Genomic DNA, 45,229 nt, shown 5'->3' with positions numbered 1-45,229 from the left:
CAGTTCATCGACGACTTCGCTGATCGACTGGTGCCGGTACAACGCCAGCGCAATCACCAGCCATACGACCTGCTGCGCAGGCAGCCGACGCCGACGCACGCTGGCACTGCCACTGGCCTGCACTGCACACTCGATCCATTCGTACGGCAGATGCTGGCCCAGCCGGTCCCATTCGAGCGGCGGCTGTGATTCAACAAGCAGGCGCAGATCATCGACCAGCATGGCGATGAAAGTTAACATCGCCGCGTCCCGTTTACAACCGGTTTGCGCCAAAAACAAAATGCCGTTCAGTCGCTTAACTGAACGGCATTACGGCCTTGGCCGGCGTTTTCTTTTGTGGCGCGCCGCGCAAGGATCGGGTCTCGCTGCGGAGTTATAAGATGCGTTTTTTTCATCGCCGGTAGTATCTGGGTTTGGCTTGTGCCTTCTCACCTTCCGTCGATGCCTCACACCATGCGCGCAGTTCTCGTCAAATGGCTTTTCATCGTGTATCTGCTGGGCAGCGGGACGCTCTGGTCCACGGTGATGCTGCTGCTGTATCCGTTCATCAGCCGGTCGGCGCGCTACCGGCTCGCGGCGCTCTGGTGCCGGGCGCTCGTCGCCGTGATGCATGCGGCGTTCGGCATCCGTTGCACGATCGAGGGCCTCGAACATCTGCCGCACGAACCGTCGATCATTCTGTGCCGCCACGAGTCGACGTGGGAAACGCTCGCCTTCCTCGCGCTCTTTCCGCGCCGGATCAGTTTCGTGTTCAAGCAGGATCTGTTGAGCATCCCGTTCTTCGGCTGGGTGCTGAAGGGGCTCGACATGGTCAGCCTGGATCGCGGCTCGCCGCGCCAGGCGCACGTCGCCGTGACGCGCGAAGCGGCCGAGCGGCTCGCAAAGGGCGATATGGTTGTGATCTTTCCGGAAGGCACGCGGGTGGCGCATGACGCGCCCGTCAAGCTCACCTCGGGCGGCGTGCGTCTAGCCTGCGCGACGGGCTCGCTGATCGTGCCCGTCGTGCACAATGCGGGCAAGGTGTGGCCCGCAAAAGGATGGCCGACGGGGGCGGGGCATATCCGCGTAGTGGTCGGCCCCACGCTGTCGCCCGTCGAGCGCTCGCCGCAGGAACTCAGCCATCAGGTGCACGACTGGATGCAGGCGGAAATGCACAAGCTCTGATTCAGGCGCCTCGTTTCACGCACCGAGGCGGGTGCGGTGCGCCACGCGCCGCGCTCAGGCGGCGACTGCGTGCGCCAGTTGCTGCTCGGTGCGCATCAACCCTTCGATCATCCGGGCTTCGGCCTTCGCGATGTCTTCCAGCGATGCATCGACAAGCTGGCGCTCGAACGCATCGAGCGCGATGGTCAGCCACGCGTAGTTGTCGCCGTCGACGGTCCACTTGCCGCTCGTCTTTTCGTTTGCGTCGATGTCGGTCATCGCGATCTGCGCTTCCGCGATATCGTCGATTGCATCGGGCACGTGACCGATGCGGCTGAGTTCTTCGGCCACCAGCAGTTGCCGGCCGAGCGTCGTGAACAGTTCGCGCGAACCCTGGCCGCGCCGGAACGCGTCGAGACTCGCGTATGCCTGCAGCAGCATGGCCCTCGTGATCGGCTCGTGCGCCGCACGGCTGAACGTCAGCGCGCGCAGCAGCGGCGACATGGCGGGAGAGGGGCGGGTCTGCTTACGGTTCTTCGACTTCTGCGACATGGTGATGTACCTCTTTTCTTCGTTTCCGGCGCGGACGAATCGGCTTGTTGTCGCGCGGAAAAAGGTGCCGCCGATGCTCTGGCGGCACGACAGGGGATCAATGACAAGCCTGCGAACGGATAATGAGCCGCGACAATTAAGACAGACTTAAATCGCGAGCGCCGTTTGAATCGCTGCGTGCGGCTTGCCTGTATTACTGGTACTGCGCGTGGATCGCCTGACGTTGAGCGGCCTGTTCTTCAGCGTGCTTTTTCGCAAGATGACGTCCGACGATGCAACCGCCTACTGCGCCGACAACGGCGTGATGGCCCGCATAGTGGCCCGCGACGCCGCCGACCACGGCGCCCTTGATGCAGCCTGCCGCATGCGCCGTCCCGCTGACGGCAAGAATGAGCGCTGCGGCGGCGAGTGTGGCTTTCCCGAAAGCTGTCATGCTGTTATCCGATTGTTTTGGTCGAACCGATGTTGCGCCGGCGCTGCCGATTTCAATAGCGTGTTGCATCGAATCTCGCCGGTGACTGTGAGCGCAGTCTACGCGGTGCCCCATGCCGAAGGTGCAACATGTGTGCGAGTTTCGTAACAAGCAGTTAGGCGGCGTGTAGTCCGTGCTCCCTTCAGTACTTCAATGCTTCAAGGTGCAGATGCAGGCGCAGGCGTCGCTTGCAGACGATGCGTCGTCTTCGGCGCAGCGGCCGCCGCCGATGCGGCTTCCGATACGCCCGCGGCGCCCGAAGGCACATCGGCGGGACGCGTCGACGAACCGGCCGCGCCGGGATACATCGCCATCAGCGTACGCAGCACGCCGTTGGTCCAGCCGAAACCATCCTGCAACGGATACTCGCCGCCGCCCGCTGCCGTCGAACCCGCCTTCGCGTCGACGTCGTACTTTTCGACCAGCTTGCCCGTGTGCTGGTAGTACGCGACGTTCGTGCCGATCCAGCGCATCGCGATCTGCTGCGCGAGATCCGCGTGACCGTACCGCCGCAAACCCGTCACGGCGAGATATTGCAGCGGCGCCCAGCCGTTCGGCTCGTCCCACTGCTGGCCCGTCTGCGCCGTCGTGGTCGCGAGTCCGCCGGGACGCAGCAGCCGCGCGCGAATCGTCGCGGCAACGGCGGTTGCCTGCGCTTTCGTCGCGACGCCCGCGTACAGCGGATACACGGTCGCTGCACTGAGCCGGTGCGTGAGCTGATGCCGGACGAAGTCGTAATCGCCGAACGCGTTGAGTTGCGGATCCCACAGCACGCGGCGGATCGCATCGGCGCGCGCGTTGGCGCGCTGTTCGAGGTTTTCCGTGTGCGTCGCGTCGCCCTGCACGCGATACGCCTTTGCCAGCGTGCGTTCGAGATCGACGAGCAGGCTGTTCAGATCGACGGGAATCATCGACGTGACTTCGATCGTCGCGAGCGTCTTGCCGTCCGCAAACCAGCGCGAGCTGAAGTCCCAGCCCGTTTCACCGCCTGCGCGCAGATTGCGCCACAGATCGTCGGCATGACGCTGCGGTGTCGCCTGGGCGGTGGCGACGTCTTCCCGATACGATTCGTCGCGCGGCGTGTCGCGCTCGTCCCAATAGCGGTTCAGGAGCGTGCCGTCGGGCAGGCGCACCAGATGCCGGAAGGCGCCGCCCGGCGCGACCTTGTCGTGACCGTCCATCCAGTACGCGTATTCTTTGCGCAGCGCGGGCAGATAGTGCAGATAAACCTGATCGCCTTCGCGATCGGCGGCGAGCCGCACCATCTGCGCGAAGAACGGCGGCTGCGAGCGGCTCAGGTAATACGTGCGGTTGCCGTTGGGAATATGACCATACCGGTCGATCAACGTCGCGAAGTTATCCAGTTCGTTCTTCAGCAGGTCTTCGCGTCCGCTTTGCCGAAGGCCGAGCATGATGAAGTACGAGTCCCAGTAGTAGATTTCGTCGAAGCGGTCGCCGGGCACGATGTACGGATACGGCAGCGGCAGCAGCGACGACCACGGGCTCGCGCTCGCATCGGGATCGCGCCTGAGCACGGACCAGAGCGTGTCGATGTGCGCTGTCACGCTCTGGTTCGGATCGGACACGTAGTCTTTCGTCTCGCGCGCGGGCAGCGTGAAGTGCTGCTCGACGAACCCTTTCAGGTCGAACTGCGCATCGCCTTTCTGCCTGGCATAATCGGCGACGATTTGTTGCGGCGGCGCGTTGGGCGCCATATCGGCGAAGGTCTTGCTGTCCGGATACAGATGCGCGAGTTCGACATCGCGATACAAGGCGCCATACAGATCGGAAGGCGGCACGGGCACGACGGGCGACACACTGCTCGATGCCGCGGCGGCCGGAGCATCGGCTGGCAGCGCTTGTGCGATGGCGCTCTGCGTATTCGTTGCGAGCAGCGCGGCGGCGCAGAGCGCGATCGAAAGAATGCGGCGGGCATGGACTTGCTGCATCGGCATGATGCTCCTGGGTGAAGGCTTTCAAATACAGGGAGTCGCGGGAGCAGGGCATGTTCCCCAATGAAGGCAATTCATGCGTTTTGATGGAAATACCTGAATGACTGGACAAGATCGAGACTGGCTCATCAACCTGTTGCGCGCGCCCGAAGCGCGACGCTTCGCGCGCACGCTGACGGGCTGTGTGCTCAGCTACGGCGCCGCGAAACTGGCGACCTTGCCCGAAGGCTATTGGGCATTGATCACGACGATGATCGTCGTCACGCAGCCGAGTCTCACGCAGGCGATCACGACCGCGCGCGATCAGATCATCGGCGCGTGCATCGGCGGGATCGTGGGCGGGATCGGCCTCGTCGTGATGGATCACGGCTTCGATCCGCTGCCCGTGTTCTCCGTCGCGCTGCTGCCGCTCGCGGCGCTCGCCGCTGCGCGGCCGGGGTTGCGCCTCGCTTGCGTGACGCTCGTGATCGTGCTGCTCGTACCTGGCGACGCCGGTTCGGCGTTCGTGCGGCCCTTGCATCGCGTGGCCGAGATTCTGATCGGCGCGTCGGCCGCGTTCATCGCGACGGTGATGTGGCCGAATCGCGCGTTGAAGAGCGCGCACCGGAACGCGCACGACTGCCTGGAAGCGCTCGCGCAGATGATCGAGCACAAGCTCGCTTTCTCGCGAGACGACACGGCGCTGGCACTTCTCGAGCAAAACAGCCTTACCGCGCAGACGGCGCTGGCCGAAGCGCTGCAAGAGGCGGGACGCGAGCATGTGTTCGTGCCGATCCTGCGCGACAGTTCCGATGCGATCGACAAGGTGCCGCCGTTTCTGAGCCGCCTGCACCGCGACGTGCTGGTGTTCGGCCAGGCGCTCGCGCACACATGCGCGGACGGCGGCAAGCCGCATGTCGATCAGGTGTGGCAGGCGTTGCCGCGCACGTTGTCCTTGCTCGCCGATGCAGTGAATCAAATACCCGTCAACGGAAACAAGGCGCGGGGAGCCCGCGCGGCGCTCGATCCCTTGCTCAAGCGGATCAACGAACGCGTGGACGGCGCGCACGCGGCGCTTGCGCCGGGCATCGAACTCGTGATGGCGCTGATCGTGAAGGACACGGACGGCCTGCTGCAAGTCCTGACGCCGACTGGCAAGGCCAAATCATTGTGATGCGCGCCCGGCCTTTCTGCCTGACTAACACCTCCGCAAGCCAGCGACTATGCTTTTTAAGTGTTCCGCTTGGTCAGTCACGGTCGGACGCATACGGCTGACCATTCGGTTCACACCCGACCTGAACGTTTGCAAACGATCGTGCGTGGATCGCCGTCGATTGCCGTCGCAACGATCAAACAAGGAGGTGAACAATGAAGACCCTTGCGTTTGTTCTTGCTGTCGTGGGCTTTTCCGGCCTGGCCGCGCCCGTGGCCTCGTTTGCGAAGGCCGATCAGAACGCCGAATACTATCGGGCCGACGACCGCGTGCGTGAAACGGGCGGCGATACGAAAGAAGCGAAGCGGCAAAGTAATTGTCAAAGCCGTGGCAACTGCGCGCCTGTCGATCGATAGTGCGGTTTTTCTGTGGTGAATTGTCGCAGCGCTGTGCGTTCGTGAATGGCGAGCGCACGGCTGAGTGTCGACAGGAACGAACGGCGAACAATCGGCAATCCCCAGCCCGAAAGACTCTATCAACCAGACGGAGTTAATCGCGGCCTTCTCGCGAGCGATAATCGACGCTCGAAACGCAAGTCAATTTTTCCGCATGCAGCATCCCGATCCGCGCAAGCCGACAGCGAAAAGAAAGCTACCGAACGAATGAGCGTTTAAAATCCGGGCTCGCGTTTTTTGTGGACCGGACGCAATCCCACGGTCCCCCCGTCATTCATTCTGTTCAAGCCCCATGTCGACACCCAATCGTGCCAACACTCGCCGTTCGCTGACGCTTCTCGAAACCCTCGGTCTGATCGGTATTGCCGCCGCGCTGTGCAGCGCGCTGCTGCGTCACTTTTTCTGAGCGCAACGGACTTCAGTTCGACTGCGCAGCGAACGGCAGCAGCATGCGTTCGCTCAATGTCACTTCACATGTACAAGAAAGCCACTGCCGTAGAACTCCAGTTTTCGCCCGATCGCCTCAATGATGGCGCCGGCGATCCGTTCTGGATCGACCTGAACCACAACGAAGCCGTCGAACTGCATCAGGCGCTGCAACGCTATCTCGACAGGTCTGCCGCTGAACGGCCCGCACCGTTCGTCGTTTCCGTCGATCAGGACAAGAACGTAGCCGTGGCGGAAACGGCCGGCTCGAATGGCACGTCACACACGCAGGCATCAGCGGACGAGTTCAAACAGTGGGTCTGCGTGATCTGCGGCTGGATCTACGACGAAGCTGCCGGTTTGCCGGAAGAGGGCATTGCGCCCGGCACGCGCTGGGCCGACGTGCCGGAAGACTGGCGCTGTCCGCTGTGCGACGTCGGCAAGGAAGACTTCGCGCTCGTCGAGTTCTGATCTCCGCTCGACGCATCAACCACGCGCGCTCATGAGCGCGTGCACTCCTTGACCATCGCGCGATAGATCGGATCGGCGACGCGGCGCTGGAAATACTCGACCAGCGTGTCGCCGTCGCGGGTCCTGAGCCGTACGCCGATCGCCACGCCATGAAACAGCGATTGCGCCTCGACTCTGACCGCATCGTTCGTATGCACTTCGCGCAAGTGACGCGCGCTGGTTCGCCAGCGCTCGGCGATACACCCGGCGACATCCGTTACCGACTGCACTGTTTGCACCGTGTAGTTCGGCGCCAGCGAAAAGAGACTGTCCTTGGGTGAGCAGGCGACGAGCGTCACGCAGGCCAGCGCGATCACAGCGACTTGAGAGAGGTTCAATTTGCGATCCGTTATGCAGGATTGAAGTCACGCGAACGGCCACGCGGTGAAGCACGCGGACGACGCAAACGATGAAAGCCCGGCGAAGCGGGTATACTTCCGCGCCTTGAACGTTTGCAATACATCTGCACTTCCAGGCGCCACTTCGCAATGAAAAGCATCACTGCCCTATTGGGCATCTTTAGTCTCATCTGGTTCTGCACAAGCGCGTTTTCGCAAACCGAGGCCGACGTGCCCGACGATTACGCCTATCTCGCGCGCCTCCACGTGCGTCCTTCCGTCATCAACTGCATCGCGGAGATCGACCGCTGGATCCGCACTACGTCACGTTATGACATGTTTCTCGCGCCGGACCGCCGCGTGCTGAAGGCGAACGTCGATGAAGGGACCGGCCTGTTTGCGGGCAACAACGGATCGCAGCAGGTCGAGTCGACGGTATCGATGCGCGCCTTTGCTCATGTGCGTGGCCGGCAGTCGTGGATTCCCGTGGTCGCGAAGTGCGGCGTCTGGCGCGAGCATGTGGTCGGCGTTTCCCTGCAGCAGATCGAGGGCCGCACGCCCGTCGTGCACTGATCGTTGTGGCTCACTCTCCGTGGTTGTTGAGCGTGAACCCTGACGGCGAGCCGTATGAAAAGCGGTGTGTCAGCGAGCGCACATCGTACTCGCGCAACGCGGAGAGATACGACGGACCGTGAATGATGGCAGGCGACGGCGTAGACGGCCTGTGCCGGTCGTGATGATCCGGTTGGATGGACGGCGAGTCGAAATCGGAAGAGGGATTGGCGAGCGCGACGATCACCGGGCTGTCCGCGTGAGCCGAATAGATGCCGGCTGCGCTGAACGCGGCCAGCCATGCTGCAAGCAGGACGACGTAAGGCTTCATGTGCGACGGGCAGCCGTTCCGATCTCGGCGTGCCGTTCGCGCACGATGCGCGCAGTTCGCCGCTATGAATCGATATTAGTCACGCAATGACGGCAACGCAAGCCGGGCCGCCGGAGAGCGTCAGGTCAGTTCGTCGATCATCAGCTGCGCGGCGGCCGACAGCGCGGAGCCGCGCCGCGTCACGATGCCGTAAGGCTCGGTGCGGGAACGCACGTCGATTGCAAGCGGCCGCGCGAGGCCGTGATCGGCAAGCAGCGCGGCCATGTCGCGCGGCATCAGCGAAACGAGCGTCGGGTCGCGCTGCAGCATCAGCACGGTGGTCATCGTCGATGCCGTTTCGATGGGATGCGGCGGCACGGAAAGCCCCGCTTCCTTGAACTCGCGTTCGAACAGGCCGCGCAGCGGCATGATGCTCGGATACACGATCCAGCGGCTCGATGCGAGATCGGTGAGCTTCACTTTGCGCGCTTTCGCCAGTCGATGCAGCGGACTCGCGACGATCGCGAGCGGTTCGTCGCTCAGTTCGACATAGTCGTAGTGATCGGGCTGCTGCGCGACGGTCGTGCGGCAGATGGCGAGATCGAGGCGGCCCTGATCGAGCAGTGCCAGCAGCCGCGCGCTGGTGTCTTCGACGACTTCGACGGTCAATGTGGGCTGCCGTTCGCGCAGGCGCGTCAATGCGTCCACCAGTACGCCCGACACGGCACCCGTGATCGCACCGACCGCGAGCCGTCCGCCCGAGCCTTGCAGAATGCCTTCCATTTCTTCGCGCAGATGCGCGACGTCCATATGAATCAGCCGCGCATAGCGGATCACGCAGCGTCCCAGCTCGTTTGGCTGGATGCCCTGTGGCGAACGCATGAAGAGCGTCGCGCCGAAGGTCGCTTCGATCTCGCGCAGCGCCTTGGTGGCGCCGGGCTGTGTCAGCGCCATCTGATCGGCGGCACGGTGCAGCGAGCCGTGCTCGTCGAGCGCGATCAGCAGGCGCAGTTGCTTGAGGCGCAGACGGGCAACGATCGAATCGACGTTCGGCAGCATAGGTCGGGACTAGAGGGAAAGGGCGGACGGCGAGATTCAGCGTGATGGCACCGGGCGTTTCACGCTCTCAGCTTCTCCACCAGAAAGTCGACGAAGCAGCGCACGCGCGACGACAGATGCCGCGCATGCGGATAAAGCAGCACGAAGGGCCGCGTGCGTCCGCCGTACGGCTGAAGCACTTCGCGCAGCGTGCCGTCCTTCAGGTCTTTGTCGACGACGAAGCGATAGGTCTGGAACAGCCCTGCGTCGTGGCGCGCGAGCGTCGCGCCTGCGAGGACATCGCCGGACGTGCCGTATCCGCCGCGCGTCATCATGTCGATCTCTTCGCCCTCGTGCCTGAAGATCCACGGGATGTTGCGGCCCGTGCTCGGCAGCGCGAACTGGATGCATTCGTGGTGGATCAGGTCGTCGGGTGTGTCCAGCTTGCCCGCTGACTTCAAATACGCGGGCGAAGCGACCACCACCAGTTCGGCGTCTTCGAGCTTGCGGGCGATGAGGGCGGAGTCGTCGGGCGCGCGGCCTCGAATGGCGAGGTCGAAGCCTTCGTCGGCGAAATCGATGTTGCGATTGCTGAGGTGCGTTTCGACCGTGACGTCGGGATACAGTGCGCGAAATTCCGCGAGCAGCGGCAGCACGCGATAGTGGCTGTACGGCGTCGGCATGCTGATGCGCAACACACCCGACGGCGTGCTCTGCTGGCCCGTCGCTTCGCGTTCCGCATCGGCGAGCTGGTTGAGCGCCAGACGGCATTGCTCGAAGTAGCGGCGTCCTGCGTCGGTGAGCCTGATTTGCCGCGTGGTGCGCACGAAGAGCCTGACGCCGAGCCGTTCCTCCAGACGCGCAACCGAACGGCTCACGGCCGCGGGCGTCACGCTCGCAGCCGCTGCTGCCATCGTGAAGCTTTCCAGTTCGGCCGCGAGGCAGAACAGTTCGATGCTGCCAAGGAGTAGGTCTTCGAATTGACGCTGCATGGCGTGTCCGTGATCGGCGGAGGTCGTCCGCATGACGTGCAGCAAATGCACACGCTGCGAAGGCGCAGCGCAAGGGGCTGCGCCGCGTGTCCGCAGAGAATAGCAGGTCCGAAGTCCGCGCAGTTGTGGGAGTCTGCGCGGGCGGGCATCGTGCCGATGCCGTATCTTTCCCGTGTGGAATCGATCGGACGCACTGACGCGCAGCGCTCAACAGTCAACGCATGAGATGCAAGGCATGCCGTTGCCTTGCGGACAACGAGCCGTGAACCTTGTTGCTGTTGGTCGCCGTGCCGATTTGCCTGTACGCTTGTCCGGATCGAGCCCGCATTCCGCCTCTGCGGCAGCGGGCTTCGTCTTTCCCCACGACCGACGCGCCACCTTGCGTGCCGCGCGAGGCAGACAACAGGAGTTTCAATGCTTTTACATCTATCGACCTGGGCCGAGATCGAGCAATACCTGAAGCGCAGCCGCGCGATCGTCGTGCCCATCGGCTCGAACGAGCAGCACGGTCCGACGGGCCTGCTGGGCACGGACTGGCTGTGTCCGGAGATCATCGCGCGCGAAGCGGAAAAGGCCGCGGATATTCTCGTCGCGCCGACTTTCAACATCGGCATGGCGCAACATCATCTCGGCTTTCCGGGCACGATATCGCTGCGGCCGTCCACGTTCATTGCCGCTATCGGCGACTGGATCCGCTCGCTGGCGACGCACGGCTTCGAGCAGATCCTGTTTCTGAACGGACATGGCGGCAACATTGCCTCGATCGAGGCGGCGTTTTCCGAGGTCTATGTCGAAGCGAGCTTCGCAAAACGCCACGCCGGTTTTGCGATGAAGCTGTGCAACTGGTGGGATCTGGAAGGCGTCGGCGAACTGGCGCGCAAGCAGTTCCCCGAAGGTCACGGCTCGCACGCGACGCCGTCTGAAATCGCGATCACGCAGTGGGCCTATCCGGACGCCATCAAGTCCGCCGATTACTCGCCGAAGATCGCGCCGTCGGGCCCGATTCGCGAGGCACTGGATTTCCGGGCGCGTTTCCCGGACGGCCGCATGGGTTCGGACCCGGCTCAGGCGTCGCCGGAAAAAGGCGGCGAACTTGTGCGGCTGGCGGCATCGAGCCTCGTACGCGAGTTGAATGCATTCGCCAGCGAGCCGCTGCCCCGGTAACGCACCTGTTCCCGGCGCTCAAGAGTGAATTGCCCGCTTAATGGTTGACCTGTCGTCCGCTGGAAAAGATGATTTGAGGTATAGATAGCATCGCGAGAGCGCCTGCGATCGACGCACGGCGAACCTGTCACGGTTCGCCGTGCGCAGCGTTTGCGACGCGCCGGCATGCGCCAACCGTTTCGATGAGGACATGACATGAGCACGCGTTCCGAAGGCAAACCGCTACTGAGTCTGCTCGGCATCAGCAAGCCGATCATCCAGGCGCCGATGGCAGGCGTCACGACGCCCGCGCTGGCGGCGGCCGTCACCAACGCGGGCGGTCTCGGCTCGCTCGGCGTGGGCGCGATGAAAGCCGACGCCGCGCGCAAGACCATCCGCGATACGCGCGCGTTGACGAACGGGCCGTTCAACATCAACGTCTTCTGTCACACGCCCGCCACGGCCAATGCGAAGATCGAACAGGAATGGCTGAGCTGGCTTGCGCCGCAGTTCGCGAAGTACGGCGCGAGCGCGCCGGAAAAACTCGGCGAGATCTACACGAGCTTCGTCGAAGACAAGGCGATGCTCGACGTGTTTCTGGAAGAGAAGCCGGCCATCGTGAGCTTTCACTTCGGCCTGCCGTCGAAAGAGATCATCCGGGCGATGCAGGAGGCGGGCATCGTGTTGCTTGCATCGGCGACCAATCTGGAAGAAGCGCAGCAGGTCGTCGATGCGGGCGTTGACGCGCTCGTCGCGCAAGGCATCGAAGCGGGCGGCCATCGCGGCATGTTCGACCCGCAAATCTTCGACGAAGGCCTCGGCACATTGGCGCTGACCCGTCTGCTGGTCGAGAAATTCGATCTGCCCGTCATCGCGGCGGGCGGCATCATGGACGGCGCGGGCATCGCAGCGGCGCTCGCGCTCGGCGCGCAGGCCGCGCAGCTCGGCACCGCGTTCGTGCCGTGCCCGGAGACGTCGATCGACGAAGGCTACCGCCGCGCAATTCTCGGCGATGCCGCGCTTCACACTACGCTGACGTCGGCGATTTCCGGGCGTGCCGCGCGCAGCATGGTCAATCGCTTCACGGAACTCGGCCGCGCCGCAGATCGTCCCGCGACGCCGGATTATCCCGTCGCCTACGACGCAGGCAAAGCACTGCACGCCGCCGCGAAAGCGCAGGACGAATTCGGCTTCGGTGCACAATGGGCGGGCCAGGCAGCGGCGCTGGCGCGTTCACTGCCCGCAGCGGAACTGGTCGCGCGGCTCGAAGCGGAACTCGACGAAGCGGTTCGCCGTTTGCAGCGGTTCGCGCGCTGACGCTCACTGAACAACAACCGGCTACCCGATGGACGACACGATCACGTATGCAGAATCCGGCAGCGGCGCGCGCGAGAATGACAAGGGCGCGCGGGTGCTTTCGATCAACATCGGCGTATGCCAGACGCTCGACATCGGACGGGCGTCCGAAGGTCTGACGGTCGAATCGGCGATTCGCAAGCGCTCGGTAAGCAGTGCGAGCGAAGGCGCGGCGGTCGAAGTGCAGAAGCTCGGTCTCGTCGGCGACGAGCATGCGGATCTGAGCGTCCACGGCGGCCTCGACAAGGCCGTCTATCTCTATCCCGTCGAGCATTACCCGTGGTGGCAACAACAGCGCGTCGAAGCGGAGGCAGCCGATGCCGGGAAGCCGCTCGCATTCGGCACGCTCGGCGAGAATCTGACCACACAGGGCTTACTGGAAACGGATCTATGGATCGGCGATACGCTCGTCATCAATCAGGTCAGGCTAAGGGTCGAGGCGCCGCGCAATCCGTGTTTCAAGCTCAATGCCGTGATGGGCTACAGGAAAGCGGTCAAGCATATGTATCTGAGCGGCTTTGCGGGTGTGTATCTGAGCGTCCTGCAAACGGGCTTCATTCAGGCGGGCGCGCGCATCGAAGTTGTGCCGGGAAGCAGACAGGAATCGGTGAGCAACATCCTGGAGTGGCGGCGCGGAAGGGCGCATCGCGAGCCATAAATAGTTGGCGCGGAGACCCGCCGGATTCTCCGCGCCACTTTCATCAATCATGAAACGTCGAGGATGAAGGCGCTCAGTCCTTCTTCTGCGCTATCTGCCGTCGATATTCATCGACAGGCAAACCGCCCCATCCCCAGTTTTCCTTCTCGACTTCCTGAATGACGACGAAGGTCGCTTCCAGCGGCTTGTTCAGCACGTTCAGCAGCAGCTCGCTCGTGCCCTTGATGAGCTGAGCTTTTTCCTCCGGCGTTACTGCGCTTGTGCCGGGCGTGTTCCCCTCGCGGGTCACTTGAATAGTCACGATAGGCATGAGAATCTCCGTGTTGGTGTGGGCGACAGGCGCCGTCGCGGCGCCGTGTCATGCCTTCTTAGTGGCCTGCGCTCTGGCCGCCGTCGACGTGCAGGATCTCGCCCGTCACGAACGGCGCGGAATCGAGGTACAGCACGGCGTTGACGATGTCGCTCATTTCGCCCATGTGACCGACCGGGTGCAGCGCGCCCAGCGCGTCGTGCGTTTCCGGCTCGTGCATCGGCGACTTGATGATGCCGGGCGACACGGCGTTCGCGCGGATGCCCGTTTTCGCATATTCGATGGCAAGCGACTTCGTGGCCGCGTTCAGGCCGCCCTTGGTCAGCGACGCGAGAACCGACGGCACGCCTGCTATCGCGTGATCGACGAGGCTCGTCGTGATCTGCAGCACGTGACCGCTCTTGTTCTTTTCCATCTCCGCGATGGCGAGCTGTGTGATGTGGAAGAAGCCGTTCACGTTCACGTTCAGCACAGCGGCATAATCTTCAGCCGTGTATTGCGTGAACGGCTTCGCGATGAAGATGCCTGCGTTGTTGATTAGCGTGTCGACGCGGCCGAAGCGCTTGACGGCTTCCGATACGGCACGCTGTGCCACGTCGCGGTCGCCGATGTCGCCGGCGATCGTCACGACGTTCGGATCTTCCGAAGGCTTGATCGAGCGTGCTACTGCGACGACGCGATAGCCTTGCTCACGGAAGCCCTTGACGATCTCGGCACCAATGCCTTGCGATGCACCCGTGACGATAGCGACCTTTTGCGAATTGCTCATGATTGACCTCTGAACGATTGTTCGGCTGATGTCGGAATTGACTGTGCCGTTAGGTCGTCAATCTAGGCTTCATCGAGCGGGTTGCGTACACCCGGAGTGGACAAACAGTTGTGATTGACAGGAACAAATGCCGCCGCCGCGCGCGCGGCCCTGCCGACGCGGGATTGGCGCGGTTGCAGGCGCGGGGCGGGAAGCGCTATCTGACGCAAACGGGCCGAGGGCGAGCGCGATTGTTGACGTCGTGTAATAGCGGAATTGACGCGAAGCAGGGCGATGAATGCACGCTTTGTACGTCAGATGAAACGCAGCAGTGCGCGAATTGAATCAACGGTGCGAGCCGCGCGCGCCGACACACGCGAAGCGCACCGGAAGCACATGCGAAAAGCCGCACCGGACTGGCCGGATGCGGCTTTCATGTCTACGCGATGGGATGGCTACGCGTTTGGCGGGAAGTGCGGAAGCACGTCCTCGTGAAGCTCATCGAGTATTTGTCTGTAGTCGCGCGGCGTCACACGCGGATTCAGCGCGACGTGCGACACGCCTTGCTCGCGCGCCTCGTCGAGATAGTCGCGCAACGCCCGGCTGCCGATCGCGAAGCCGCCTCCGATGCGCCTGAACGGATAGTCCCGCCGTGGATGCAGATACAGAAATCCGCCGAACGCGAGGGGCTTCGCATCGTCTTCGCCCGCCTCGCCGTCCTTCGTCTGACGATTCGTTGCCTTCCACTCATCGGCGAAAGACTGCAATTTTGCGGGCTCGGGCACGAACCCGAGATAGCCGTCCATGTTGTTCGCGATCCAGCCGAGCGTTTGCTGCGAGCGCCCGACGGCAATCGTCGGAACCCTGCCGAACAGCGGCTTGGGCAGCATCGTCAGTGAGCCGTCGCCGTGTCCGAAGCGGGGCGAATCGAAGCGCGGAAAGTTCGTTTCGCTGACGTTGCGATACACCTCGTACGCGTCCCTGAAGCGCTCGCCGCGACTGTCGAAGTCGATTCCGAACACGGGGTATTCGGCAGGCCGGTCACCCGATGACATGCCGATCACGATGCGCCCGCCCGTCAGCCGGTCGAGCGAGTTGACCTGCTTCGCGAGCATCAGCGGCTCGCGCATCGGCAGAACGATGCCCGTCGTGCCTAGCGTGATGTGTTCCGTCGCGGTGGCGAGATGCCCGATGTAGATCAGCGGCTCGAAGATCTGCCCGGAATCGCCGTATTGCGGGTCGTAGAACGGAATGTCGCGCGCCCACAAGGCGGCGACGCCCGCCTGCTCGGCACGCTGCGCCATTTGCAGATGATCGGCCATTGAAGGATGCGGTGACGCCGCGTGGGTTTCGAGCGGCAGGATCAGGCCGACAGTGAGCGCTTCGCGCCGAAACACGCGGTCGTAACCGCGATGTCCTTGCAGAGGGAACGGTGCGCGTTCGACTTGCGGTTCGGGAAAGGGGATTTGCATGTCCATGATGTGCCTCCAGTGACGTCAGATTACGGATTGACGTCGACGGGAAAAACACAGCGCCGCTAACAACACTTGATACACGGCGTCATGAGCGGTGGACACGATAATGAAGCGTCTCACTCGCGATGATGGTACGCATCACCAATCATCATTTTACTTGATCGATGCTCGCTTCTATCGTTGGAAAAAACAGAAGAGCGCGTCGGGAAGCCCCCGACATGTGCCCACTTCCAAACGAAATACAGGAGACATCGTGGTTCAAACGACCGCACCTCACGACGTCCGGCTGTCGCCGGCGTTCGTTCGACTCGTCGCGCGCCGGCGCAGGCTGGTGGCATCGCTCACGTTGGGCACCTTGCTGCCCTACTACGCTTTCGTGCTGGTAGCGGGATTCGCGCCGAAGGTACTCGCATTGAAGCTGTACCCAGGCAGTGTGATGACGATCGGCTGGCCGTTGGGCGTCGTGTTGATCGTCGGGACATGGGTGCTGACGGGCATCTACATCCGGCGCGCAAACGGCGAGTTCGACGAACTGACCGCTCGCATTCTGGCGGGAGACGTGCAATGAAACGACCCGTCAAGCTCATCGGTTTCATGTTCGCCGCGTGCATCGCGCGAGAGGCGGCAGCAGCGGCGGAAACGTTCGGCAAGGTGCAAAAGCAGCCGCTCAACACCACGGCCATTGTGATGTTCCTCGCGTTCGTCGTCGCGACGCTCGGCATCACGTATTGGTCCGCGTCGAAGACGAAGTCGATGAAGGACTTCTACAACGCGGGTGGCGGCATTTCCGGTTTTCAGAACGGCCTCGCGCTGGCGGGCGACTACATGTCGGCGGCTGCGCTGCTCGGGCTGACCAGCATGATCTTCTTCAACGGCTACGACGGCATGCTGTACGCAGTGAGCTTCTTCGTCGCGTGGCCGTTGCTGATGTTCCTGTTTGCCGAGCGCATCCGGAATCTGGGGCAGGTCACGATCGCCGATATCGCATCGTTCAGACTCGACCAGCAGAGAATCCGCACGCTGATGGCGTTCGGCTCGCTGACGGTCGTGTGCTTCTATCTCGTGGTGCAGATGGTGGGCGCAGGCCAGTTGATCCAGCTTCTCTTCGGGCTGCAATACAACTACGCGGTCGTGATCGTCGGCGTGTTGATGGCCGTGTATGTGACCTTCGGCGGCATGGTCGCGACGACGTGGGTGCAGATCATCAAGGCCGTGCTGATGCTGTTCGGCGCGAGCCTGCTTGCATTGCTCGCATTGAGCCAGTTCGGTTTCTCGCTGAACGACATGTTCGCGCAGGCGATAGCCACGCATAAGAGCGGCGCCGGCATGATGCTGCCCAGCAAGCTCGTTGCCGATCCGTTCGCGATGTTGTCGTTGTCGGTGGGGCTGGTATTCGGCACGTCGGGTTTGCCGCATATCCTGATGCGCTTCTTCACGGTGCCCGACGCGAAAGCAGCGCGCAAATCGGTGTTCGTCGCCACGGGCTTCATCGGCTACTTCTTTCTCGTCGTGACGGTGCTCGGCACGGCCGCCATCGTGATCGTGGGCCGCAACCCCGCGTTCTTCGAGGGCGGCGTGGCGGGCGGAAAACTGATCGGCGGCGGCAACATGCCCGTCATGCATCTGGCGAAAGCGATGGGCGGTGATCTCGTACTGGGCTTCCTGTCGGCTGTCGCGTTTGCCACGATCCTCGCCGTCGTCGCGGGACTCACGATGGCAGGAACGTCCGCGATTTCGCACGACCTGTATGCGATGGTGCTCAAACGCAATCAGGCCGATCACGCGAAAGAAAAGCGCGTGTCGAGAATCGCATCGGTTGCGATTGCGGGCGTTGCGATCGTGCTCGGCATTCTGTTCAAGGATCAGAACGTCGCGTTTCTCGTTGCGCTCACGTTCAGCGTGGCTGCGTCGGTGAATTTTCCGATTCTCACGCTCTCGATCTACTGGAAAGGATTGACGACGCGCGGCGCTTTGATGGGCGGCATTGCGGGACTCGTCAGCGCAGTCGGTCTTGTCGTGCTGTCGCCCGCCGTCTGGGTCAAGGTGCTCGGTCACGCGACGCCGATCTTCCCCTACGACTACCCCGCCATCATTTCGATGTCGATCGCCTTCTTCTTCACGTGGATCGGGTCGATCACCGATCGGGGTGCGCGCGCGGCGAACGAGCGCGATCAATTCGACGACCAGTTCGTTCGCGCGCAGACGGGTATCGGTGCGTCGCGTGCCGCCAGTCACTAGTGAATAGCTGCTATCGAAAGGGAATGCAAATGTCGAACTCGCAGATGACCTCAATGAACGATGCTCAACCGCACGGCCCACGCGCACAACGCGGGTTTCAATGGCGCGATAACGGCCTGGGCTTTTCGCCCGTCACGATCGCGCTGCACTGGATCGTCGCGGTGCTGGTGCTCGCGATCGTCGCGCTCGAAATCGTGCTGTGGGTCTCGCCCGGCACAGCGCTCACGAGTGTGCTGAACCTGCTCGGCACGGTCCTGTTTCCGGTTTCGATCTATCGATTCTGGGCGCGCGTAACGTCCTGGCATCCGCTACCTGTCGGCACGCCGAATCCTGTCGAGGTGATCGTGAGCAGGTCGGTTGCGACGGCACTAGCGCTTGCGATGGTGCTGCTGCCGATTGCGGCATGGCTCGCGAAGTCGGCCGCCGGCCAGCTCGTCGAATTGCCGGGCGGCTGGATTATTCCTTCGCCAATGCAACCGGATGCGCAAGCCGCGCATGTCTTCGACGTGCTCTTCAGAATCGGCGCGACGCCGTTTCTGCTGGGCCTCGCGCTGCATATCTTCGGTGCCTGCAAGAACCATTTCGTGTTGAAGAACGACGCCCTGAAACGCATGCTTGGCAAACGCGTGGAGCTTTGAATCATGAGCACAACAACCGTTAGTGAGTTTGCTGGAAATGCCGTCACGAAGCTGTGCGGTATCCGATATCCCATCTTCCTCGCCGGCATGGCGGCGATTTCCGGTCCGAAGCTCGTTGCCGCCGTCGCCAATGCGGGCGGTATGGGGACGATCGGAGGATTGCGTTTGCCGCCGCTCGCGTTGAGGCGTTGGATGCGCGAAACGAAGGAACTGACGGACAAGCCGTTCGGCGTGAATCTCGTGCCTTCGTTCGGCGGGCCGGATGTATTCGAAGCCCAGTTTCAGGTCGTGCTGGAGGAACGGCCGCGCATGTTGTCGCTGTTCTATGCGGAGAACTATCCGCAGATGATCGCGCGTGCCAAGGAAGCGGGCATGGTCGTCATGGTTCAGGTCGGCTCCGTCGAGCTTGCGCGCCGGGCCATCGCGCACGGCGCCGACATCATTACCGCGCAGGGCAGCGAGAGCGGCGGTCATCTGAATCGCGGCACGATCGGATTGCTCTCGCTGCTGCCGTCGCTGATCGAGGCTGCCGATGGCCGCCCCGTGCTCGCGGCGGGTGGCATCACGAATCGCGACGACGTGCGCACGGTGATGCAGATGGGCGCGGCCGGCGTGCTGGCGGGCACGGCGTTCGTCGCGTGCGACGAATCGAACGCGCATCCGCTCTACAAGCAGAAAATCGTCGATGCCACCGTCGACGATACCGAATACCGGACCGGCTATTCGTTCGGCTGGAAATACGGCACACCGCATCGGGTCATTCCGAACCGGGACAAGTGGAACCTGTTGCGTTTCATGGGCGGCGGCGCGCGCGCGATCGACAAGCCGAAGATGGCGCAAAAGCTGTCGTTGTACGCGGGGCAGGGTGTCGGCAAGATCGACCGCGTGATGTCGGCGGCCGAACGTGTCGAAGAACTGGCGAAAGGGCTTGCTGAAGAGCGTGAGCGGGATTCGGTGGAGTGCTTCGAGGAACTGCAACTGCGCTACGCGTAGCGCACAGTAGAGCCTCACGAACGAACGGCGGCGCATGAGCGGAAGTGCATGCGCCGCCGTTTTTTAAGCAGCGATCAAACGAACATCAAGCAGTGTCGAAACAGGCAAGTGCGGAAGCCAGCGCGTTTTCAGCGCGTGCGGGCCTTATGTCCGTGTCGATCGCGAACTGTGCATGGGCGAGATCGGTCAGCGCGGTCAATGCTGGTGTGACGATGCTGTCCTTGTTGCGGATGAACACGGTTGTCACGTGCGAGAACTCCGGCGGCAGCGCGTGGCAGTGCACGGAATGCCGCGTGCCATGACCCTCCACCACCGATCGCGGCAACAAGGTCACGCCCATTCCCGCCGCGACACATGACATGATTCCGTCCAGCGTGCCAAGCTCCATCACCTGGCCGGGAATGATGCCTGCCTGATAGAACCAGTGTTCGAGCGTCGAGCGATAAAAGCAACCCGTCCTGAATGCGAGCACCGTTTGACCGGGCATCTGGCGGGCGAGGGCGTCGAGCGATTCGAACTCCGTCCCGCTGACGAGAACCAGTTCTTCCTGAAAAACCTCGTCCTGATGAAGGGACGCATTCTGATGGAAGCCGCCGACGAATGCGCCGTCCAGCCGATGACATTCGACGGCCTTGATCAACTCGGCCGTGGTGCCCGTCATCAGTGACAGCTGAACCTGCGGATACCGCTCGTGATACTTCGCGAGCACTTTCGGCAAGCGGATGGCCGCCGTCGTTTCCATCGATCCGAGCCGCAGCAGCCCACGCGGCGAAGCATTGTCGAGCAGCGCGTTGCGGCTCTCGTCCGTCAACTGGAGGATGCGTTGCGCGTAGCCGAGAAAGATCTGCCCGGCCGACGTGAGCATCACGCCGTTCTTTTGCCGGATGAAAAGTTGCTGATTCAACTCACCTTCGAGTTCCTTGATCCGCATGGTGACGTTCGACTGAACGTTGTGGATTTTTTCAGCCGCTGCCGTGAAGCTGCCGCATTCGGCCACCGCACAAAACATTCTCAAATGCCGCAGTTCCATCGTGCGCCTCGCCGGATCACTTCGGATGATGAAGATTCAGGCTAGCACATCGGACCTGGTGATTGACCTGCGTACGAAGACACAAACGCGGGCATCGTTGACGCGGTGGAAAAGGAGCGGAGCGGGTATCCTGCATGAAGGCTTCTGGCAAGGGATGCCATGATCCGGCTAGCCGACGCAGTACTCGTGTTGCATGCACTGATCGTGCTGTTCATCGTCGGCGGGCTGCTGGCGATCTGGGCGGGCGCGGCGTTGCAGTACGCGTGGGTACGCAATCGTGCATTTCGCGTCGTGCATCTCGCGGCAATCGGCATCGTCGCGCTGCTTGCAGCACTCGATGTGCCCTGTCCGCTCACTGTCCTGGAAGACCGGTTGCGCACAGGCGCGGCGAGCGGGCAAGGTTTCCTTCAGTGTTGGGTGAGTGCATGGATGTACTACGATCTGCCGCTGTGGGTGTTCGCTGTCGCCTATGTCGCGTTTCTGCTGATCGTCGCGCTCACGTGGTTTCGCATCCCGCCTCGCGGCAGGTGAGCGCAGTGTATCGAATCATTCCCGCAGCGCTTCGCGGGCGATACGCGGCCTGGCTTGCATCATCAGCGACAGGCAGCCGAGCGCGAGACCGACCGCGCACACACCAGGCCATTGCCAGACGCTCCACGCCCAGATCCCCAGCGAGGAACCAAGCGCGCCGCCTGCGAAACGGATCGTCATATAGAGCGTGTTGATGCGGCTCATCGCATCGCTTTTGATGCTCATATTGCGCGCCATGTTCGCGACGTGTCCGCTCTGCAAACCGAGATCGAGAACGATCACGCCCGCCACGAGTCCGGCGATGGTATGGCCCGAGCCTGCGAGGATCGCGAACGCCAGCACGAAGATGACGCTGCTTGCCAGCACGACGAGCCGCGGATTGCGCCGGTCGATCAGCTTGCCTGCTTTCGTCGACGCAAGCGCGCCGACCACGCCGACGAGGCCGAACAGCCCGGCGACTTCGCTTCCATAGTGCGCATCCATTGCGCGCAGATGGAAGGCCAGCGTCGCCCAGAACGCGCTGAATGCGGCGAACTGCAATGCCGCGATCGCCGAGGTCTGACGGATGAGCGGCTCTTCGCGGAGGAGCGTCCACAGCGAGCCCATCAGGCGTCCGTATGTGCCTTGGTACGTCGGTTGCGCGCGCGGCAAGGCCCGCGACAGCACGGCCGCCATGACGAGCATCGCTGCCGCCGCGAGCCAGTACACGCTGCGCCAGCCGAAATGCTGCGCGATCGATCCGGAGATCGTGCGCGATACGAGGATGCCGCACAACAAGCCGAACATCACGATGCCGACGGCTTCGCCCCGTTGCTGCGGGCCCGCGAGTTGCGCCGCGAACGGCGTGAGCAATTGCGGCGCGACGCTTGCGAGACCCGTCAGAAAACTGGCTGCCACGAGCCAGTTCAGTGTCGGCGATAGCGCAATCGCGGCGAGGGCCAGGCTCGCGATGCACAACAGCGTGCGCAGCATCGAACGGCGTTCGAGCTTGTCGCCGAGCGGCACGAAGAGCAGCAGGCCAAGCGCATAACCTGTCTGCGCCGCGACCGACACCGTCCCCGCTTGCCGCTCGCTGGTATGAAACGCCAGCGCGAAGTCCGCGAGCAAGGGCTGGTTGTAGTAGTTGTTCGCGACCACGATGCCGGCCGCGCCGGCCATGAGCCAGTAGATCGATCGTTTCATCTGCATTGGGTTCCGTGACTTCGCCGTGCGTCGGGCAGGCGGATGTTGACGTCGATTTCGTCTCCAGTTCGATGAATGTAGACTATTCCGAAAATCGCCGGTATCCCTGTCGAACGGCAAGTACCCTTGCCAAATTCGGAAGAGTCGAACCATGGACCGTTTTGAAGCAATGAGCGTCTACGTGCGGGTCGTGGAGGCGGGAAGCCTGTCCGCGGCGGCGCGGGCGATTCCGATGTCGTTGACCTCGGTCAGCCGGCATATCGCGGCGCTCGAAGAGCAGTTCAGCGCGCAACTGCTTCGGCGCACCACGCGCAATCTGGCGATGACAGACGAAGGGCGCATTCTCTACGATCGCGCGAAGTCGATTCTCGGCGACGTTGACGAGCTTGGCAGCGCGCTGTCGGCGGGCCGGGGGAAATTGTCGGGACGGCTGCGGATCGCCGCGCCGAACCTGCTCGGTCGGCTGCTGATCGCGCCGCTGTTGCCGCGCTTTCTCGCGATGCATCCGGAGGTGGCCGTCGATCTGATGCTCGTCGATCGCGTCGTCAATGTCGTCGAGGAAGGCTTGCATCTCGCCGTGCGCGTGGGGCGTCTGCCGGATTCGAGCCTCGTCGCGCGCAAGCTCGACGACATCGAAATGGTGGTGTGCGCGGCGCCGTCGTATCTTGCGCAGCGCGGCACGCCCGGCAAGCCCGACGAGTTGCGCCAGCACGACTGCCTGGTTTTCTCCGATGCGGCCGGGCCCGTGGACTGGCGTTTCCAGTCGGGCGCGACGCGCACGCGGGTCAGCGTGACAGGGCGTCTGTGGATGAACAGCCTCGACGCGCTGGTGTCGGCGGCGCTCGAAGGGGCGGGCATCGTGCGTGCGCCGGCGTGGCAGGTGGCGGCGCATATCGATGCAGGGCGCCTGCAGCGTGTGCTCGACAGGTTTGCGCCGCCCGCGACGCCCGTGCATGTTCTGTTCGAGCGCACGAAGCTGGCGTCGCCGAAGATCAGGACCTTCGTCGACTATCTCGTCGATCGATGGGGCCGCGTGTGAATCGGGTCCGCGCGACGGCGTGCGCTATTCAGGTTCGCCCAGTGCATCTGGTGCGGGAATAATGACATTCAAATTGAATAGATCCGATTTGCTCTGCATTGAAACCCGTGAAATCGGAAATCATTTCTTATTTAAAATTAATTGCGTTCTATTGAAGTGTTCGTTAAAAACAAATGGCCGCGTGCGGAGTCTCTTCATACAATTCGCTCAATGCCTCGCGTGCGCCATGCAGCGCGGCGAATAGAAAAAATCAAAATCGCATACAGGTGGAAATAGCGGGGAAGCATTCAGGGACTTCGGAGCTAAAAAAATGGACCGTAGCAGCGAAGTGATCGAGCAAATCCGCGAAATCAATCTCTCATACATCATGCTTGCGCAACGGATGCTCCGCGAGGACAAGGCTATCGGCATGTTCCGCCTGGGCCTCTCGTCGGATGTGGCCGATATTCTCGCCCGGCTGTCGCTCGCGCAGATCGTCAAGCTGGCCAGTTCCGAGCAGCTGCTTTGCTCGTTCCGCTTCAACGATCAGGCGATACTGGCGGCCCTGACACACACATCGAGGCACGCAGAAGTGGCCTCCACGCATGCTGCCCTGCTGCTGGCTGGTCAGCCGGCAACGCAGTTCGGTTGAGCCAGGGGGCGGCCATGTCGAAGAAGAGCCTCAGCGAAGACGCACAAGAAGTGTTCCGCGCGATTGCGTTGATCGAACTCGGCGCGCGCATGCAGGTACTCGAAAGCGAACTGACACTGTCGCGTGACCGCATGATCCGCCTGTACCGCGAAGTCAAGGGCGTATCGCCGCCCAAAGGCATGCTGCCGTTTTCGGCCGACTGGTACACGACGTGGCTCGCGAACATCCACGCTTCGCTGTTCTACAACACCTACCGCTTTCTAAGGGACGAGGCGCGTTGCTCGCATCTGGACGCGCTGACCAAGGGCTATCGCCTGTATCTCGAACATTGCCGTCACAACCAGACGGAACCCGTACTCGATTTGACGCGTGCGTGGACGCTGGTCCGCTTCTTTGACGCCAACATCTTGCAACTGACGCCCTGTTGCCGTTGCAGCGGCAAGTTCATCGGGCACAAGCACGATTTGCAGCACAACGTCGTGTGCGATGCCTGCCAGCCGCCGTCGCGTGCCGGCAAGACGAAGAAGGCCGCTGCCGCGAAACGCGAAAACCAGCCGCAGCTTGTCGAAGTGCATCACGCCGCCAACGACGTTGAAACCATCGCTGCCGTGGAAAGCATCGCAGCCGTCGAGACCGTTGCGCCTGGCGTCTTCGAGGAAGCCGTGCTGGCAGCGTGATATGTGGGATCTCGCCTGAGACTCAGGCGGCGGCAGGATCGCTGATAAGGTTGCGCCCGTTCTCCAGTCGGCCCGCCAGGCGCCGCAGGAATGCCGGTCGCCCAACGACTCTCACCGACAGGTCGTACCAGTTGCCGCTCGTCGAGACCTGCCAGCGGGTAACCGTTTCCCCGTTGGCTGGGACCAGGAACGTCCAGGGACCGTCCGAACGATAAGCATTCGCCGTGACCACGAATGTGCACGCTGTGCTGCCTGGATTCATCAGTCTCAGGCAGACGTCATTGCTTGCACGTTCGTATGTGATCCTGATCCCGGGATCAACCGTTGCCGTATCCGACGTGTTGGAGACTTCACCCGCGAACGTACGCAGAAAACCATTCGGGCCGCGCAACGCGAGATGGTACTGGGTGCCCTTCAGCCTGGTATGACTCCAGCTGTCGGACAGTGTCGTGCCCGGTGCGAGTGCATAGCGACTCGGTGGATTGGTCCGGGTCTGAAGATCGTAGACAGATAGCGCGATGCCTCCCGGCCCGGCGTTCGTCATCACGAGGCGAAGCATCCCGTCACGCACGTCCACATTGGCCTCGATATCGTAGGGCAGTGCCCGCGACACGCGGATGCCTCGCTCCTGTTCCGGCATCGATTGCGTTACAGGCACAGTCGGCTCCGGCAACGAGCTGCACTGACGGTTGGCTTCCGATACATACTTGCTCGTATCGGGCAGCGACGGCCACGTCACGTCCCGAGTGCGGAAGTCGAACGCCGACATGAGGTTGCCGCATATCGCGCGACGCCACGTGCTGATGTTCGGGCAGTGGATCCCAAAGCGCCGCTCGATGAACTGAATGACCGACGTGTGATCGAAGATCTCCGAACACACGTAGCCGCCTCTCGACCACGGTGAGATGACGGTCATCGGCACGCGGAAACCGAGACCCAGCGGCAGCCCCTCGAAGATTTCTCCCGTCGTGGCAATCGTCGTCCTGCCGTCTGCGTCTGTCGCAGGCGGTGTCGGTGGCGGCTCGTGATCGAAGTAGCCGCCCTGCTCGTCATAGTTCAGCAGGAACACGGTCTTCGACCAGACATCAGGATTGGCGACAAGACCCGCAAGCAGACGCGCCGTGAGGTCTTCTCCCGCCTGCGGATGGTAGCTGGCGTGTTCGGATAACGCCGCTGGTGCGATGATCCATGAAACCTGCGGCAGCGTGCCGGCGGCGACATCGGCAGCGAAAGCGCGCACGACATCGTCGACTCTTGCCATGCCTTTCCGGTAAAGCGCGCTGGATAACGACGCAGACCGGAAGTTACGAAACAGCGCCAGCGCGTTATCGTCGAAGTTATCTGCCTGCTGATACACGCGCCAGCTTACGCCCGCCGCTTCGAGCGTTTCGGCGACCGTCGGCCATTCGAAGCCGGGGGCCGGCTCGGCGTTGTCCAGTATCGGTAGAAAACCGGCTGACAGTCCGTTGCTGCCGCTGAAGAGATGCAGGCGGTTCGGGTTCGTCTGTGTGAAAGTCGATGCATAGTACTGGTCGCAAATCGTGAAAGCATCGGCCAGTGCGTAGTAAAACGGCAGATCGCGCCGGTCGAAATAGCTCATCCCGAGTCCAGTGGAACGAACCTTGTTCCATTCGTCGCATCGGCCCTTGTCCCACATCGCAATGTCGACCGGATAGTTCATCGCGGGCGCCGGCGCACATGTCGCCCGCGTGGCGGCGGTGTCTGCATGGAACGGCAGGATCGGGCCGGTGTCGGTGGGCTGCATCCATACGGGGTCGCCGTTGGGCAGCGCGATCGCCATCCGGTCGTTGAAGCCGCGCACGCCTCGCAGCATGCCGAAGTAGTGGTCGAATGAGCGATTCTCTTGCGTGAAGATCACGATGTGCGCGACGTCGTTGACCGTGCCCGTCTGGGTGGCGGGACGCGTCGCGAGTGCCTTCTGTATGAGCCGTGGCATCACGACCGCCGCAATCGATGCCCCTAGGCCGCCCACAGCCGTTCGCAGAAACGCACGCCGCCGCGTGCGAGCCTTGCTTTGCTCTGCATCGCGCAGACCGTGCTGGTTTTTGCGAGTGGTTTTCATCGCTGCGATCGCTGTTGGATGCGCATGGCCTTGGCGATAGCCTGTCGCCAGGACAAATCAGATCTGATTCGTTGGCAATGCTACATGAGTGGCCTTAACGAAACATTAAGAGGAGTATGTTATGGCAGCTCCGTGTCATTGCTCTGGTTCGGGATGGCGTTAGCTTTCAGATTGGTTCGCTTGCCTCAGCTTATCGAAAGCTACGGTAAACCTGCGTAACAGTCGCTTAACGTCTTCTTCAGATTTGCCCCATTACGATCACATGAATCGGGCTAAATACACGAGAGTTGCCGGCGGCCGTCAATCGATGACACCTCTGTCGAGCGATCGTCGATGAGAACGCGAATGAATCGCACAATGGTTAGATCAATCCGGGCGCATCTGATGACCGCGTCGATTGCCGCAACGGGCATCGAAGTGGTCGTCCTCGTGCTGATGTTTTTCTTCAACATCGATGAGGCCACGTTTGAAACGACAGGTTTCAGGCTGGCAGTTGTCGCTGCGATCGTCGTTGTCACTGTGTTGACACGGCTGTTCGCGCTTGACGCATACCGCCTTGCGTTGCGGGAGTGGGGCATGGACGCGATCGTGGGCGAGCCCTACTATGTGCACCAAGGGTGTCGTTTTCGGGCCCTCGTGTCGCTGCATCTTCGTTTTGCCGGCGCAACCAAAGACTGCGGCGCTGCCGAACGCCGTTTCATTTGACGAGACACCACATGGCGCCAGATGCACTCGCTAACGCAGCGTCATTCCTGTCATTCGATGGGGCCCGGCTTGCGTTGACATACTTCTTCGGCTTGTGCTCTGCCTTTGGCGTCATCTATACGATAGTTGCCGCGGCACTGATCGGTTCTTTCTTCGCTCGCCGTTCTCCGCCATGTACCCGCTATCCCGCGGTGACCGTCATCAAGCCGCTGAGCGGAATGGAAGCGGCGCTCCTGTCGAATCTGCGCAGCTTTTGCGAGCAGGATTATCCGGGAGAAGTGCAGTACCTGTTTGGTGTGCATGACGCGCGCGACCCCGCGCTCGAAGCCGTCAGGGAATTGCAGCGCCTCTATCCCGCTGCGCACATCACCACGATCGCCAACAGTGCGCTGCATGGCTGTAACCGAAAGGTCAGCAATCTCATCAACATGCTGCCGGCCGCCGCTCATGATGTCTTCGTGTTCGCCGACAGCGACGTCACAGTTGATAACGACTATCTTTCGCGTGTGGTCGGAGAACTTCAGGCTGAGGGCGTGGGACTCGTGACATGCGCGTATGTGGGCGTACCCGATCCAGGCTTCTGGCCGCAGCTCTCCGCGCGTGCAGTCGACTATCAATTTTTGCCGGGTGTGGTGACAGCGCTCAGAGCGGGCCTCGCACAACCTTGCTTCGGCCAGACGATCGCAATGCGGCGTCAGACGCTCGATACCATCGGAGGTCTTGGCCAGTTTGCCGGTCTGTTAGCGGAAGACCACGCGATCGGGGTCGCCGTGCGAGCCACCGGACAGAAGGTAGTGGTGCCGGGTTTCGTGATCGGGCATGCATGTCCAGAGACCACGGCGGTACGCCTGATGGAACACGAGTTGCGATGGAGCCGGACCATCCGGCGTGTCGATCCCGTTGGCCACGCAGGATCCGCGCTGAGCTATCCCATCGCGTGGGCGACGCTTGCGCTCGTGACGGGAGGGGCGCCTGTCTGGGCGGTGGCGCAGTTCCTGATCGCGCTTGGCGCGAGGGCACTGCTTCAGTCGCGCATCGACATGCTCCTGAAGCGGCCCGTTCGTAGCTTGTGGCTCCTGCCGTTTTGGGACCTCGTCGCATTCGCCATACTCTGTCTGAGTTTTTCTTCCTCGCATGTGGTCTGGCGTGGGGTCAGCTTCCGGGTGGATGGCCGTGGGTTGCTGACGGTCGAGCCGGAGCGCTCGTCCGCCGATCGCACCAGCTGACCGGCATCCCCGGTTTCGCCGATCGAACACATCTGCAAGTACTTCATACCCAGCCTTCTCGCGCGGCATGTCTCCGTGCACGACAAGACGATTCAATCGCATCGGATCCTTCCTGACCGACGGATGCGCTGCGTCCTTCATTTCCACCTTCGAATGGATATGCCCGGGCCCATTTTCTGCTGCGGTGATTGCGCACTTCGCAAGTGTTTAACCAGTTAAGAAATGGAGCTTTCGGATGAACAGAATCGTACTCCTGGCCGTTACAGCCACTGTGTCTCTTGCTTTCGCCAACGTCAGCTATGCGGAAGGCTGTACGAAAGGTGCGGCGGTGGGCGGCGTGACGGGACACGTCGCGGGCAAACACGGCGTCGCCGGCGCAGCAGCAGGGTGCGCGATCGGGCACCACGAAGCGAAGAAGAAAGACAAGGCGGCGAGCGATGCTGCTGCGAAAGGCGCCGCGAACAAGTGACCAACGTCGATAAGTGACCATTGCATTCGCCCGGACCGGCCAGTCGCCGGGCCGGGTTAGAGCGTCCCAGAGCGGACGAGTCGAACCAGGCGAATCTTCGAAACCGTCTCCGGTTCCAGGTCTTGTGGCATGCGACAAAATGCGCGTCGACAGGTTTGGATGCGCATCTATCCTTGAGAAAAGACCTTGATACATGGAACATTCGAATCAACGGAGACGACGATGCTCAGCCTTCATGAGATCGCAGCGCTCATGCTGCTCGAGACGGATTCACAGTCAGAAGATCTCGATCTTGGCGATCTGCACGCGCTGTGCGAGCGCCAACTTGTCTTGCTGGAAAACCTCGCATCGGGACACGCGCAAAGGCGATTGACCGCGCAAGGCCGTTCGGTATTGAAGTCCGTCGGAAGGATTCACTAGCCGCTCTGGCTGTGCAATACCCAAAGATCCGACCTGCTGGAGAACTCACATGCAGCAGCCAATTGCACGGAGAGCGGTACACACCATCGTCCGCGAACATCAACAGCTTTCGGCTGTGATCAACGGCATGAGCCGGTTTGTCGAGTCCTTGTCTGAAGGTGCGCATGCGCCGCCAGCGATCGTCATGCGGGCCATGCTTTACTACATTCGGGAATATCCGGAGCAGGTTCATCATCCAAAGGAAGACAAATATCTGTTCACGCGCTTGCGATCGCGCACCGATGAACTGGACGACGTCATCGAAGAACTGGAGGCGCAGCATGTCGAAGGCGAAGCGCGGGTGCGGGATCTCGAACGCGCGCTGACCCGCTATGAACTGATCGGGCAATCCGCGGCGCCGGCATTGCGGACGATGGTCGCTCAATACGCGGCGTTCTACAGCCGTCACAGGCTGCTGGAGGAGGAAGTGATCTTGCCGGCGGCGTTGCGGTTGCTTTCTGCTGCAGACTGGATGGAGCTGGACGAAGCGTTCGGCGACAATCGCGATCCATTCAACGGCAGCGAGCTTCAAGGCGAACTGGACCGTTTGTACGCGTTGATCGTCAGTGCGGTTCCGGCATCTTGACGCCGGCACGCGTGCGCCTAAACTGCACGCTTGTCCGTGAGCGCCATCGTGGCGCTCGCATCTCATCCGCGAGTTCGATCAATGAACGACATGCAAGAGCAACTGCGCTTTCTCACAGCCTGCGCAGTTGCGCGTGAGGCCGGCGCACTTATCCGCAAGCGCTTCATGGAGCGTGACGACACGCTTGCGCTTCAGTTCAAGGGACCGCAGGACTATCTCACCGAAACGGACGGCGAAGCGGAGCGCCTGATCGCGCAGAGACTGCGCGCCGCGTTCCCGGACGATGGCTTCTTCGGAGAAGAGGGTGGTGGCGCATACGGCCCGCGCGCCTGGGTCGTCGATCCCATCGACGGGACGTCCGAGTTCGCACGCGGCGTACCGTACTTCTGCGTGTCAATTGCTTTTTTGCTCGACGGGCAGGCGCAGATCGGCGTGCTCTACGATCCGATGCGCGATGAGCTGTTCGCGGCCTGCCGTGGCGGCGGGGCGACGCTGAACGGTCAGCCGATAAAGGTAAGCACGATCGACGACATCGCACGGTCGGCAGTGGAGCTGGGCTGGTCCGCACGCGTGCCTTACGAGCGCTATGCGATCGTGCACGGCCGCCTGCATGCGCTGGGTGCGGGCGTGAAGCGGCGCGGCTCGGGCGCGCTCGGTCTCGCGTATGTCGCGATGGGGCGCCAGGATGCCTACTGCGAACTGCACATCAACGCGTGGGACGCCGCCGCGGCCGTGCTGATCGTCGCGGAGGCGGGCGGCTGGGTCAACGACTTCCTCACGCCGGAGTGTCTGGCGCACGGCAATCGTGTGATCGCCTGTACGCCTGCATTGCGCGCGGCGCTCGAGGACGCCATGGACGCCTGAGCGCACCTCGCGGCGCCGCAAACCTCGCCCGACACACATTCGTCACGATCTGTCGCCAGAATCTGGGCTGCCGTCAATCGGCACTTATTTTTGCGCGGCGTTGCACACGTGTGCAACGCTCGACAAAGGGTCCGCTGCCTGTGGTGCGCGGACGTCGTTTCCCATCGAATGGATCGAGATTCATGGCTGCCATGAAAAAGCGAATGAACGTGTTCACCTGTTTGCGCGCCGTTTCGGCGATGCTCGCGCTGTCCGCTGCGGCGTGCGCGGCGCACGCCGCTGATCTGGTGATCGCGGGCCGCGACGACATATACGGCCGTGGTCTCGCACAGGCGGTCGCGGGCTACGAGAAACTGCATCCGGGCGTCGATATCGAACTGCTCAAGCTGCCGAACAACGATCTCTATCAGAAGCTCAAGCTGTCGATGCGCGAGAGCACGGGCGCCTACGACGTCGTGATGATGGACGACACGTGGTCGCCCGAATTCATCGGCAACGGCTGGCTGCAGCAGTTGCCGGCGACGCTCGCCGACGCGGACATGGTGGCCTCCACCGTCGCGTTGGGCCGTGCCTCGTCGGGCGCGCTGTACGCGCTGCCGGTTGTCGGCAACGTCGAGATGTTCGCGTATCGCAAGGACCTGCTCGCGTCCCACGGCCTTCAGCCGCCGCGCAACTGGGACGATGTGCTGAAGATCGCGCGCACGCTCGGCGCGGCGGACAAGGGCCAGGCCGGCGTGGTGTTTCGCGGCGTGAAGGGCAACCCCGTCGTCACCGGCTTTCTGCCGATCCTCTGGGCCTATGGCGGCGACGTGCTGGACGCGGGCGGCAAGGTGACGATCGATTCGCCCCAGGCGCTGGCTGCGCTGAAGATGTTGATGCAACTGAAGGCCTACGCGCCGAAGGACGTGGACGTGTACGGCGCGGCCGAAGTGCGCGATTCGCTTCAGAAGGGTGCGGCCGCGCAGGCCATCGAGGTCTGGCCCGCCTGGATCCCGGCGCTCGACGATCCGTCCAGGTCGCGCGTGGTCGGCCAGATCGCGTTGCAGTCGCCGCCGGGTCAGGTGCAGGGGCCGGCGCCGATGCTCGGCATCTGGCAGATGGGGATTCCGAAGGATGCGGCGCACGCGAAGACTGCGGCGGATTTCCTTGCATACCTGACCTCGCCCGCCGTGCAGACGCAACTCGCCGTGCTCGGCATTCCGCCGACGCGCGCGAGTGTGTTTGGCAATGCCGCGCTCGTGAAGCAATACCGCTGGTATCCCGATCAGCTGAAAGCGCTCGAAGCAGGGCGTGCACGGCCGCGCGTGAACGACTGGCAGCAGATCGAAGCGATTCTCGGCGACTCGCTGCAATTGGCGCTGACCGGTCAGGTTGCGCCCGATGCTGCGCTCCATCAGGCCGCGCAAAAGATTGCGCAGGCTATGCCTCGCGCCGTGAAGTAACTTGCGCGAGTGCACTGGAGACGCCTGATGAATGCGCTGCGCCGTAACCTGCCGCTGATCGTGCTGATGAGTCCGGCCGTGCTCGTGCTCGGCGTGCTCGCGCTCTATCCGATGGCGCGCGTGATGATCGACTCGTTCTTCGATGTCGATTTCGCCTCTGGGCGGCGCATCTTCACCGGGTTCGCCAACTATCGCGCGGTGATCGCGGACAGCGCGTTCGGCACGAGCTTCTTCAACACGTTGCAGTTCATGATCGTCGCGTCGCTTGCCGAGGTGCTGCTCGGGCTCGGCTTCGCACTGCTCTTTGCGCGTTCGTTTCCGGGCCGCAAGATTGCGTTGCCGTTGGCGGTGCTGCCAATGATGCTCTCCACGCTTGTATGTTCCGCGATCTGGCGCAACTGGCTCAACTACAGCGGCTTTCTGAACGCATTGCTGACGACGATCGGCGTGGAGCCGGTGCAGTGGCTTTCCGATCCCCATCTGGCGCTGTGGTCGCTGATGCTCGTCGACGTGTGGCAGTGGACGCCGATGGCGTTCCTCGTGATTCTCGCGGGGCTGCAATCGATCGCGCCTGAAATTCTTGAGGCGGCGCGCACGGATGGCGCGAGCGAATGGCAGTGTCTGCGTCACATCACGCTGCCGCTTGTCGCGCCGCACATCATGCTCGCGCTGCTGCTGCGCTCCATCGACACCTTCAAGCTGTTCGACAAGGTGTACGCGCTCACGGGCGGCGGTCCGGGCAACGCGACGCAGACGCTGTCCACCTACATCTACGACACGGGTTTTCGCTTCTTCAACGTCGGGCCTGCCAGCGCCGCGTCGGTGCTGATGCTGGTCACGTGTGCCGTGCTCGTCTCGGGATACATATGGAAATCAGCCGTCAAGCGGGGCCGTTGATGCAGGTTGCACGAAGCGGCTCTCGCTTGCTGCGCCGGCGCGGTGCGATCGCGCGCGGACTGCTGCGCGGCGGCGCATTGGTGTTCGTGCTGCTGCCCTGCGTGTGGATGGCGGGCACCGCGTTCATGCCGACGCTGGAGCGTCTCGATCATCCGCTCGCCTTGTGGCCCGCTGCGCCGACGCTCGAGCATCTCAAGGTGGTGTGGGAGAGCGGCATCGGGCGGCCCGTGCTGAATTCCGTGCTCGTCGCGCTCGGCGCCACGCTGCTGGCGCTGGCCCTTGCCTTTCCAGCCGCCTATGCGCTCGCGCGGCTCGCGTTTCCGGCGCGGCTTGATGTGCTCTTCCTCGTGGTCGTGCTGGCGCTCAAGCTGATGCCGCCGATCACGGTTGCCGTGCCGCTTTTCTCGCTCGCGAGGTGGCTCCATCTGCTCAATTCGTCGCTGGGTCTGATCTTCGTCTATCAGATCTACACGCTGCCGATGGCGATCTGGATGCTCTTGCCATTCGTGCGTGAGGTCCCGCTGGAGTGCGAAGAGGCCGCGAGGCTGGATGGCGCGAACTTCGCGCAGTGCATCGTGTATATCGTGTTGCCGCTGTGCATGCCGGGGCTCGTGGCAACTGCCATTTTCGTGTTCATCACGGCGTGGAACGAGTTTCTGCTGGCGCTGCTGTTCGTGTCGTCGCCGAGTCATTTCACGCTGCCGCTCGCGATTGCGGGCTATGTCACCGAGAACGGCATCGACTGGGGCGAACTCATGAGCGCCGGGCTGATCGCCTCATTGCCCACGCTCGCGTTGGCGGGTTACGTGCAACGCTACCTGGTGCGGGGCTTCACGGGTGGTTTGAAATAAGAAGAAAGCGCGCGCCGCCCACGCGGTGACGGCGTGCACGCAGGAGACGGAAGTGACGGGAAGGCATCTGCGAATACAAATATTTTAGGAGTCCAATTCGAATGAAAAAGCACTACACATTGAGCGTCGCACTGGCGGGGCTGACCGTTGCATCCGTGTCCAACGCGCAGACCAGCGTCACGCTGTACGGCGTGGTGGACAACGGCATCGCGTGGCAGAACAGCAGCACGTCGAAAGGCTCGACGTCGGGCGGCCATTCGGCCGTCACGATGACGAACGGCGCATGGGCGGGCAGCCGCTTCGGCCTGAAGGGATCGGAGGATCTGGGTGGCGGCACATCGACGATCTTCCAGCTGGAGGCGGGGTTCAACAGCGAAAACGGACAGTCGCAGTTCACCGGCGGTCTTTTCACGCGTCAGGCCTTCGCGGGCCTCGCGAACGCGAACTACGGCACCCTCACACTCGGTCGACAATACACGGCCTACTATCTGATGCTCTCGCCGTATAGCCCGACTACGTATCTCACGGGCTTCTTCGGCGCGCATCCTGGCGATATCGATTCGCTCGACACGACGTACCGCGTCAACAACGCGGTCATGTATACGTCGCCGAAGATCGCGGGCTTCACATTCAGCGCGTCGTATGCGCTTGGTGGCGTAGCAGGCGACTTCAATCGCGGTTCCACCTGGAGCGTCGCGGCACAGTACCTGAACGGTCCGTTCGGGATCGCGGCGGGCGTGCAGCGTATCAACAACTCCACGCCGGGCGGCGGCACGTGGGGCACCGATTCGACCACGAACTCGGGTGGTCAGCCCGGTCTTTCGGCGCTCAACAACGGGTATCAGACGGCGCAGGCGCAGCAGCGAATCGCGGTGACGGGTGGCTATCGCTTCACGCCCGCGTGGGACGTCTCGTTCTCGTATTCGAACGTGCAATACGTGCCGGGCATCGGGTCGGCGTTCCATCAGGAAGCGATCTTCAACACGGGCGGCCTCGCGTTGCACTGGAAGCCCGGCCCTGCGCTCGATCTCGCGGCCGGCTACAGCTACACGTGGGCCACCGAAGCGAACGGCATCCATCATGCCGCGCAGTATCACCAGATTTCGCTCACGCAGTACTACGCGCTCTCGAAGCGCACGGGCGTGTACACGGGTGAGGCCTTCACGCGCGCGAACGGCCAGACGCTCGGCTCGAACGGCGTGCAGATCATCAACGCTACGGCAACGGTTGGCGACGGTTTCAACAGTACGCCGTCGTCGTCGGGCAGCCAGGTGGTGGTCGGCGCGGGCATCCTGCATCGCTTCTGATCTCGACAACCCATCCCGGCCCGCTCCGCTCTTCGCGCCGCCGACGGTTGCGCGGCGGGGCGGCGCCGGTGCGATTCTCTTTTCCAGTCTGGAGAGTGCTTACGTGTCCACACTCGCATTTCGTTCGGTTGGCAAGACCAGAAAGCCGGCGCATCGTGTGCTGCACGAGATCGATCTCGACGTGGCCGATGGCGAGTTCGTCGTGCTGGTCGGCCCGTCGGGCTGCGGGAAATCGACGCTGCTGAGGATGACAGCAGGGCTCGAGTCTGTGACGTCGGGCGAGATCTTGATCGGCTCGCGCGTGGTGAACGACGTGCCTTCGCAGGCGCGCGACATCGCGATGGTGTTTCAAAACTATGCGCTGTATCCGCACATGAGCGTCGCAAACAATATCGCGTTCGGTATGAGAATGCGCGGTATGGGCGAAGCGGCGCTGCGCGAACGCGTTCAGGCTACCGCGCGATTGCTCGCGCTCGAAGCGCTGCTGGAGCGCCGTCCCGGCGAACTCTCCGGTGGCCAACGGCAGCGCGTGGCGATGGGCCGTGCGATCGTACGCGAGCCGAAACTCTTTCTGTTCGACGAACCGCTATCCAATCTCGACGCACGGCTGCGTTCGCAGATGCGCGTGGAAATGCGTGGCCTGCACGCGCGGCTCGGCACGACGACGCTCTATGTCACGCACGATCAGGTCGAGGCGATGACGCTGGCGCAGCGCATCGTCGTGCTGAACCAGGGGCGCATCGAGCAGATCGGCACGCCTGCGCAGATCTACGAGCGGCCGCAGACGGCTTTCGTCGCGAGCTTCATGGGGGCGCCCGCGATGAATCTACTCAAGGGACGGCTGAGCGCGAATGGCGATAACTTCGTGCTCGATGGTGAGACCGAAGATGCGATCGATCTGACTGGCGCATCGGAGCGTCACGCGTTGATGCCGGGTCGTGCGTATCTGTTGGGTATCCGTCCGGAGCACGTGGTCACGGGTGGTGCCGATGGAATGCGTGCGACCCGCACCACACGCCTTGCCGTTGGACTGTGCGAAATGCTCGGTGCCGACAACCTGGCGTTTTGCACATGGGCGGGCCAGCAGATGATCGTGCGCCTGCCTCACGGGCAGCGTGCTGCGACCGGCGAGGGACTCGATATTCACGTGCCGTCCGAGCGCATGCACTTCTTCGACGCCGAGTCCGGCCGCCGCGTCGACTGATGGCCGCGCGACTAGCCGCAGGTCTTGCGCATCACGTACTCGACGGGCACGACGCGTGTGCGCGAACCCGCCGAGGGCGCATCGATGCGATCCAGCAGCATGTCGATCGCCGCGTCGGCAAGCCCTTTCGCGTCCTGGCGGATCGTCGTGAGCTGGTAGTTCTCATAGCCGGACGCAGGAATGTCGTCGAAGCCGATCACCGAAAGATCGCCGGGCACGTGCAGCCCGTAGTGCAGCCGCGCGGTATCGATGAAACCGAGTGCGAGCAGGTCCGACGAGCAGAACACGCCATCGGGCCGCGTCTTTCCTTCAAGCAGCGCGTGCGCGGCGGCCACGCCGCATTCATACGTGTCCGACGTGCTGACGTGCGTCGCCGTGTTCAGCGCGCTACCCTTGCCGAGACGTTTCCCCGCTCGCGTAAAGCCTTCGTTGCGCGCACGTGCGCTATAGCTCGTTTTCGTGGGACCGACGAATACGAGGCGTTTCGCGCCGGAGTCCGCGAGCGCGCGGACGGCTGCCGTGGCGCCCGCGGCGTTGTCGCTGACGATCAGGTCGGCGCCCGGCAGATCTTCCGCGCGGTTGATCAGCATCACGGGGACACGGGAATCCAGATACTGGCGCGCGAGCCCGACGGGCGGCGACGCCGACGTCATGATGACGCCCGCGATGCGATAGCTCAGCAGCATTTCGAGGGACTGCCCGATCTGTCGCGGGTCTTCGGCGTTGACGACGAGCGGCGTGAGCGAATGACGGCTCAGGGCGGTGATGATCTGCGCGAGCAGCTTCGCGCGAAAGGGATTCTCGAAGCCAGCGGTGACGACGCCCACCGTGGTGCTGCGCTGCATGATCATCTCGCGCGCAATCATGTTCACCTGATAGCCGAGCGCGCGGGCCGTTTCCATGACGAGCTCGCGCGTTTCCGGCGCGATGCTGGCCGTGGGCGAAAACGCGCGGGAGACGGCGGAGCGCGAGACGCCTGCGCGACGCGCGACGTCGGCGGCGGTGACCCAATGCTTCTTCTCTTTCTCTGTCATGCGGTGAGGGACGAAAGTGCGGGGTGACGGGCCGTTCGCTATGGCCGGTGAAGTCGTTGGCGCACATGATACGGCCTCTACCAGCCAAATTTCGTGACGAACCGGGCGAGCTGTTTACCGGATGTTTAATCGCGTGGAGTGAAATGACTCCGAACGCGGCATTTCCATCTTCCTATCTCACTCACTCATGCATGCCTTCACGACCGATGCGATGACGCCGATGACCGACTGGATGTCGACGCTCGATTCCAACGCTTTGCTTTCCACGCTGACGCTGCCGGGCAGCCACGACACCTGCGCCTACACGGTCGACGACCGCCTCGCACGTACGCAGCGCGCGTCACTCGACGAACAGTTGCACAACGGTGTGCGCGTCCTCGACATTCGCTGCCGCCACGAACGGGATACGTTCGCGATTCATCATGGCGGCATCGCGCTCGGCCTTGCGTTCGACGCAGTGCTCGAGACATGCAGCCGCTTTCTTGACCATCACCCTGGCGAGTGCATCGTCATGTCGGTGAAGGACGAGTGGGCGCCTGATGCATGCAGCCGGACCTTTTCGCAGACGTTCGAGTGGTACGTCGCCCGGTATGCGGGCGTGCGCTGGCACCTCGGCAACGAGATTCCGACGGTGGGAGCCGCGCGTGGCACGATCGTGCTGCTGAGGCGCTTCGCCAGCGCACGGCCACTCGGCATCGACCTGACGGCCTGGCCCGACAACGCCACGTTCGAACTCGACGAAGGACCCGCGCGGTTCTCCATTCAGGACGAATTCCGCGTGCCGGTGGCGGCATCGATCGACTTCAAATGGCGCGCAATCGAAGCGCAACTCGATGTCGCGAGCGCGGGTATGCGGGAGCGCTGGCGTATCAACTTCTGCAGCGGCACGGGCATGGCGGCGCCGCCCGTGGTCGTGGCATGCGGCGACGCGCACGTACGCGGCATTCATGCGCGTCTCGCCGCGAAACTCGCCGCAAGTCGGCGCCCGTGCGGGACCGTGTTACTCGACTTTTGCGACTGGCAGAACTGGGAACTCGTGCGCGCGCTGGTCGCGTGCAATTTTGCGGCAGGTGTCTAGCCTGTTTCGAACTGCACGCATTGCTATCTGTTTTGTTTATCGCATGGCTTTGGTAGCGTTACCGAAGCATGCTGTGCCGTAGCATCGGAAATCCCCCGTCGCGCCGCAAGCGAGCGGCTTCCCTCGCGAATCGCAATCCGTCACTTATATGAGCCGGCTTCCGGGTCACCGGAAGTGATGCGTATTCATATGGTTTACCCGGCCCTTCCGATCGTTCCTCGATCCGCTTAACGTGCGCCGATGCAAGGAACGATGGCCGCTACCCCACGCGGCGTATATCCATCGTCTCCGGCACACGGTCCAGGGCTTGCTCACATTCGAGGCCAGATCACATTCAATCAGATGAAGAGGGAAGTATGCGTTTGGGTTGGTACTCTGGCCTCACGCCTGTCGAGCGGCGCACTTTTTGGGCTTGTTTTGCGGGCTTCGGCCTCGATTCGATGGATGCGACGATTTTCTCGCTGGTCATTCCGGCGCTTATCGCAACCTTGGGCCTGACGCATCCTCAGGTGGGCTACCTCGCCACGGCTGCACTGATAGGGACGGCCATCGGCGGATGGGGGGCCGGCATTCTCGCCGACAAGATCGGGCGTGTGCGTATCTTGCAGTTCACCATCTTGTGGGTCGCCATTTCCACCATCGCCGCAGCTTTCGCAAGCTCGTTCCCGATGCTGTTTGGCATCAGGTTCCTGCAAGGCCTGGGATACGGTGGAGAGGCAGCCGTCGGCGGGGTCCTGATAAGCGAGGTCATCCGGCCTGCGCTGCGCGGCCGGGTTGCTGCCGCTGTTCAGAGCGGCTACGCGCTTGGCTATGCGATATCGGTTGCGTTGCTGCCGATCATCGCTTCATTGTTTCCCGAGCAGATCGGCTGGCGTGTGTTCTTCGCACTCGGTGTGGTGCCTGCCGGCCTGGTCTTCTTCATTCGCCGGCTGGTGCCCGAGTCGGGTGTCTACGCCGAGGCAAAGGTCGCGAGTCGCAGCGGCGTAGCGGCAACACCGTTTTGGGCAATCTTCGCGCGGGGTCATCTGCGTCGTACCGTGGCGGCGGTCATCATGGCGACGGGAATCTTCGGCGGGGCCTATGTGATGATCACCTGGCTGCCGACTTATCTGCGCACCACGTTGCACCTGTCGGTTGGTTCGAGTGCAGGCTATCTCGCGTGCAACATCCTTGGCTCGCTGGTTGGGCCGCTGCTATACGGCTTGTTGTCCGACCGTCTTGGCCGCCGACCTGCGTTCATGACGTTCCTCGTTCTGCAGGCCGGCAACGTAGCCATCTATCTGCTCGCGCCGATCGGACCCAGCGTGACCGTGGTACTCAGTTTCTTCCTCGGCGCGTTCCAAGGGGCTTTGGCGTCCGGCATGCTTCCTACGTTTGCCGAACTATTTCCGACCAATATCCGGGCAAGCGGTCAAGGCTTCTGCCTGGGCGGCGGCCGCGGCTTTGGCTCGATCGTTCCGGCAACCGTTGGCTTGCTCGCAGCGGCTTTGCCGCTCGGAACCGCGATGGGCACGTGCGCCCTGTGTGCTTACGGCGTTGCTTTCTGTGCAGCGGTGTTCCTGCCCGAGACCAGCGGCACTGAACTCCATGAGACGACGCACGATCGCACTGAGCACGCCGATGGCTGCGCGGACACGCATACGAATCAGCTGGAGGTTCGAGGCTGAACCTTCAGCGCGTCGCTCTTCGACGCTGAAACGAAAGCTGCACGAGCACGCGCATGCAGAGCACTCGTCGCTGACTTTGCGGCGAGAAAGATCGGTCTGGCCGACGCGTTGGCTATCCTCGGCGGTACGCACCGAGTCCGGGCAGGTGATGCCCGGAGATCACACGGCGGGTCGACCGATCTGCTGGCCCTCAAGAGCATGAGGAAGGCCGAGGCTCTTCCTCGCTATTCTCGAACCGGCCAACTCTCGACTGGCTAGTGCCCGTGCGCCTCGCGCAATTCGGCGGCCGTTCTCCGTCGTTCACTGGGGCGGACGTGGAACGCCGCGCCGACGACAAAGAGGATTCCGGCTACAGGCCAGACATAGATGGCGGCCGCGATGGCAAGCCAACATGCATATTCAGGTGGGTAGGCGTGGAGTGCCCATAAAAAGCAGGCAACTGGTGACATCAGTGCGGACAGAGCCGACCAATTAAGAAAAGCTGCGACCTTCGCTTTCTTTTGCGTCTCAGATTGCATGCCTGTCTCCATGAGGAATGGCACTGGCTATAGCGTCGCACAGTAGTCCCTTCACGAATACTTGGCGAAATCCCTGAGATATGCAGATTTTATGTCAGCTTATTGAAAGCATGGCGAGGACAAACATGCGTATAAAAAGGGGTGCTCTTCAAGGACGCTCCATGCATAAAGCGTAAAGGCCGTGACAACTCAGCTATGGCAGAATCGCGCTTGACCGAGTCCCGATTCAAAAAAATAAAACAGAGTTCACATCCGCCATGTCTTTGAGTTTTCCGAAGCGATATACGACCTTCAGGGTGGTCGTTTGCACGATGATGCTGCAAAGCCTTCACTCGCTGCAGTTATTCTCTTATTTGGGTTTTCTGTATTCACACTCGTGGTCTACGTTCAAGGCGGCAATGCCGTCGCAACTATTGATGTGTGAAGCGGTATGGCTTGCATCTACCATTACGAGCCTGGTCGCCAGTATCGCTTTGTTTGACCGACGCAAATGGGGGCGAACGCTGTACGTCTGGACGCTCATTGCGAATCACGCCATTGGGCTCTTGACGCCGTTTCGGCTTTTTTCGCTGATTTCGCTACCGTTCTCGGGCGCGTTGATTGCCATACTGTACAGTCGGCAGAGCCGCGACTTCCTGGAAGAGCACCGTACCCCGCGCGAACGATCCCTGCGAGATTGCATCCGGATTGGCGCTCTCGCTGTTTCGTGTTCGCTTCACTATCTGGCGATGTCGTTTTCGGTAAGCCGCACAGGGTGGCTCGCCATGCTAATGCCGAATGGGCGCCCGTTGGATCTTCTTGTCGTCGCAGCGGTCGCACTCGTCATTGGTCTCGCACTTTCTCAGCAGGGGCGGCGAGCCTGGAATTGTGGCGTCACGCTGATGGTCTTTTCGGTGTCGATGACGGGTCAGTTGATCGTGAACGTCGCGACAAGCACGCCGCTCGTCAGATATCTGCCGCCGCCGTTCCGCTTCATCGCGTATCCGTGGTCAGTCATGATTCCGTACACGGGAATGGTGGCCCTCGTGGCTTTTACGTTGCTTCAGTCGAACCGCCCGCATACGCCGGGACCTGCTCTCAAGATGCCAGACTTCACCTGACGCATTGATTGGCTTCGTGTTCGATGCCGATCGGGGAAACGTCACATACGTTCCTCTTTTCGCCGCCGCTTGGCCGCGTACATGGCCTGATCAGCCCGATCGATGAGCGTCGTCATCTCGACGCCGTCATCGGGGAGCACGGCCGCGCCGACGCTGATGTCGAGATCCAGCGCCCGTCCTTCGAACTCGAACGGCTCACGAATCTGCTCGACGATGCGCATGCCGAGTGTTTCGGCGTCTGCCTTCGAACTGATGCCGGGCAGAATGAAGGCAAACTCGTCGCCGCCGACACGCGCCACCGTATCCGAGCGTCGCGCTGCTCTGTTCATGCGTATGGCAGCTTCCTTGAGTGCTGCGTCTCCCGCGCGATGGCCATAGCGGTCATTGATCGGCTTCAGGTCGTTGAGGTCGAGATTGAGAATGCCGAGCCTTTCCGACGACCGTTGCGCCAGATGAATGGCCTGTCGCAGCCGGTCGTAAAACAGCGCCCGGTTAGGCAGCCCCGTCAGCGCATCGCGCGTGGCCAGCAAGTAAAGCTCGCTTGTTTCGTATCTGGCAGCATGAAACATGGCTGCGGCGATCAGTTCCGACATCAACTCCAGAGCGCGAATGTTGTCGTCGGTGAATGCGTCGGCGGCCTTGCCCACGACCTTCAGTACGCCTACTGTCGTATCGAGATGCCTGAGCGGCGTCACGATCATCGAGCGCAGGCCCACGCGCCGGCATGCCTCGCGATCGACGCGAGGATCGGTTTCCGAATCTTCGCAGCGCAGAATGTCGCCCGACTCGACGCACAGACCCGACAGGCTGCCGCTACGCTTGAGACGCAAGCCCAGCAGATTCGCAGCGATGCCCGAGCTCGCGCGGTAGACCATCTCATCGCCCTCCGCAAGCTCGACGACCGCGCCGTCTGCCGTCGTCAATTGCTGGACCCGCTCGGCGACGAAGCTCATGACACCGCCCAGGTCGAGTCCGAGTTTGGCGATCTCCGTCTGCGCTCTCACGATTGCGAGTAGCGTCTCGCTGCTGGGTACAGCATTGCTGAAAACTGTCTGCAAGATTCTCTCCACGAGCACGTTGCCCCGCATTTTACGGAACAAAGATTCATGAAGGACATCTGCATGTTCTCGATCGGGAGCAGGAGCGAGTGGATCACGAGAGTCGTGTCAATCAGTTGCGCGATCCATTAACGCCTTGCTGCACCGCATGAGAATCTCGACGATGTGCGCTGCCAACGCAGGCGATTGCCAGGTGTGCGGCGAAAGCAGGATTTCCTGACATCATTTTCAGCGCAACCTTACGGCGCCTGATTTCCCGCTTTCGCATGCGCGAGCGCAGCCACGTTCCGAGACGGTCGACATACAGATACACGACAGGCGTCGCGTCGCGTTACGGTCTGTGTGGGTCGAAATAGATGTCAGGTTTGTATTCGGCGTCGCATCTGAGAGACATACGAGACATCGCCTACCGTAATGTTGCCTGGAAAAACTGCACTACAGCGGCGTTGAACTGTTCATGGAACGCCGCGCGGTCGAAACCCGGCAAGCTGTTGCACAGTTCCGGCCGCTTGTGGGCGAGGCGGACATCGCAGGGTGGAAGGAAGTCGTAGTGGCCCGCGCCCGCGACTACGTGATAGTCAGGCGCGTGGGGCAGGGCGGCGCGTACTGCTTCGTCGTAGTAGGGATGCTGCTGATGACGATCGTCGGCTGCGCGCCAGAGTTGAACGGGGACATGCACGTTGGCCAGCCCCGCGCGGCCGAATGTGAAGCCGAATGCGGGCGCGGCGATGACTGCGGCCTTGATGCGCGGATCGTGGACCCACGCGCTGGCAGGAACGTCCGCGCCAATGCGAGGATCGACGCCCATATGCTTCAGGGCCTCGCACAGGTCATCGTCCGGATGGGCTTCACAATGCGGAGCGATCGACGAAAGGTCCGGAGTCCCGCCCGCTGCCACGAGCACGGTAAATCCGCCGTTGGAAAAGCCGAATGCGCCGACACGGGACGCATCGAGCCGCCCGTGCCAACGCCACTCATCGAGCATGTAGTCCACCATACGATGAAGCTGGGCGGGCCGGCGCCATAGTTCCAGGACGCGGCTCTGGTCATCGAACGTGTCGCCGGCGTGACTGACCGCGGCCGCCACGAAGCCCGCGTGAGCCAGGGCGATGGCCGTGTCGTAATGGCCGTCGTACCATCCGCCGCCGCCATGAGACATCACCACTAGCGGCAGATCATGGCCGGTCACAGGAGCGCCCGGCGCGACCATCTGAGTGACATTGCCCAAGGTGTGCGGCGTCGCCGGCGCATCGGTTGGATACCAGATTCCGGCCGTTAGCGGCGGCTCCGCGCCGTTCGTAATCTTGATCTCTTCGAACCCGACGTCGGCGGCGTGAGCAGGCGCGGAGACCAACGCAAAGACGATAGTGAACATGACCATCAATCTCACGATGATCTCCTTGTTATCGTTGATCTGATCGAATGGCATCGAGTGATGCGTTGCCGAGGCGAAGCGTATTAATGTGTCGTCTTCACGCTGGATAAACAGGCGCTGGCGCCGATCATACTCCCGCATGTTTGCGAGGGGTCCACGCTGCTCCATATTGCCTTCAGACCTTCAACCGGATAACAACGACAATGCGAACCGACGACGAGTCCCTTACATCATCATCGATATGGGCCGGGATCCGCACTGACTTTGCAATGGCTTTCGAAGGGTCGCAGGTGGAGATCACCGGGTGGATGATTCCACTCGATCAGACCGCAAGCGCTGTCGATTATTTCCTGCTTGCCGCGCAAGAACCCTGCTGCGGCGGGTGCGTGCCACGCGATGCTTTCCGTTGCATCGAAGTGATGTCACATCAGGCGATTGCATTCGACACGGGCCCCGTTCGTATTCGAGGCCGTCTGGTAAGGCTGGTCGACGATCCCGCAGGCTGGCGCTACCGGCTCGAATCGGCGGAGCGGTTGTTCGGCGCGACTGGCGTGAGCAGGCGAGCGTTCCTTGCGTCGGGGACCGCACTAGGGCTTGCGGCATGCATGCCTGGTCGCTTTGCGGGCTACACCGATACGCGTGCGGAGAGCGAGTCGGCTAACAGCGAACCAACGCGGTGGCAGGCATCCGCAGGCGTATTGACAATCGACATGCACAGCCATGCTGGCCACGTCATCGTCTCGCGTGATCCGGCTATCGGCGCAACCAGGCCGTTGACGCCCGTG

General features: G+C 62.3%; 49 protein-coding genes (1 of these 49 running past the window's edge). 31 read left to right on the top strand and 18 right to left on the bottom strand.

Going from position 1 to position 45,229, the window contains the following annotated elements:
- The coding region (locus G3N95_RS12680; protein ID WP_205970326.1) for a transposase domain-containing protein at window positions 1–240 on the bottom strand (240 nt) is incomplete at its 3' end.
- A gap of 213 nt (window positions 241–453) precedes the next feature.
- Between G3N95_RS12680 and G3N95_RS12675 the strand changes: the two genes are divergently transcribed.
- Complete coding sequence (locus tag G3N95_RS12675) at window positions 454–1,164, top strand: lysophospholipid acyltransferase family protein (RefSeq protein WP_205970325.1); 711 nt, start codon at window positions 454–456, stop codon at window positions 1,162–1,164.
- Between the two features lie 54 nt (window positions 1,165–1,218).
- Here G3N95_RS12675 and G3N95_RS12670 read toward each other — a convergent pair whose 3' ends face one another.
- The 3 genes from G3N95_RS12670 to treF form a co-directional block, all read right to left on the bottom strand.
- Window positions 1,219–1,695, bottom strand: a complete 477-nt coding sequence (locus G3N95_RS12670) for a hypothetical protein (RefSeq protein WP_205970324.1) — start codon at window positions 1,693–1,695, stop codon at window positions 1,219–1,221.
- A gap of 193 nt (window positions 1,696–1,888) precedes the next feature.
- Entirely contained in the window at window positions 1,889–2,128 is a 240-nt protein-coding gene (locus G3N95_RS12665) for a hypothetical protein (RefSeq protein WP_205970323.1), read from the bottom strand.
- Window positions 2,129–2,325: 197 nt separating this feature from the next.
- Window positions 2,326–4,122 carry an alpha,alpha-trehalase TreF gene (gene treF, locus G3N95_RS12660; RefSeq protein ID WP_205970322.1) on the bottom strand — a complete coding sequence of 599 codons (1,797 nt, stop codon included), beginning with the start codon at window positions 4,120–4,122 and terminating at the stop codon, window positions 2,326–2,328.
- 97 nt (window positions 4,123–4,219) lie between these two features.
- Between treF and G3N95_RS12655 the strand changes: the two genes are divergently transcribed.
- The 3 genes from G3N95_RS12655 to G3N95_RS40550 all read left to right on the top strand — a co-directional run bounded on the left by G3N95_RS12655 (window position 4,220) and on the right by G3N95_RS40550 (window position 6,603).
- A complete protein-coding gene (locus G3N95_RS12655; RefSeq protein ID WP_205970321.1) occupies window positions 4,220–5,272 on the top strand; it encodes an FUSC family protein in 1,053 nt (350 codons plus the stop codon).
- Between the two features lie 194 nt (window positions 5,273–5,466).
- The gene (locus G3N95_RS12650; protein WP_205970320.1) at window positions 5,467–5,667 is read left to right on the top strand and encodes a hypothetical protein; all 201 of its coding nucleotides are present in this window, start codon (window positions 5,467–5,469) and stop codon (window positions 5,665–5,667) included.
- A gap of 513 nt (window positions 5,668–6,180) precedes the next feature.
- Window positions 6,181–6,603, top strand: a complete 423-nt coding sequence (locus G3N95_RS40550; RefSeq protein WP_241018457.1) for a rubredoxin — start codon at window positions 6,181–6,183, stop codon at window positions 6,601–6,603.
- A 29-nt stretch (window positions 6,604–6,632) separates the two neighbouring features.
- On the opposite strand, the gene G3N95_RS12640 is transcribed toward G3N95_RS40550, so the two are convergent.
- Window positions 6,633–6,980, bottom strand: coding sequence for a hypothetical protein (locus G3N95_RS12640; RefSeq protein WP_205970319.1), 348 nt, complete (start codon window positions 6,978–6,980; stop codon window positions 6,633–6,635).
- A gap of 150 nt (window positions 6,981–7,130) precedes the next feature.
- Between G3N95_RS12640 and G3N95_RS12635 the strand changes: the two genes are divergently transcribed.
- Complete coding sequence (locus G3N95_RS12635) at window positions 7,131–7,553, top strand: hypothetical protein (protein ID WP_205970318.1); 423 nt, start codon at window positions 7,131–7,133, stop codon at window positions 7,551–7,553.
- 10 nt (window positions 7,554–7,563) lie between these two features.
- On the opposite strand, the gene G3N95_RS12630 is transcribed toward G3N95_RS12635, so the two are convergent.
- The 3 genes from G3N95_RS12630 to G3N95_RS12620 all read right to left on the bottom strand — a co-directional run bounded on the left by G3N95_RS12630 (window position 7,564) and on the right by G3N95_RS12620 (window position 9,872).
- A complete protein-coding gene (locus G3N95_RS12630) occupies window positions 7,564–7,863 on the bottom strand; it encodes a hypothetical protein (RefSeq protein WP_205970317.1) in 300 nt (99 codons plus the stop codon).
- 120 nt (window positions 7,864–7,983) lie between these two features.
- Window positions 7,984–8,901, bottom strand: a complete 918-nt coding sequence (locus G3N95_RS12625) for a LysR family transcriptional regulator (RefSeq protein WP_205970316.1) — start codon at window positions 8,899–8,901, stop codon at window positions 7,984–7,986.
- Between the two features lie 59 nt (window positions 8,902–8,960).
- Window positions 8,961–9,872, bottom strand: a complete 912-nt coding sequence (locus G3N95_RS12620; protein ID WP_205970315.1) for a LysR family transcriptional regulator — start codon at window positions 9,870–9,872, stop codon at window positions 8,961–8,963.
- A gap of 414 nt (window positions 9,873–10,286) precedes the next feature.
- On the opposite strand from G3N95_RS12620, the gene G3N95_RS12615 reads away from it, so the two are divergent.
- From G3N95_RS12615 to G3N95_RS12605, 3 genes are all read left to right on the top strand, one after another.
- Complete coding sequence (locus G3N95_RS12615) at window positions 10,287–11,036, top strand: creatininase family protein (RefSeq protein ID WP_205970314.1); 750 nt, start codon at window positions 10,287–10,289, stop codon at window positions 11,034–11,036.
- A gap of 195 nt (window positions 11,037–11,231) precedes the next feature.
- Entirely contained in the window at window positions 11,232–12,332 is a 1,101-nt protein-coding gene (locus G3N95_RS12610; protein WP_205970313.1) for a nitronate monooxygenase, read from the top strand.
- A 28-nt stretch (window positions 12,333–12,360) separates the two neighbouring features.
- The gene (locus tag G3N95_RS12605; protein ID WP_205970312.1) at window positions 12,361–13,029 is read left to right on the top strand and encodes an MOSC domain-containing protein; all 669 of its coding nucleotides are present in this window, start codon (window positions 12,361–12,363) and stop codon (window positions 13,027–13,029) included.
- 73 nt (window positions 13,030–13,102) lie between these two features.
- Here the strand turns inward: G3N95_RS12605 and G3N95_RS12600 are convergent, their stop codons facing one another.
- The 3 genes from G3N95_RS12600 to G3N95_RS12590 form a co-directional block, all read right to left on the bottom strand.
- Entirely contained in the window at window positions 13,103–13,339 is a 237-nt protein-coding gene (locus G3N95_RS12600) for a 4-oxalocrotonate tautomerase family protein (protein ID WP_205970311.1), read from the bottom strand.
- Window positions 13,340–13,397: 58 nt separating this feature from the next.
- Window positions 13,398–14,108: an SDR family NAD(P)-dependent oxidoreductase gene (locus tag G3N95_RS12595; protein WP_205970310.1), complete on the bottom strand. Its 711-nt coding sequence runs from the start codon at window positions 14,106–14,108 to the stop codon at window positions 13,398–13,400.
- Between the two features lie 434 nt (window positions 14,109–14,542).
- Window positions 14,543–15,565 carry a TIGR03571 family LLM class oxidoreductase gene (locus tag G3N95_RS12590; protein WP_205970309.1) on the bottom strand — a complete coding sequence of 341 codons (1,023 nt, stop codon included), beginning with the start codon at window positions 15,563–15,565 and terminating at the stop codon, window positions 14,543–14,545.
- A gap of 250 nt (window positions 15,566–15,815) precedes the next feature.
- On the opposite strand from G3N95_RS12590, the gene G3N95_RS12585 reads away from it, so the two are divergent.
- Genes G3N95_RS12585 through G3N95_RS12570 form a run of 4 tightly spaced genes read left to right on the top strand, consistent with a single transcriptional unit; the run spans window position 15,816 to window position 19,431 of the window.
- The gene (locus G3N95_RS12585) at window positions 15,816–16,130 is read left to right on the top strand and encodes a DUF485 domain-containing protein (RefSeq protein ID WP_205970308.1); all 315 of its coding nucleotides are present in this window, start codon (window positions 15,816–15,818) and stop codon (window positions 16,128–16,130) included.
- Entirely contained in the window at window positions 16,127–17,800 is a 1,674-nt protein-coding gene (gene actP / locus G3N95_RS12580) for a cation/acetate symporter ActP (RefSeq protein ID WP_205970307.1), read from the top strand. Before G3N95_RS12585 ends, actP begins: the two co-directional genes overlap by 4 nt.
- Before the next feature lie 44 nt (window positions 17,801–17,844).
- A complete protein-coding gene (locus tag G3N95_RS12575) occupies window positions 17,845–18,438 on the top strand; it encodes a cytochrome b/b6 domain-containing protein (RefSeq protein WP_241018435.1) in 594 nt (197 codons plus the stop codon).
- 3 nt (window positions 18,439–18,441) lie between these two features.
- Complete coding sequence (locus G3N95_RS12570) at window positions 18,442–19,431, top strand: nitronate monooxygenase (RefSeq protein WP_205970305.1); 990 nt, start codon at window positions 18,442–18,444, stop codon at window positions 19,429–19,431.
- An 85-nt stretch (window positions 19,432–19,516) separates the two neighbouring features.
- On the opposite strand, the gene G3N95_RS12565 is transcribed toward G3N95_RS12570, so the two are convergent.
- Complete coding sequence (locus G3N95_RS12565) at window positions 19,517–20,461, bottom strand: LysR family transcriptional regulator (RefSeq protein WP_205970304.1); 945 nt, start codon at window positions 20,459–20,461, stop codon at window positions 19,517–19,519.
- A 159-nt stretch (window positions 20,462–20,620) separates the two neighbouring features.
- On the opposite strand from G3N95_RS12565, the gene G3N95_RS12560 reads away from it, so the two are divergent.
- Window positions 20,621–20,992, top strand: coding sequence for a DUF2784 domain-containing protein (locus tag G3N95_RS12560; protein WP_205970303.1), 372 nt, complete (start codon window positions 20,621–20,623; stop codon window positions 20,990–20,992).
- Between the two features lie 15 nt (window positions 20,993–21,007).
- On the opposite strand, the gene G3N95_RS12555 is transcribed toward G3N95_RS12560, so the two are convergent.
- A complete protein-coding gene (locus tag G3N95_RS12555; protein WP_205970302.1) occupies window positions 21,008–22,174 on the bottom strand; it encodes an MFS transporter in 1,167 nt (388 codons plus the stop codon).
- A gap of 151 nt (window positions 22,175–22,325) precedes the next feature.
- Here G3N95_RS12555 and G3N95_RS12550 point away from each other — a divergent pair, with 151 nt between their 5' ends.
- From G3N95_RS12550 to flhC, 3 genes are all read left to right on the top strand, one after another.
- Window positions 22,326–23,213: a LysR family transcriptional regulator gene (locus G3N95_RS12550; protein WP_205970301.1), complete on the top strand. Its 888-nt coding sequence runs from the start codon at window positions 22,326–22,328 to the stop codon at window positions 23,211–23,213.
- Window positions 23,214–23,523: 310 nt separating this feature from the next.
- Complete coding sequence (gene flhD / locus G3N95_RS12545) at window positions 23,524–23,844, top strand: flagellar transcriptional regulator FlhD (protein ID WP_205970300.1); 321 nt, start codon at window positions 23,524–23,526, stop codon at window positions 23,842–23,844.
- 14 nt (window positions 23,845–23,858) lie between these two features.
- Window positions 23,859–24,521, top strand: coding sequence for a flagellar transcriptional regulator FlhC (flhC, locus tag G3N95_RS12540; protein ID WP_205970299.1), 663 nt, complete (start codon window positions 23,859–23,861; stop codon window positions 24,519–24,521).
- 22 nt (window positions 24,522–24,543) lie between these two features.
- On the opposite strand, the gene G3N95_RS12535 is transcribed toward flhC, so the two are convergent.
- Complete coding sequence (locus G3N95_RS12535) at window positions 24,544–26,604, bottom strand: phospholipase C, phosphocholine-specific (protein WP_205970298.1); 2,061 nt, start codon at window positions 26,602–26,604, stop codon at window positions 24,544–24,546.
- 384 nt (window positions 26,605–26,988) lie between these two features.
- On the opposite strand from G3N95_RS12535, the gene G3N95_RS12530 reads away from it, so the two are divergent.
- From G3N95_RS12530 to ugpC, 11 genes are all read left to right on the top strand, one after another.
- A complete protein-coding gene (locus tag G3N95_RS12530; protein WP_241018433.1) occupies window positions 26,989–27,309 on the top strand; it encodes a hypothetical protein in 321 nt (106 codons plus the stop codon).
- An 11-nt stretch (window positions 27,310–27,320) separates the two neighbouring features.
- A complete protein-coding gene (hpnI, locus tag G3N95_RS12525; RefSeq protein WP_205970296.1) occupies window positions 27,321–28,535 on the top strand; it encodes a bacteriohopanetetrol glucosamine biosynthesis glycosyltransferase HpnI in 1,215 nt (404 codons plus the stop codon).
- A gap of 235 nt (window positions 28,536–28,770) precedes the next feature.
- Window positions 28,771–29,004 (top strand): hypothetical protein, encoded by a 234-nt coding sequence (locus G3N95_RS12520; protein ID WP_205970295.1) that lies wholly within the window; start codon window positions 28,771–28,773, stop codon window positions 29,002–29,004.
- Window positions 29,005–29,226: 222 nt separating this feature from the next.
- A complete protein-coding gene (locus G3N95_RS12515) occupies window positions 29,227–29,424 on the top strand; it encodes a hypothetical protein (RefSeq protein ID WP_205970294.1) in 198 nt (65 codons plus the stop codon).
- Between the two features lie 49 nt (window positions 29,425–29,473).
- Window positions 29,474–30,049, top strand: coding sequence for a hemerythrin domain-containing protein (locus tag G3N95_RS12510; RefSeq protein ID WP_205970293.1), 576 nt, complete (start codon window positions 29,474–29,476; stop codon window positions 30,047–30,049).
- A gap of 81 nt (window positions 30,050–30,130) precedes the next feature.
- On the top strand, window positions 30,131–30,913 hold the full coding sequence (locus G3N95_RS12505) for an inositol monophosphatase family protein (RefSeq protein WP_205970292.1): 783 nt from the start codon (window positions 30,131–30,133) through the stop codon (window positions 30,911–30,913).
- Between the two features lie 203 nt (window positions 30,914–31,116).
- A complete protein-coding gene (locus G3N95_RS12500) occupies window positions 31,117–32,355 on the top strand; it encodes an ABC transporter substrate-binding protein (protein WP_205970340.1) in 1,239 nt (412 codons plus the stop codon).
- A gap of 27 nt (window positions 32,356–32,382) precedes the next feature.
- The gene (locus G3N95_RS12495) at window positions 32,383–33,252 is read left to right on the top strand and encodes a sugar ABC transporter permease (RefSeq protein ID WP_205970291.1); all 870 of its coding nucleotides are present in this window, start codon (window positions 32,383–32,385) and stop codon (window positions 33,250–33,252) included.
- On the top strand, window positions 33,252–34,103 hold the full coding sequence (locus G3N95_RS12490) for a carbohydrate ABC transporter permease (RefSeq protein ID WP_241018453.1): 852 nt from the start codon (window positions 33,252–33,254) through the stop codon (window positions 34,101–34,103). Before G3N95_RS12495 ends, G3N95_RS12490 begins: the two co-directional genes overlap by 1 nt.
- Before the next feature lie 101 nt (window positions 34,104–34,204).
- Entirely contained in the window at window positions 34,205–35,410 is a 1,206-nt protein-coding gene (locus G3N95_RS12485) for a porin (RefSeq protein WP_205970289.1), read from the top strand.
- A gap of 103 nt (window positions 35,411–35,513) precedes the next feature.
- On the top strand, window positions 35,514–36,614 hold the full coding sequence (gene ugpC / locus G3N95_RS12480) for a sn-glycerol-3-phosphate ABC transporter ATP-binding protein UgpC (protein WP_205970288.1): 1,101 nt from the start codon (window positions 35,514–35,516) through the stop codon (window positions 36,612–36,614).
- A gap of 11 nt (window positions 36,615–36,625) precedes the next feature.
- Here the strand turns inward: ugpC and G3N95_RS12475 are convergent, their stop codons facing one another.
- Entirely contained in the window at window positions 36,626–37,648 is a 1,023-nt protein-coding gene (locus tag G3N95_RS12475; protein ID WP_205970287.1) for a LacI family DNA-binding transcriptional regulator, read from the bottom strand.
- Window positions 37,649–37,859: 211 nt separating this feature from the next.
- Here G3N95_RS12475 and G3N95_RS12470 point away from each other — a divergent pair, with 211 nt between their 5' ends.
- Window positions 37,860–38,726 carry a phosphatidylinositol-specific phospholipase C gene (locus G3N95_RS12470; protein ID WP_241018432.1) on the top strand — a complete coding sequence of 289 codons (867 nt, stop codon included), beginning with the start codon at window positions 37,860–37,862 and terminating at the stop codon, window positions 38,724–38,726.
- 356 nt (window positions 38,727–39,082) lie between these two features.
- Window positions 39,083–40,393 (top strand): MFS transporter, encoded by a 1,311-nt coding sequence (locus G3N95_RS12465; protein ID WP_205970285.1) that lies wholly within the window; start codon window positions 39,083–39,085, stop codon window positions 40,391–40,393.
- Between the two features lie 254 nt (window positions 40,394–40,647).
- On the opposite strand, the gene G3N95_RS12460 is transcribed toward G3N95_RS12465, so the two are convergent.
- Window positions 40,648–40,911, bottom strand: a complete 264-nt coding sequence (locus tag G3N95_RS12460) for a hypothetical protein (RefSeq protein WP_083775954.1) — start codon at window positions 40,909–40,911, stop codon at window positions 40,648–40,650.
- Between the two features lie 257 nt (window positions 40,912–41,168).
- Here G3N95_RS12460 and G3N95_RS12455 point away from each other — a divergent pair, with 257 nt between their 5' ends.
- On the top strand, window positions 41,169–42,011 hold the full coding sequence (locus G3N95_RS12455) for a hypothetical protein (RefSeq protein ID WP_205970284.1): 843 nt from the start codon (window positions 41,169–41,171) through the stop codon (window positions 42,009–42,011).
- Between the two features lie 41 nt (window positions 42,012–42,052).
- Here G3N95_RS12455 and G3N95_RS12450 read toward each other — a convergent pair whose 3' ends face one another.
- Together G3N95_RS12450 and G3N95_RS12445 are read right to left on the bottom strand one after the other, a co-directional pair.
- On the bottom strand, window positions 42,053–43,069 hold the full coding sequence (locus G3N95_RS12450) for a sensor domain-containing diguanylate cyclase (protein WP_241018430.1): 1,017 nt from the start codon (window positions 43,067–43,069) through the stop codon (window positions 42,053–42,055).
- A 406-nt stretch (window positions 43,070–43,475) separates the two neighbouring features.
- Complete coding sequence (locus G3N95_RS12445; protein WP_241018429.1) at window positions 43,476–44,585, bottom strand: dienelactone hydrolase; 1,110 nt, start codon at window positions 44,583–44,585, stop codon at window positions 43,476–43,478.
- Between the two features lie 62 nt (window positions 44,586–44,647).
- Here G3N95_RS12445 and G3N95_RS12440 point away from each other — a divergent pair, with 62 nt between their 5' ends.
- Window positions 44,648–45,229, top strand: the 5' end (the start) of a protein-coding gene (locus G3N95_RS12440; protein ID WP_205970282.1) for a membrane dipeptidase. The gene runs 879 nt beyond the window's last position; only the first 582 of its 1,461 coding nucleotides appear in the window; the start codon lies at window positions 44,648–44,650; its stop codon lies beyond the right edge, outside the window.

The organism is Paraburkholderia sp. Tr-20389 (assembly GCF_017104565.1).
Classification (GTDB): domain Bacteria; phylum Pseudomonadota; class Gammaproteobacteria; order Burkholderiales; family Burkholderiaceae; genus Paraburkholderia.
The sequence above is the reverse complement of the archived record's forward strand: the minus strand, read 5'-3'. Positions and strand labels throughout refer to the sequence as shown.

Bases quoted from the DNA above. Each gene is read 5' to 3' on its own strand.
- G3N95_RS12560 (WP_205970303.1), top strand. From the start codon at position 20,621: ATGATCCGGCTAGCCGACGCAGTACTCGTGTTGCATGCACTGATCGTG.
- G3N95_RS12635 (WP_205970318.1), top strand. From the start codon at position 7,131: ATGAAAAGCATCACTGCCCTATTGGGCATCTTTAGTCTCATCTGGTTC.
- actP (WP_205970307.1), top strand. From the start codon at position 16,127: ATGAAACGACCCGTCAAGCTCATCGGTTTCATGTTCGCCGCGTGCATC.
- G3N95_RS12475 (WP_205970287.1), bottom strand. From the start codon at position 37,648: ATGACAGAGAAAGAGAAGAAGCATTGGGTCACCGCCGCCGACGTCGCG.
- G3N95_RS12620 (WP_205970315.1), bottom strand. From the start codon at position 9,872: ATGCAGCGTCAATTCGAAGACCTACTCCTTGGCAGCATCGAACTGTTC.
- G3N95_RS12470 (WP_241018432.1), top strand. From the start codon at position 37,860: ATGACGCCGATGACCGACTGGATGTCGACGCTCGATTCCAACGCTTTG.
- G3N95_RS12460 (WP_083775954.1), bottom strand. From the start codon at position 40,911: ATGCAATCTGAGACGCAAAAGAAAGCGAAGGTCGCAGCTTTTCTTAAT.
- G3N95_RS12575 (WP_241018435.1), top strand. From the start codon at position 17,845: ATGACCTCAATGAACGATGCTCAACCGCACGGCCCACGCGCACAACGC.
- G3N95_RS12465 (WP_205970285.1), top strand. From the start codon at position 39,083: ATGCGTTTGGGTTGGTACTCTGGCCTCACGCCTGTCGAGCGGCGCACT.
- G3N95_RS12555 (WP_205970302.1), bottom strand. From the start codon at position 22,174: ATGAAACGATCGATCTACTGGCTCATGGCCGGCGCGGCCGGCATCGTG.
- G3N95_RS12605 (WP_205970312.1), top strand. From the start codon at position 12,361: ATGGACGACACGATCACGTATGCAGAATCCGGCAGCGGCGCGCGCGAG.
- G3N95_RS12600 (WP_205970311.1), bottom strand. From the start codon at position 13,339: ATGCCTATCGTGACTATTCAAGTGACCCGCGAGGGGAACACGCCCGGC.
- G3N95_RS12625 (WP_205970316.1), bottom strand. From the start codon at position 8,901: ATGCTGCCGAACGTCGATTCGATCGTTGCCCGTCTGCGCCTCAAGCAA.
- hpnI (WP_205970296.1), top strand. From the start codon at position 27,321: ATGGCGCCAGATGCACTCGCTAACGCAGCGTCATTCCTGTCATTCGAT.
- flhD (WP_205970300.1), top strand. From the start codon at position 23,524: ATGGACCGTAGCAGCGAAGTGATCGAGCAAATCCGCGAAATCAATCTC.
- G3N95_RS12615 (WP_205970314.1), top strand. From the start codon at position 10,287: ATGCTTTTACATCTATCGACCTGGGCCGAGATCGAGCAATACCTGAAG.
- G3N95_RS12570 (WP_205970305.1), top strand. From the start codon at position 18,442: ATGAGCACAACAACCGTTAGTGAGTTTGCTGGAAATGCCGTCACGAAG.
- G3N95_RS12510 (WP_205970293.1), top strand. From the start codon at position 29,474: ATGCAGCAGCCAATTGCACGGAGAGCGGTACACACCATCGTCCGCGAA.
- G3N95_RS12490 (WP_241018453.1), top strand. From the start codon at position 33,252: ATGCAGGTTGCACGAAGCGGCTCTCGCTTGCTGCGCCGGCGCGGTGCG.
- G3N95_RS12610 (WP_205970313.1), top strand. From the start codon at position 11,232: ATGAGCACGCGTTCCGAAGGCAAACCGCTACTGAGTCTGCTCGGCATC.
- G3N95_RS12650 (WP_205970320.1), top strand. From the start codon at position 5,467: ATGAAGACCCTTGCGTTTGTTCTTGCTGTCGTGGGCTTTTCCGGCCTG.
- G3N95_RS12630 (WP_205970317.1), bottom strand. From the start codon at position 7,863: ATGAAGCCTTACGTCGTCCTGCTTGCAGCATGGCTGGCCGCGTTCAGC.
- G3N95_RS12445 (WP_241018429.1), bottom strand. From the start codon at position 44,585: ATGCGGGAGTATGATCGGCGCCAGCGCCTGTTTATCCAGCGTGAAGAC.
- G3N95_RS12530 (WP_241018433.1), top strand. From the start codon at position 26,989: ATGACCGCGTCGATTGCCGCAACGGGCATCGAAGTGGTCGTCCTCGTG.
- G3N95_RS12495 (WP_205970291.1), top strand. From the start codon at position 32,383: ATGAATGCGCTGCGCCGTAACCTGCCGCTGATCGTGCTGATGAGTCCG.
- G3N95_RS12655 (WP_205970321.1), top strand. From the start codon at position 4,220: ATGACTGGACAAGATCGAGACTGGCTCATCAACCTGTTGCGCGCGCCC.
- G3N95_RS12665 (WP_205970323.1), bottom strand. From the start codon at position 2,128: ATGACAGCTTTCGGGAAAGCCACACTCGCCGCCGCAGCGCTCATTCTT.
- G3N95_RS12535 (WP_205970298.1), bottom strand. From the start codon at position 26,604: ATGAAAACCACTCGCAAAAACCAGCACGGTCTGCGCGATGCAGAGCAA.
- G3N95_RS12565 (WP_205970304.1), bottom strand. From the start codon at position 20,461: ATGGAACTGCGGCATTTGAGAATGTTTTGTGCGGTGGCCGAATGCGGC.
- G3N95_RS12505 (WP_205970292.1), top strand. From the start codon at position 30,131: ATGAACGACATGCAAGAGCAACTGCGCTTTCTCACAGCCTGCGCAGTT.
- G3N95_RS12670 (WP_205970324.1), bottom strand. From the start codon at position 1,695: ATGTCGCAGAAGTCGAAGAACCGTAAGCAGACCCGCCCCTCTCCCGCC.
- G3N95_RS12675 (WP_205970325.1), top strand. From the start codon at position 454: ATGCGCGCAGTTCTCGTCAAATGGCTTTTCATCGTGTATCTGCTGGGC.
- G3N95_RS12485 (WP_205970289.1), top strand. From the start codon at position 34,205: ATGAAAAAGCACTACACATTGAGCGTCGCACTGGCGGGGCTGACCGTT.
- treF (WP_205970322.1), bottom strand. From the start codon at position 4,122: ATGCCGATGCAGCAAGTCCATGCCCGCCGCATTCTTTCGATCGCGCTC.
- G3N95_RS12590 (WP_205970309.1), bottom strand. From the start codon at position 15,565: ATGGACATGCAAATCCCCTTTCCCGAACCGCAAGTCGAACGCGCACCG.
- flhC (WP_205970299.1), top strand. From the start codon at position 23,859: ATGTCGAAGAAGAGCCTCAGCGAAGACGCACAAGAAGTGTTCCGCGCG.
- G3N95_RS40550 (WP_241018457.1), top strand. From the start codon at position 6,181: ATGTACAAGAAAGCCACTGCCGTAGAACTCCAGTTTTCGCCCGATCGC.
- G3N95_RS12550 (WP_205970301.1), top strand. From the start codon at position 22,326: ATGGACCGTTTTGAAGCAATGAGCGTCTACGTGCGGGTCGTGGAGGCG.
- G3N95_RS12455 (WP_205970284.1), top strand. From the start codon at position 41,169: ATGTCTTTGAGTTTTCCGAAGCGATATACGACCTTCAGGGTGGTCGTT.
- G3N95_RS12515 (WP_205970294.1), top strand. From the start codon at position 29,227: ATGCTCAGCCTTCATGAGATCGCAGCGCTCATGCTGCTCGAGACGGAT.
- G3N95_RS12520 (WP_205970295.1), top strand. From the start codon at position 28,771: ATGAACAGAATCGTACTCCTGGCCGTTACAGCCACTGTGTCTCTTGCT.
- G3N95_RS12595 (WP_205970310.1), bottom strand. From the start codon at position 14,108: ATGAGCAATTCGCAAAAGGTCGCTATCGTCACGGGTGCATCGCAAGGC.
- G3N95_RS12500 (WP_205970340.1), top strand. From the start codon at position 31,117: ATGAACGTGTTCACCTGTTTGCGCGCCGTTTCGGCGATGCTCGCGCTG.